This is a genomic window from Modicisalibacter sp. 'Wilcox' (assembly GCF_010993675.1).
Classification (GTDB): domain Bacteria; phylum Pseudomonadota; class Gammaproteobacteria; order Pseudomonadales; family Halomonadaceae; genus Modicisalibacter; species Modicisalibacter tunisiensis.
In genome coordinates this window covers 1-55,652 of record NZ_WNXF01000015.1, presented here as the reverse complement: position 1 = coordinate 55,652, position 55,652 = coordinate 1, and the positions used below count along the sequence as shown (strand labels likewise).

Sequence of the window (55,652 nt, the reverse complement as noted above, 5' to 3'; positions counted from 1 at the left end):
GCGGGGCATCGCAGCGGCCGTCGTCGTTGGTGAGCACTTCCCCCAGGCGGGTGCGCGTGTCGCCCTCCAGGCGGAAGATCTCGATACGCAGGTGGCTGCCCGGGGTGCCCCGGGCGGTGTCCAGCACATGGGTGGTCAGACGTCCCATCGGTCAGCTCTCCTGAAAGTCGGCAGGTCGGCGGGCGGGAACACGATACGCGCCCGCCAGGCATGCAGACAGTTTTAGCGCGCCAAAGGGTACATTTCAAAATTTTTTTGTATACAGTTTATCGGGCAACCTGTTCTACACTGGGTGCCTCGTATTCGCTCACCCGTTCGTCACCGTCACCAGGAGCTTTCTTCATGACCGACGCGCTTCTCGACCCTCGCCCCAGTACGCTGGATCGCGCCGCCTTCGTCCGCCAGTTCGGCGACGTCTACGAGCATTCGCCGTGGATCGCCGAGCAGGCCTGGGACGCCGGCCTGGACTCGCGCCACGATACTCCGGAGGGTCTCGCCGCCGCGCTGGCCGCGGTGCTCGACGCCGCCGGGGCCGAACAGCAGCTGGCGGTGATTCGCGCCCACCCCGACCTGGCCGGGAAGGCCGCCAAGAGCGGCACGCTGACCGCCGACTCGACCCGCGAGCAGGCCGGCGCCGGGCTTGATCAGTGCAGCGAGGCCGAATACCAGCGTTTTCACCGCTACAACGACGCCTACCAGGCGCGCTTCGGCTTCCCCTTCGTGATGGCCGTGAAGGGCAGCGACCGCCACCAGATCCTGGCCGCCTTCGAGCAGCGCCTCGAGCATACCCCCGACGAGGAGCGGCGCACCGCCATCACGCAGATCCATCGCATCGCCCTGCTGCGCCTGCGCGACCGCGTCGCCCGCTAGAAGGGGCCCGCGCCCCGATAAATGGAAGCCGTTTCCGTTGGCGGCGGACAGCCTCGGCGGGAGTGTGTATCCTTGTCCGCCAAGTGACCGAGTCGTAACGGAGAACGGGGCGTGACAGTAGAGAATCGACGCAAGCCAGTCGGTCGACCAGCCGGGTCCGGCAAGAGCAGCGGCGGCCACAGCCAGTCGCTGGTGCGTGGCCTGAACATCCTCGAGGGCCTGGCGGCGGCGCCCGGCGGACTGGGTCTGTCCGACATCGCGCAGATCGTCGGGCTGGCCCCCTCGACCACCCATCGCCTGCTGCAGGCCCTGCACAAGCAGGGCTTCATCACCCACGATGCCGAGCTGGGCCTGTGGAAGGTCGGCGTCAAGACCTTCCAGATCGGCAACACCTTCCTCGAGGCCCGCGACTTCGTCGCCACCGCCCGCCCCTTCCTGCGCAGCCTCACCCGGGACAGCGGCGAGACCGCCAACCTGGCGATCCGCGACGACGGCCTGGCGGTGTTCCTGGCCCAGAGCGAGTCCTCGCAGATGATGCGCATGATCACGCGCCTCGGCTCGCGGGCCCCCCTGCATGCCTCCGGCGTGGGCAAGGCGCTGCTCGCCTGGCTGCCGGACAAGGAGGTCGAGCGCATCCTGCAGAGCCGCGGCCTCAACCGGGTGACGCCCAACACCCTGGACACCCCGGCCCGGCTGCGCGAGAGCCTGGCCGAGATTCGCCGCCAGGGCTACGCCTGCGACCGCGAGGAGCATGCCATCGGCCTCAACTGCGTGGCCGCCTCGCTGCACGACGAGCACGGTGCCCCGCTGGCGGCGATCTCGGTATCCGGGCCGGTGGCGCGCATCCCCGAGTCGCGCCTGGCGGAACTGGGCGGCATGGTCAGCCGGGCGGCCCGCGAGATCACCACCCAGATCGGCGGTCAGATGCCGCGCGTCGAGGACTGGTCGTAGGCTTTGCCTGAAAACTGGCTACGCTCGATCACGCGGCGTTAAAAATCAGCTCAAAATGCTCATTTACAGCTCGTAAACTCCGCTTTTTCGCTGATTTTTGCCTTGCCTGATCGTCGCTCGCCGACTTTTCGGACAAACCCTCGGCGCAAAGCGCCTCAGGTATTGAGGATGACGCCGCCGTTGAGGTGCAGCGTCTGCCCGGTCATGTACGAGGACTCCTCGCTGGCCAGGTAGACGTAGGCCGGGCCCATCTCCGCGGGCTGGCCGGGACGGTCCATGGGCACCTGGGCGCCGAAGCCGGCGACCTTCTCCTCATCGAAGCTGGCGGGGATCAGCGGCGTCCACACCGGCCCCGGGGCCACCGCGTTGACGCGAATGCCGCGCCCCACCAGCGACTGCGCCAGCGAGCGCACCAGCCCCTGAATGGCCCCCTTGGTCGCCGAGTAGTCGATCAGCGTATTGTTGCCCTTGAAGGCATTGACCGACGAGGTGGCGATGATGGCGTCACCCTCGCCCATGAGCGGCACCACCTGCTTGGCCAGGTAGAAATGGCTGAAGATGTTGGTCTGGAAGGTGCGCGTGAGCTGCTCGTCGGGAATCTGGGTGACATCGTCCCAGTCGTGCTGCTCGGCGGCATTGTTGACCAGAATGTTGACGCCGCCGAACACCGCCCGGGCGCGCTCGACGACCTCGCGACAGAAGCCGGGGTCGCCGACGTCGCCACGAACCAGTTCGCAGCGCCGCCCCTCGGCCTCGACCCGTGCACGGGTGTCCTCGGCATCGTGCTCCTCGTCGAGATAGGCGAGCACGCAGTCCGCGCCCTCGCGGGCGAAGTGCAGCGCCACGGCACGGCCGATGCCGCTGTCGCCGCCGGTGATGATCGCCGTCTTGCCGGCGAGCTTGCCGGTGCCCCGGTAGCTGTCGCGGATGAACAGCGGCTCGGGGCGCATGTCGGCCTCGACGCCGGGCTGCCGGTGCTGTTCCTGCGGGGGTTGCTTGCGTTCGCTCATGGCCGTCACTCCTGTGTGCATGTCGCGCCGTCTCCCTGGCGCGGCCGGTCACTGCAAGGTAGAAGCGCCCCCGCGCCGACTCAAGTCCCGGTGGCGTGCCGAGACGCCCCGCGGCCGCTACACTAGCGCCCGACATTTTGCCGACCGCGAGGCCATGCCGATGACGTCCCACCTGCTTTCCGTCGATTCCCTCTCCCGCGACCACGTCGACCACCTGCTGCGCGTCGCCGGCCGCATGGAGCCCATCGCCCAGCGCCGCAAGGTCACCCGCGTGCTGGAAGGCGCGGTGCTCGGCAACCTGTTCTTCGAGGCCAGCACCCGCACCCGGGTGAGCTTCAACGCCGCCTTCTGCCGGCTGGGCGGCAGCGTCTGCGACACCACCGGCTTCACCTTCTCGTCGATGGCCAAGGGCGAGTCGCTCTACGACACCAGCCGGGTGCTGGGCGGCTACTGCGACGCCCTGGTCATGCGCCATCCGGACCAGGGCTCGGTGGCCGAGTTCGCCGAGGCGGTCAACGTGCCGGTGATCAACGGCGGCGACGGCCCGGGCGAGCACCCCAGCCAGGCGCTGCTCGACCTCTACACCATCGACAAGGAATTCACCCGCCTCGGCAAGCACCTGGCCGGCGCCCACATCCTGCTCACCGGCGACCTGCGCCACGGGCGCACCGTGCACTCGCTGATCAAGCTGCTGTCGCTCTATGATCCGCTGCGCATCACCCTGGTCTCGCCGCCGGGACTGGAGATGCCGCGCGCACTGATCGACCTGGCGGCCTCGCGCGGCCACCGGGTCGAGGAGCGCGAGAGCCTCGACAGCGACTTCAGCGACCTCGACGTGGTCTACACCACGCGCATCCAGAAGGAGCGCTTCACCGAGGAGTTCTCCGAGAGCTTCGCCGGGCTCTCCCGGGACTTCCACGTCGACAAGGCGTTTCTCGACCGCCACTGCAGCGCCACCACCGTGGTCATGCACCCGCTGCCGCGCGACAGCCGGCCCGGCACCAACGACCTCGACGTCGACCTCAACGGCGACCCGCGCCTGGCGATCTTCCGCCAGACCGACAACGGCATCCCCGTGCGCATGGCGATCTTCGCCACCCTGCTCAAGGTCGAGGACCTGATCGAGCAGGACCTGCGCGACGTGCGCTGGTTCGTGCCGAAGACCGTCGGCGTCGACGACCGCACGCTCTGACGGCGGTCCAGAACGACGCACGGCCGGCCCTTGCGGGCCGGCCGTGTTGCATTCAGGCAGGAGGCACGTCAGCCGAGCGGGCGCGCCGGCAGCCCCTCCCCGGCGGCAAACCAGCTTTCGAGGATCAGCTGGGCGGCCAGGCCGTCGACGCTTTCCTCGCGATAGTTGCCGCGATGCCCCCGCTCGCGGGCGATGCTCTTGGCCTCGCGGGTCGAGCCGCGCTCGTCGACCATCTCGCAGGGCTTGCCGTAGCGGCCGTAGAGGCGCTTGCCGAACTTGCGCGCGCGCGTGCTCATGGTCGTCTCGCTGCCGTCGTTGTCGATCGGCAGGCCGACCACGAACAGGTCCGGGCGCCACTCCTCGACCAGCCGCGTCACCACGGCCCAGTCGGGGATGCCGTCGCGGGCCGGCAGCGGCTCCAGTGCCGTGGCGCGGCGGATCAGCTCGTTGCCCACCGCCACGCCGATGCGCCGGGTGCCGAAGTCGAAGGCCAGGATCAGGCGTTCGCCGCTCAACTGTGGCCCGCCTCGCCGGTCAGCAGGTTGAGGTCGATGCCGAGGATCCCCGCGGCGGCGTTCAAGCGCTGTTCCGGCGGCAGGTCGAAGATCACGCCGGGCTGGGCCTCGACGGTCAGCCAGGTGTTCTCCTTGAGTTCGCTCTCCAGCTGGCCGGCCTCCCAGCCGCAGCAGCCCAGGCAGACGATGAACTGCTCCGGGCCCTCGCCGCGGGCCAGCGCCTTGAGCATGTCCATCGACGTGGTCAGGGCGATGTCGTCGGCGACCTGGATGCTCGAGTCCCAGGGCTCGGCGCTGCCGCGATGCAGGATGAAGCCGCGGTCGCGATGCACCGGCCCGCCGTAGTAGACCGGCTGGTCCCGCGCCGGGCAGGCATCGGCATCGATGTCGAGCTGCTCGAGCAGGGCGTCCAGCGTCAGCTCCAGCGGATGGTTGACGATCACGCCCATGGTGCCGTCATCGTCGTGATCGCACAGATAGCTCAGGCTGCCGGCGAAGTTGGGATCCTCGAGATGAGGCATCGCCAGCAGGAAATGGTTGCGCAAGCTTTGCATGGGCCTCCCGGGCGTCAGCGCACGCCGAAATTGTTGCCTTTGCCGTACCGCCAGACCCGCGTGATGGTGAGGCTGTCGCGCGCACCCATGCCCTTGTCGAAGGGCCGGTAGGGCGCGGCGCCTCGCACGGTGTCGAGGGCGGCCTGGTCGAGTCGGGGCTTTCCGGAGGATTGTATCACCTCTGCCTGGCGCAGCTGACCGTCGCGGCCGATGACCACGCGGATGCGCAGCTGGCCGTCGAGATCCGGCGGCGCCGGGTAGAAGCGGTTGCCGTAGGTTTCCACGCGCCGCGTCCAGTCCTCCTCGTAGCGCGCCTCGGCGGCCTTGCGGGCGGCGCGCTGGCTGGCATCGCCCTCGCCGCCGCCGGCCGGGGCGGCGTCGAAGCCGCGCTCGCGGACGCTGGACGTGGCCTGGGCCAGCAGGTCCCGGCCGCTCGCCGCCGACGCATCGCGCCGCGGTTTCGGTGGCTCGTCAGGAGACGGCGGCGGCGGTGCTGAATCCGGTGCCGGCGCGGGCTCGGGCGCCGGAGCCGGGGGGGGCTCGGAAGGCGCCGCCGGTTCATCGGGGGCGGTCGGCTCGGGCGGCGGTGCCGGCGAGTCGGTCGCCGCGGGCGAGGCGGGCGGCGGCGGGGACGACGCCGATTCCGGCGCAGGCGGCGGAGACGGCGCGGCGGGCGTGTCGTGACCGGTCGATTCCGGCCCCGAGGCCGTCTGCGCGGCCTCGGCGATGGCCCGGGCCGCCTGGGGCTCGACGGCCGGCTGGCGCGTCAGCACCACGTCGATCGCCGGCGGTGGCTCGGGGGGCGGCGGCGACCACGTCAGCCCGGCGACCCCCGCCAGCACCAGCGCATGCAGCGCCAGCGCCGACGCGCCGGCCAGCCACTGCCGATAGCGGCGGCTGACCGGGGCGTAGTCGTGCGGGTCGCTCACCGGCGCCGTCATGGCCGCGTTCCCGGCTCAGTGACGGCGCTCGGCGAGCCGCCGCTCGATGGCGTCCATCAGCTCGCCGGCGATGTCGGTGCCGCGCTGGTCGTCGATCTCGCGCACGCAGGTCGGGCTGGTGACGTTGATCTCGGTGATGTAGTCGCCGATCACGTCGAGCCCCACGAACATCAGCCGCTTCTCGCGGATCACCGGCTGCACCTGCCCGATCAGCCAGTGATCGCGCTCGGTGAGCTCGCGACTCACCCCGCGACCGCCGGCGGCCAGGTTGCCGCGGGTCTCGCCGGCCAGCGGCACCCGCGCCAGCCCGTAGGGAATCGGCTCGCCATCGACCAGCAGGATGCGGGTGTCGCCGTCCTTGATCTCCGGGATGTAGCGCTGGGCCATGATCTGGCGCCGGCCACGCTCGGTGAGCATCTCGAGGATGGAACCCAGGTTGCGCCCCTCGGGGCGGACGTGGAAGATTCCCGAGCCGCCCATGCCGTCCAGTGGCTTGAAGATCACGTCGCCGTGCTCGGCGTGAAAGGCGCGCAGCACCCTGGCGTCGCAGGAGACCACGCTGGGTGGGATGCACTGCGGGAACTGCTGGGCGAAGAGCTTCTCGTTGCACTCGAGCAGCGCCCGGGTGGGGTTGACCACCAGCACGCCTTCCCGCTCGGCGAAGCCCAGCAGGTAGACGGCATTGAGGAAGTGGCCGTCGACCGGCGGATCCTTGCGCATCAGGATCACGTCGAGCTCGGCCAGCGGCGTGGCCTCGGGCTCGTCCAGGGCGTACCAGCGCTCGGGGTCGCGGTACACCTCCAGCTCGCGCAGCCGGCCCATGGCGCGGCCGTCGCGCAGGTAGAGGTCCTCCTGTTCCAGATAGTACAGCGTGGCCCCCCGGTCCTGGGCGGCCCAGAGCATGGCCAGGGTGGTGTCCTTCTTGTAGGCGATCGCGGCGATGGGGTCCATCACCACGCCGATCTTGAGGGGGCGTTGGCTCATCGGTCTACTCGTCGGCGCCGGGTGTCCGGCGGGAAATGATCGCTTGCAGTATGCCGCAGGCCGGCGGCGGACTCCAAGGCGCCCGCTGCCCCCGACGGCGCGTTACCGGGAAGCGTCGGCCGAGGTTCCATCGTCGTCGACGCGGTGGATACCGTCGGCCTCGAGCCGGATGCGGCGCTGCCTGTAGAGCCCGCCGATCGCCTCCTTGAAGGCGCTCTTGCTGACCCCGAGCCGGGCCTTGACCACCGCCGCCGGGCTCTTGTCGGTGAGCGCCAGGAAGCCGTCGCCCTCGGCCAGCGCGGCCAGCACCCGCTCGCGGGCCTGATCGCGCCGCGCCCCGCCCAGCGGCGCCAGCGACAGGTCGAGCCGCCCGTCCTCGCGGACCCGGCGGACATAGCCGTCGAGCCGCTCGCCGCGCCGCAGGGCCCGGGGCAGGTCGTCCTGATAGAGCAGCCCCCAGACGCGATGCTCGACCACCGCCTTGACGCCCAGCGGTGTACGGTCGGCAACGACCAGCGTCACCGCATCGCCCGGCGCCAGGTCGTCGCCGGTGTCGGCGATGAAGCGATTGAGGCGCATCGAGGCCACCGGGCGGCTGCGTTCGTCGACGTTGATCTTCACCAGCACATGGCGCCCCGCCTCGGGCCGGCCGACCTGCTCGCCGAAGGGCAGCAGCAGGTCCTTGGGACGCCCCCAGTCGAGAAAGGCGCCGCTGTCGTTGACGCTGACCACGCGCAGCCAGGCGACCTCGCCGATCGCCGGGTGCGGCGCTCGGGAGTCGGCATCGGCATGTCGCGGGGTGTCGGCAGCGGCGGAAGGCGGGCGCGAAGGGGCGCGTCGGGACATGACGGAGTACCTGCAAAGCAAGGGAAGGATGGCAATGGCCATTATGCGGCCGGGCAGCGCCCGCGGGCAAAGGGCGTTGACGGCGGCGGCCCGGTGGCGAGCTCATCGCGACCGAAGTCGCTCCCACAGCATCCGGCCGCAACGACCCTGACCAGGCCGGTCAGCCTGGTGGGTAGACTTGTGGGAGGGGATTCATCCCCGACGGCGGTGCCCGGCGGCCGGTTCATCGCGACTGAAGTCGCTCCCACGGCCAGGCGCCGGATGAGCGACCTGCCGAGAGATCACGGCCAGCGCAGTCGTTTGCAGGCGCCCTCTCAGAGATCGCCGAAGTAATGCTGCAACAACGTCAGCGCCACCACCGGCGCGGTCTCGGTGCGCAGCACGCGCGGGCCCAGGGTCAGCGGCGCGAAACCGGCGTCGGTGGCGGCGGCCACCTCGGCCTCGGCGAGCCCGCCCTCGGGACCGATCAGCAGGGTCGCCGTGTCGATGCCGTCGCGTGCCTGCCAGGCGGTCGGGGTGGCCGGGTGCAGCACCAGGCGCAGTGCCTCGTCGCGCACGGCGAGCCAGGCGGCGAGCGTCATCGGCGGATGCACCGGCGGCACGGTGGCACGCCCGCACTGCTCGCAGGCACTCGCCGCCACGCCGCGCCAGTGGGCCAGCTTCTTCGCCTCGCGCTCGCCCTTGAGGCGCACGTCGCCGTGATCGGTGTAGAGCGGGGTGATCGCCGCCACGCCCAGCTCGACGGCCTTCTGGATGGCGTAGTCCATGCGATCGCCCTTGGAGATCGCCTGACCCAGGTGCACGGCCAGCGGCGACTCGCCGGCTCCCGGCGCGACCGTGTCGACCCGCGCCACGACCCGCTTGCGGCCGACCTCGACGAGCTCGGCGGCGGCCTCGAGCCCCCGGCCGTCGAACAGCGTCAGCCGCGCGCCCTCCCGCAGCCGCAGCACCGCCGCCACGTGGCGTGCCGCACTGTCGGGCAGGGTCAGGGCATCACCGGGATGCAGCGTGGCATCAACATGAATTCGCGGGCCGGGCGTCACGGCGCGGGCTCTCCATCGGCTGGCGCTCGGTGAGCGGCGTCACCGGGGCGGTGAAGGGACGGCGTCGCGGGGGCCGGGCGCCCCCGCGAACGAGGCGCTTACTGAGTGGTTTCGCTGCCCTGGGCTTCACGCTGCTTCTTCTGGGCGTACATCGCCTCGAAGTTGACCGGCGCCAGCATCAGCGGCGGGAAGCTGCCGCGGTTGACCAGGCTGTCGATGCACTCGCGGGCGTAGGGGAACAGCACGTTGGGGCAGAACGCGCCCAGGGTGTGGTCGAGCTGGTCACCCTCGAGGCCGGCGATGCGGAACAGGCCGGCCTGCTCGACCTCGACCAGGAAGGAGGTGCTGCCGCTGTCGGCGTGGGACACCTGGGCGGTGACCTTGACCACGACCTCGTAGAGGTTCTCGCCGACCTCCTCGTGGGTGGTGTTCAGGTCCAGGCCGACCTTCGGCTTGAACGGCTGCTGGAACACCGCCGGCGCGTTGGGCGACTCGAAGGAGATGTCCTTGACGTAGATCCGCTGCAGGGAGAACTGCAGCTGCTGCTCCTGGCCCTGAGCGGCCTGATTGTTGTCTTCTGCCATCTTGTAGGTTCCTCAAGCTGCATTGGCGACGACCGCGAGGCCGTCGTTCATTTCTTGACCACCGGCAGGTTGTCGGCCTGCCACTGCGCCATGCCGCCCTTGAGCTTGGTGGCCCGGGTGAACCCGGCCTTGCTCAGCTTGGCGACCACGGCGCCGGCCGACTGGCCATGGCGGCAGACCACGACGACCGGCTTGTCCTTGAACTTGTCGAGCTCGGCCAGACGGTCGTCGAGCCGGTTCTGGGGGATGTTGCGGGCCCCGGCGATATGCCCGGCCTTGAACTCCTTGGACTCGCGGATATCGACGATGATGCCGTCATCGCGATTGACGAGCGAGGTGGCCTCACTGGTGCTGACACCGTGATTGCCGGTCATGAATTCGTAGGCCAGCCAGGCGATGAGCACCACGACGAAGGCGCCCACCAGCAGCGGATGATTCTGCACGAATTCGAACAACTGATCGATCATGGTCCGGATAACTCTGCTGGGAAATCGGGGTTGGAAATCGGTGCACCGCACCACCCGAGAATCGGGCGGGCGCCCAGTATACACAAGCCGCCTTGCGGCGTCCGTGGCCGAGCAGGCAATCACCGCTGGCTCCGACGAGGGTGCCGGGGGCAGGTTGAAGAGGGGTCCTGCGCCATGGATGGCGTAGGTAGCGCCCAAGGAGGGGTTCACAGCGCCCCTCGCAAACCTGCCGACGGATCAGCCCGAGTCATGTCGCAGCTATCTGCAATAGCCCTGCGTGGCCGGGCCGCGACTGTGACGGCCCCTGCCGCGCTGCGGTATGATGCCATCCGGAGACGTGAGTCGCGAGGACCCGGCGCGCCGACGGCCCGCCGGGAGTCGCCATCACCAACGACGAGGCCCCTTCATGTCAGATGCCACGGTTACCCGGCCGCGCCCGGTCGCGCTGATCATCCTCGATGGCTACGGCCACAACGAGTCGCCCGAGAACAACGCCATCCTGGCTGCCGACACGCCGGTCATGGACGGCCTGAAGCAGCGCTACCCGCATGCGCTGGTGCATACCGACGGCCGCTTCGTGGGGCTGCCCGACGGCCAGATGGGCAACTCCGAGGTCGGACACATGAACCTCGGCGCCGGCCGCGTCGTCTACCAGGACTTCACCCGCATCACCAAGGCCATCGCCGACGACGAGCTGGGCAATATCGCCGCCCTGACCACGCCGATCGACGCCGCGGTGGCCGCCGGCAAGGCGGTGCACCTGCTCGGCCTGCTCTCGCCCGGCGGCGTGCACAGCCACGAGGATCACATCCTGGCCATGGCCGAGCTGGCCGCCCGGCGCGGCGCCGAGCGCATCTACATTCATGCCTTCCTCGACGGCCGCGACACCCCGCCCAGGAGCGCCCGGGCCTCCCTCGAGCGCGCCGACGCCCGGCTCGCCGAACTGGTCGGCGCCGACCACGGTTTCGTCGCCTCGCTGATCGGCCGCTACTACGCCATGGACCGCGACAACCGCTGGGACCGGGTCGAGCAGGCCTATCGGCTGATCACCGAGGGCGTCGGCGAGCATGTCGCCGAGTCCGCCGTGGCGGGGCTCGAGGCTGCCTACGCGCGTGACGAGAGCGACGAGTTCGTCACCGCCACCAGCGTGCGCCCGGCAGGCGAGGCGATCGCCATGGCCGACGGCGACGCGGCGATCTTCATGAACTTCCGCGCCGACCGGGCCCGCGAGCTGACCCGCGCCTTCGCCGAGGACGACTTCACCGGCTTCCCCCGTCAGGCACGCCCCCGGCTCGCCGGCGACGGCCTGGTGATGCTCACCGAGTACGCCGCCGACATCCCGGCGAGCTGCGCCTTCCCTCCGGCGGATCTGGTCAACACCCTGGGCGAGGTGGTCGCCGAGCGCGGCATGACCCAGCTGCGCATCGCCGAGACCGAGAAATACGCCCACGTGACCTTCTTCTTCTCCGGCGGCCGCGAGGCCGAGTTCGCGGGCGAGACCCGCGAGCTGATTCCCTCGCCGCAGGACGTCAGGACCTATGACGAGAAGCCGGAGATGAGCGCCGTCGAGGTCACCGACAGGCTGGTCGCGGCGATCGAGTCCGGCACCTACGACCTGATCGTCTGCAACTACGCCAACGGCGACATGGTCGGCCACACCGGCGACTTCGCGGCCGCCGTGAAGGCCATCGAGACGCTCGATGCCTGTGTCGGCCGCGTGGTCGAGGCCCTCGAGCGCGTCGGCGGCGAGTGCCTGATCACCGCCGACCACGGCAACGCCGAGCAGATGGTCCACCCCGAGACCGGCGCGCCGCAGACCGCCCACACCACCTTCGAGGTGCCGCTGATCTACGTCACGCCGCGCCAGGCCCGGCTCGCCGACGACGGCCGGCTGTGCGACATCGCCCCGACTCTGCTGGCGATGATGGGCGAGGCGGTGCCCGGCGAGATGACCGGCAACGTGCTGGTCAGCTACCCCTGATCGCCGCGTGAGCCACGGCGTCCCGCATCGCCGGCGCCTGCGCGGCGTGGCGGCCGTCCTGCTGGGGCTCTGGGCGACGCTGGCCGTCGCCCAGGACGACGAGCAGGCGGCGACCCGGGCCCGGGTCGACCGCCTCGGCCAGGCGCTGCAGGCGCTCGACGCCCGCCTCGCCGACTCCCGCCAGGCCCGTGACGCGGCCACCCGCCAGCTCGAGCAGGTCGAGTCGGCACTCACCGCGGTCCATCAGCGCCTGGACTCGCTGCGCCGGACCCGGGCACAGCTCGATGACGAGATCCACGATCTCGAGGCCCAGCGCCGCCAGCTTCAGGCACGGCGCCGGGCCCAGCGCCAGGCGCTGGCCCGTCAGCTGCGCGCGCTCTATCGACTGGGCGAGGCACCGCAACTCAAGCTGCTGCTCAATCAGGACGACCCGGCCCGGCTGGACCGCCTGCAGACCTACCTCAACCACCTGAGCCGAGCGCGCACCCGACGCCTCGACGCCATCGCCGCGCTGGACGACCGGCTTGCCGAATCCGGCGAGCGTCTCGCCCAGCGCCGACAGCGCCTGAGTGCCACGCAGCAGGCGCTCGAGGTGCAGCGGCGCACCCTCGACCAGCGCCAGGCGGAACGCGAACGACTGGTCGCCAGGCTCGACGCCCGGGTCGAGGATGACCAGAGTCGGCGCCGCCGGCTGGCCGAGGCCCAGGATGTGGCGGAGAAGCGTCTCGCCGAGATTCGCGAACGGCTCAAGCGTCTCGAGCAGTCCCCGCCGTCCACCGCCATCGACCGCACGCGCGGCGATCTGCCCTGGCCGGTGAGCGGCCGGGTGGTCGCGAGCTTCGGCGACGGCGACGGCGTCGACCACAACGGTCTGCTGATCGCCGCCCCGGCGGGCACCGAGGTGCAGGCCGTGCATGCCGGCCGGGTGGTGTTCGCCGACTGGATGCGCGGCTACGGCAACCTGCTGATCATCGACCACGGCGACGACGTGATGACCCTCTACGCGCACCTGCAGACCATCGCCGTGCCGGTCGGCGCCCGCGTCGCCGACGACCAGGTGGTGGCCAGCGTGGGCAACACCGGCGGGCGTTCGCAGTCTGCGCTGTACTTCGAGGTGCGCCGGGGCGGCGAGCCCATCGACCCGAAACGCTGGATCCGCCGACGCTGACGGCTCGGGGCCCTGCCGCCATCTCGCGAGAGGCGCCGGGGACAGGTCAGAGAGGGGGTCCTCGGCCAGGGATGGCCGAGGTAGCGCCCAGGGAGGGGTTCACAGCGCCCCCTCGTCGGCCTGTCGCCGGATCAGCCTCGAGCGGTCCCCCGCCACCGGCCGGCCGCGCGCGGGCTGGCCGCGGCCCCGCCGCTGACGCTATGCTGTGGGCTCGTTCGTCGCGTCCCGGAGTCCGCATGCGCGCTTCCCGTTTCCGCTGGCTGCTGCCGGCCCTGTTCCTCGGCGTCACCAGCCTGACCCTCCCCGCCCACGCCGCACCGCAAGCCGCTGCCGGCGGCGACGACGCCCTGCCGGTGGCCGACATCCAGACCTTCGCCGAGGTCTTCGAGCGCATCAAGCGCGCCTATGTCGAGAAGGTCGACGACGCCACCCTGCTGCGCAACGCCATGCGCGGCATGCTCGGCCAGCTCGACCCGCACTCCGCCTATCTCGACAAGCAGGCCTTCGAGGCGCTGCGCGAGACCACCGAGGGCCAGTTCGGCGGCGTCGGCATCGAGGTGGGCATGCAGGACGGCCAGCTGACGGTGATCGCGCCGATCGACGACACCCCCGCGGCGCGCGCGGGCCTCCAGCCGCAGGACACCATCCTGCGCATCGACGACACGCCCACCGATCGGCTGTCGCTGCAGGAGGCGGTCAACCTCATGCGCGGCGATGCCGGCACCTCGATCACCCTGACCATCCTGCGCCAGGGCGAGAGCACACCGCGCACCCTGACCCTCAAGCGCCAGATCATCCAGACCGACAGCGTCAAGCACGAGTGGCTGGCACCGGGTTACGGCTATCTGCGCATCAGCCAGTTCCAGAGCCGCACCGCCGACCAGGTCGACGCCGCACTCGACGACCTGACCGCCAAGGGCGCGCCCAAGGGGCTGGTGCTGGACCTGCGCAACAACCCCGGCGGGGTGCTCGACAGCGCCGTGGACGTGGCCGACGCCTTCCTCGATCACGGGCTGATCGTCTACACCGAGGGGCGCCTGCCGGACAGCAACCTGCGCTTCTCGGCCAAGCCGGGTACCCGCGCCGACGGCGTGCCCATGGTGGTGCTGATCAACGGCGGCAGCGCCTCCGCCGCCGAGATCCTCGCCGGCGCCCTGCAGGACCGCCACCGCGCGGTGATCATGGGCACCCGCAGCTTCGGCAAGGGCTCGGTGCAGCAGGTCATGCCGCTGGGCAACGGCGACGGCCTGAAGCTGACCACGGCGCTCTACTACACGCCCAGCGGTCGCTCGATCCAGGCCCAGGGCATCACCCCGGACATCGAGGTGCGCCGCGGCCACCTGGAGATCGCCAAGGACAGCGGCCTTGCCATCAGCGAGTCCGACCTGGCCGGGCGCCTCGCCAACCCCAACGGCGGCGCCGGGAAGGCCGCATCCGGCGACCGCGCCCCGCTGCAGGACTACCAGCTCGGCGAGGCGCTCAACCTGCTCAAGGCACTCAACGTGCTCGGTGATGCGGCGGTCATTCCCCGCCCACCGGCGGACGCCACGGCGACCGCCGGCGACCCGCAACGCCCCTAACGGCAGGTCCGGGGCAGGCGCCCCCGCTCGCCCACCGCCTGGCGCATCATCAGCCGCTTGAGCGGCGTCAGGCGGTCGACGCCCGACAGTCCCAGGTTGCGCGCCAGCCGCAACGCCGGGTGGCCGGCGCCGAACAGCCAGCGGAAGGCGTCCATCAGCGCCAGCATCGCGGCATTGTCGCCACGACGGCGTCGCGCATAGCGGGCGAGGATGCGCACGTCGCCCGGCGCGACGCCCCGGCGGCGGGCCTCGATGAGTTCCTCGGCCAGCACGGCCGCATCCATGAAGCCCAGGTTCACCCCCTGACCGGCCAGCGGGTGGAGGCTGTGCGCGGCATCGCCGACCAGCGCCAGTCCCGGCTCCACGTAATGCTCGGCATGGCGCTGCACCAGCGGAAAACGATGCACCTCGCCGACCACCTCCACCGAGCCCAGCGAGGCGCCGAAGGCCTGGCGCAGCGCGTCGCCCAGCTCGGTCGGCGGCAAGGCCGCCAGTCGCTCGGCCTCCGCCGGGGTGGTCGACCAGACGATCGAACAGTAATGGGGCGTGTCGTCCAGCGTCAGCGGCAGGAAGGCCAGCGGCCCGGTGGCCAGGAACACCTGCCGGGCGACGCCGCCATGCGGGCGGGCGGTACGCACGGTAGTGACCAGCGCCGCCTGCCCGGTATCCCGGCTGGTCATGGCAATGCCGGCCAGCTCGCGCAGCTGGGAGCGGGCGCCGTCGGCGGCCACCACCAGCGGCGCCCACAGACGCCGCCCGTCCTCGAGCACCAGCCGCCGCCCGCGAGCGGGCGTCTGCAGGGCACTCAGCCGGACCCCGTAGTGACAGCGAACACTCGGCAGCTCGGCCAGGCGCCGCTCGAGCGCGGCCAGCAGCACCTCGTTCTCGACGATATGCCCCAGTACCGACACTCCCGCCTCATCGGCGTGAAAACGGATCTCGCCGCTACCCTCACCGTCCCAGACCTGCATGCCCCGGTACGGGGTCACCCGGCGCTCGGCAGCCCAGCGCCAGACGCCCAGATGGGTCAGCAAGCGCTCGCTGACCGGGGTGATCGCACTGACTCGTGCCGCGGCCTCGCCCCGCCCGGCCGCCTCGGCGTCCAGCGCCGCCGGCCGGGCATCGAGCATGTCCACCGTCATGCCGGCCTCGCCCAGCAGCGCCGCCAGGGTGGCGCCGACCAGGCCGCCACCGACGATGATCACGTCCGCGTCATTCGTTTCCGTCTGTGTCATGTTCGCTCGATCCTTGTATGGTTGCCCGGCATCGCTAGCGCTCGACGCCCATCGCCCGACGCGCCAGCGTGCGCCGCAGCGGGCCGACCAGGTTGAGCCCGACCAGCCCGGCGGCCCGGGCGTGCGACAGCAATGGGTGGTCGATGCCGAACAGCCGGATCAGCCCGTCGCTGAAGCGGATCACGTTGTGCCGGTCCGCGGCGCGGCGCGCCTCGAAATCCTGCATCACCGCCATGTCGCCGGGCGCGAGGCCGTCGGCCAGCCCCTGCTCGAGGGCGCCGACCAGATCCATCACGCCGCGCAGGGCCAGATTGAAGCCCTGACCGGCCACCGGGTGCAGGGCGTGAGCCGCATTGCCGAGCACCGCCAGCCCGGGGCGTACCGGTTCGCGCGCGGTGACCAGCGACAGCGGGTACACGTGCCGCCGGCCGACCCGAGTGAAACGTCCGGCGCGCTCGCCGAAGGCCTTCTGCAGGCGCGCCAGGAAGTCGCCGTCGGACAGCGCCAGCGTAGCCTTCTCGGCGCCCTGTTCGTGGGTCCACACCAGCTCCATGCGCCGACCCGGCATGGGCAACAGCGCCAGCGGGCCATCCGGTGTGAAACGCTCGTAGGCAATGCCGCGATGCGGCCGGCTGACCTCCAGCGTGGCGATCAGCGCGCTCTGCTCGTAGGGCGTGGCGTCACTGTCGATTCCCAACCGCTCCTTGAGCCCGGAGCGGCCGCCATCGGCCAGCACCGTCAGCCCGGCATCCAGCGTATGGCCGTCCGAGAGCGTCAGGCGATGCCCGCCATCGCGCGGGGCCAGCGACTCGACCGTCGCCGGGCAGTGCCAGTGCAGCGGCAGTTCGCCCAGGCGCTCGTGCAGCACCCGGCCCAGCCAGGCATTGGGCAGCACGTAGCCCAGCGCCTCGACGCCCATCTCGGCCGCGCTCAGGCGCACGGCGCCCAGCCGTCCGCGTTCGCTGACGTGGATGGTGTCGATGGCGGTGGCCTCGCGGGCCAGGGCCGGCCACAGATCGAGCGCCGCGAAGTGGCGGCGCGATCCCTGGGCGATGGCGCTCGCCCGCGCATCGAAACTCGGCTGGTAGTCCGCCGTGCGCGACTCGCCGAGCGGCGCCGCCTCGATCACCGCGACGCGCAGCCCCGCCCGCCGGATCAGCGGCGCCAGCGCGCAGCCCAGGCTGGCGCCGACCAGGCCGCCGCCGACAATGGCGATATCCACCGACTCACTGGCCATCCCACCTCCCGGGTGTAACTGTTGATACGAAATTACGATTATTACGTATTGCGCAAGCCAGGCACCATCATGCCGGTCAATTATTGACCATTAGGGCCTCGATTTCCGCCACCCGCTTGGGCACGTCGGCCGTCAGCACCTCGTGCCCCGAGGCCGTGACCGCCACGTCATCCTCGATGCGGATGCCGATGCCGCGCAGGGCCGCGGGGATATCCTCGTCCGCGGGAAGGTAGAGGCCCGGCTCCACGGTCAGCACCATGCCCGGCGCCAGTGGGCGGGGCTCACCGTCAACGCGGTAGTCGCCGACGTCATGCACATCCAGCCCCAGCCAGTGCGAGGTGGAGTGCAGATAGAAGCGGCGATAGCTGCCGTCCTCGATGCGGGCCTCGAGATCACCCGTCAGCAGCCCCAGCTCGATCAGCCCGCGGGTCAGATCGCGCACCACGCCCTGGTGAATCTCGACCAGCGTCGCCCCCGGGCGCACCGCGGCCACGGCGCGCTCCTGAGCGGCCAGCACCACCGCGTAGACGGCGCGCTGGGCGTCGCTGAAGCGCCCCGAGACCGGGAAGGTGCGAGTGATGTCGCCGGCGTAGCCCTCGAACTCGGCCCCCGCGTCGATCAGTACCAGCGTGTCCGCGGCCAGCTGCGCGGCGTTCTCGACATAGTGCAGCACACAGGCGTTGGCACCGCCGCCGACGATGGTGCCGTAGGCCGGCCCGGCGGCGCCCTGCCACAGGAACTCGTGCTCGAGCTCGGCCTGCAGCTGGTACTCGTGGCGGCCGGGGCGCGCCGCCTGCATGGCGCGGACGTGGGCCCGGGCGGAAATGCGTGCGGCATGGTGCATCAGGGCCAGCTCGGCATCGCTCTTGATCAGCCGCTGCTCGTGGAGCCGAACCGAGATGTCTTCCAGCGCCCGCGGCGCCACGGCGCCACGCCGCGCGCGGGCCTTGAGGGCGCGGCGCACGTCCTCGGCCAGGGCCACGGCCTCCGGGTCGTCGAGGGGCAGGTAGAGGGTTTCGCGTCCGTCGAGCAGGGCCTCGAGGCGCTCTTCGCGCTCGGCATTGGCGAACGCCTGGTCGACGCCGAAGCGCTGCGTGGCGGCCTCGGCGCCGATGCGGATGCCGGTCCAGGCCTCCTGGGCCGGATCCTTGTCGAGACAGAACAGCACGCTCTCGCCCTCGGCACGGCCGGGCAGCAGCACCAGCAGGGCGTCCGGCTCGGGAAAGCCGGTCAGGTAGTGGAAGTCGCTGTTCTGGCGGAAGGGATACTCGCTGTCGTTGCTGCGCGTGACCAGCGCGGCCGCCGGCAGCAGCACGGCGCTCGCGGCGGGCAGCCCGCGCATCAGCGCCTCGCGGCGGGCGCGGTATTCGTCGGGCCCGATGGCGCACGGGCGGGCGAGGGGTTCGGGGGCCATGATCGCTCCTGGACAGGAATGGGCGGCGTGGGGGGCTCAGTTCGACGGCGTGGTGTCGTCGCTCGGCTCGGCCTGCTCGACCTGCGGCTTGCCGGGGTGCTGCTCGGTGTAGAGCAGCATCGCCGCCATGCGCGCATGCTCGGTCAGGGTGAACAGGTCGTTCTCGTTTTCGGGCGTGTCGTCGATCGCCAGCTCGTCGAGGTTGGCCAGGGTTTCCAGGTCCTCGATCGCCTCGCGCAGGTTGGGCGACCAGGCATCGCGCGCCTCGGCTCCGACCTCGCCGACCACCTCGAGAAAGCCCAGCGTCCATTCGCGCAGCCCACGGGCCCGCTCGGCCAGCGAGAACAGCTCGTCCGGCAGCAGGGGCTCGTAGTTGAGCGACGCGGCGGACAGCGCATCGAGCGCCTGGCGCCGCCAGGCCAGCAGCACCTCGGCGTCGTCGCGGTCGCGGGGCTGCTCGACCCCCATCGCCTGGCACACCGTCTCGAGCCAGGCGTCGGCGGACAGGTCGTGAAGCGCCAGCGCGGCGGCCAGGCGACCGTCCAGGAAGGCCGGTGACTGCAGGCTGCCGTGGGCGAGGAAGACATCGGCCACGGTGGAAAAGTCGAGTTGCTCGTTGATGATGGACATGCCGGTCTCCCGTGATTGGCGAGAGGCGGCGCGGCACGCCTTCCCGGCGCGTTGACCCGCTATCGGCGCCTCTCTATAGTGCTCGAACCGTTTCATCTTATCGCACGGGCCAGGGCTTGGCCCCTCCAGGAGACTGGCATGAGCGACGACAACCGGTCGACCGTCGAGATCACCCTGCTGGGACGCAGTTTCGTGATTGCCTGTCCTCCCGACCAGGAAGCCGGGCTGCAGCGCGCGGCGCGCTATCTCGACCGGGCGCTGCAGGGCGTTCAGACCCACAGCCCGACGATGGCCACCGAGAAGGTCGCGCTGATGGCAGCCCTCAACATCAGCCACGAGCTGCTTCAGGCACGGGACGAGAACCAGGCTCGCGAGGCGCAGCTGGAACGTCTCGATCAGCGCCTGGCCCGCGCCCTGGGCAATGCCACGCCCTCGTCGTGACCCGCTCCGGGACACTCGTCGCAAAAACAGCCCTTTGGCCGGCAGCGTGGCTCTGATAGGATGAAGAGGTTCCCTGGTGTGTACGCCAGTCGTTGACGTCCCTCGAGCCTATGCGCAGTACCCAGGGGGCCAAATGCTAGACAGGCCCGTGTGCATGTCCGTGCGACGGAAAGCCTGACGGTCTGTCTGCGGCCACCCACCTTGAACCTATGGGTTCAAGGGCCAGAACGACAGCGGCACTCCGGGGAACTCCACTGAACACCTGCCGCCGATGGAATCCCGTGACCGAGCCTGTGACCCGTGACGCCCAGCGCCGCGCCCTTCGACGCACCCTGCGTCAGCGCCGTCGCGCCCTGAGCCCGCGCCAGCAGCGCCAGGCCTCCGAGGCCCTGTGTCGACGCCTGCGCCGCCTGCCGGAAGTGCAGCGGGCCCGGCACGTCGCCCTCTACCTGCCCAACGACGCCGAGATCGATGCCACGCCGCTGATCGACTGGCTGCGCCGCCGGGGCGTCCGCGTCTACCTGCCGGTGCTGCGCCCCCTGGCCGAGAATCGCCTGTGGTTCGTTCACTACCATGCCGGCACGCCGATGGTGAGCAACCGCTTCGGCATCCGCGAGCCCGACACCCGCCACGGCGCGCACCACGCGCGTCAGCTGCCGCCCTGGGCGCTGGACCTGGTGCTGATGCCGCTGGTCGGCTTCGACGATCACGGCAACCGCCTGGGCATGGGCGGCGGCTTCTACGATCGCAGTTTCGCCTTCACGCGCCGGCGCCGCCCGCGACCGCGGCTGATCGGCGTGGCCCACGACTGCCAGCGCGTCGACGAACTGCCCGTGGCCGGCTGGGATATCCCTCTCGACGCCATCGTCAGCGACCGTCGTGTGGTGCGCCCCGAGCCCTGAGCGGCCCCTTTCAGCCTGACTGAAACGACACCGCCGCCGTGGCAGGACCACGGCGGCGGTGTCGTGTGGCGGGGAAAGGTGGCGATCAGGTACCGATCAGCGTCTGTGCATAGCCCGTGGCCACCACCCCGAAACCGAAAATGAGTACCAGTGCCATGACCAGGTCAGGCTTGCGCTTCATGACCGCTCCCCAGGTTGTCGTGTTAACAGCTTATTGTTGAATGATGCGCACGACTATAGGGCTGAGCCATAAGGATGACAAGCCCTTCTCATTCCAGGAAATCGGGAAACCCCGCAAAAGGCGGGGCTTTTGACGTAAGCAAGCACACACACCGGGGAAATGGCCCCGCCTTTGGGCGCTATTCCATGAATAGCCGGTAGGCCACGTTGTCGGTTTCCTTCCAGAAGCGATAGCCGATGCGCTCGAAATACTCCTCGACGTGTGCCCGATCGCCGTTGGGCACCTGCATGCCCACCAGCACGCGCCCGTAGGCGGCACCGTGGTTGCGATAATGGAACAGCGAGATGTTCCAGTCGGCCGGCAGGTGGGTGAGGAAGTTCATCAGCGCGCCGGGACGCTCGGGAAACTCGAAACGGTAGACCTCCTCCTCGAAGTGCTCCTTGGGGCGTCCGCCGCCGAGATGGCGAATATGCAGCTTGGCCAGCTCGTTGTCGGTGAGGTCCTCGACCGGGTAGCCGGCATCGCGCAGCTTGCGGATCACCTCGGCCCGGTCGTCGCCGCCCGGCTTGACCTGTACGCCGACGAAGATATGGGCGTGCTCGAGATCGGCGTAGCGGTAGTTGAACTCGGTGACCATGCGCTTGCCGATGATGCGGCAGAACTTCTTGAAGCTGCCCGGCCGCTCGGGAATCGTCACCGCCAGGATCGCCTCGCGCTGCTCGCCGAGTTCGGTGCGCTCGGCGATGTGCTGCAGGCGATCGAAGTTGGTATTGGCCCCGGAGTTGATGCAGACCAGCGTCTCGCCGGAGGCGCCGGTCTGCTGGATGTACTTCTTGAGCCCGGCCAGCGACAGCGCCCCGGAAGTCTCGGACACGGCGCGGGTGTCCTCGAAGATGTCCTTGACCGCGGCGCACATCTCGTCGGTATTGACGGTGATCACCTCATCGACCAGCCCGCGCAGGATGGCGAAGGGCGCCTCGCCGATCTGGGCGACCGCGACCCCTTCGGCGAACACCCCGACCTGATCGAGCACCACCCGCTCGCCGGCCTCCAGGGCGGCCTTGAGGCAGGCGCTATCCTCGGACTCGACGCCGATCACCTTGACCTCGGGGCGCAGGTACTTGACGTAGGCGGCGATGCCGGCGATCAGGCCGCCGCCACCCACCGGCACGAAGATCGCATCCAGGCGCCCGGCGTTCTGGCGCAGGATCTCCATGCCCACCGTGCCCTGGCCGGCGATCACGTCGATGTCATCGAAGGGCGGGATGTAGGTGTAACCGTGCTCGGCGATCAGCGTCTGGGCATGTTCCTGCGCCTCGCTGAAGGCATCGCCCTTGAGCACCACCTTGGCGCCGCGGGCGCGCACCGCCTGGACCTTGATCTCCGGGGTGATGCGCGGCATCACGATCACCGCCTTGACGCCCAGCTGCTTGGCCGCCAGCGCCAGCCCCTGGGCATGGTTGCCGGCGGAGGCGGCGATCACGCCCTTGGCCTTCTGCGCATCGCTGAGCTGGGCCATCTTGTTGTAGGCGCCGCGCACCTTGAAGGAGAAGACCGGCTGCAGATCCTCGCGCTTGATCAGAATCTGGTTGTCGAGACGGCGGGACAGGAAGGGAGCGGGAGAGAGGGGGGTTTCGCGGGCCGCCTCGTAAACGCGGGCCTGGAGTATCTTCTTGACGGTGTCTTCGAGCATCCTGGTTTCCTGAGAATCGCGCGTCGCGTGGGCCTTGCACCCGGAATGGTGAACATCTATTGGTAGCAGACTAAAGGGGAACTCGTCCAGTTGGCAGCGCCGGCCGTGCCATCCACAGCCGCCGACGGCTCGCCTATAATGGCGCCGCCATCCACCAACGAGCGCCATCATGACCCAGGACGAACTCAAGCAGGCCGTCGCCGACGCCGCCATCGACGAGATCCGCCCGCTGCTCGCCGCCGACACGGTGATCGGTGTCGGCACCGGCTCCACCGCCAACCGCTTCATCGACGCGCTGGCCCGCCTCAAGCACGAATTCCGCGGCGCGGTGGCCAGTTCCGAGGCCACCGCCGAGCGCCTGCGCGGCCACGGCATCGAGGTCTTCGAGCTCAATCATGCCGGGCCGCTGCCCGTCTACGTCGACGGCGCCGACGAGATCAACGCACGCCTGGAGATGATCAAGGGCGGCGGCGCGGCGCTGACCCGCGAGAAGATCGTTGCCGCCTGCGCCGAGCGCTTCGTGTGCATCGCCGATGCCTCCAAGCGGGTCGAGGTGCTGGGCGGCTTCCCGCTGCCCATCGAGGTGATTCCGATGGCCCGCTCCTGCGTGGCCCGGGAACTGGTCAAGCTGGGCATGACGCCGGTCTATCGCGACGGCGTGGTCACCGACAACGGCAACCAGATCCTCGACTGCTACGACGCCCTGTTCGAGGATCCCGCACGGACCGAAGCCGAACTCAACAACCTGGTCGGCGTGGTCACCAACGGGCTGTTCGCGCGGCGTGCCGCGGATGTGCTGCTGCTGGGTACCGCGCAGGGGGTGGAGCGCTACACGCGCTGAGTCTCGCCTTCATCCCCGGCGGGGCCGCGCCCCGCCAGCGCCTGATCGAAGCGAGCACTCACTTCATCCAGTGTCTTCGCCAGGGCGCCACGGTTGGCATCCACCACCGCCCGGCCGGCCTCGCCCAGACGGCGGCGTGCCGTCTCATCGTCGAACAGCGCAAGCAACGCCCCGGCCAGCGCCTCGGCGTCGGCGACCTCGCGCCGCGCCCCGGCCTCGGCGAGCGTCTCGGCGATCTCGCGCAGGTTGTCCAGGCAGGGACCACTGAGCACCGGGGTGCCCACCGCCGCCGGTTCCAGCAGGTTGTGCCCGCCGACCGCCACCAGCGAGCCACCGACGAAGGCCGCGTCGGCGGCGGCGTAGAAGTGCATCAGCTCACCCATGGTGTCGCCGAGCAGCACGCGGGTCCCGGTGTCGGGGGCCTCGCCGTGGGAGCGACGCGCCACCCGCTCGCCCCGCGCCCGGCACAGCTCGGCCACCGCCTCGAAGCGCTGGGGATGGCGCGGCACCAGCACCAGCAGCGCCTCGGGATAGCGCCGGCACACCCGGGCGTGCGCCGCCAGCACGGCCTCTTCTTCCCCGGGGTGGGTCGAGCCCGCCACCCACACGAAGCGCCGACCCCAGGCGGTTCGCAGGCGCTCACTCTCCTCGCGCAGGCGCGCATCGACCTGCAGGTCGAACTTGAGCGCGCCGGTGACCTCGACGCGCGCATCCGGACAGCCCAGCGCCCGGAAGCGCTCGGCATCGGCCGGCGCCTTGGCACCGATCCAGTCGACGTGACGCAGCATGTCGCGGCTCAGCGTGGCGAAGCGCCGATAGGTGCGAAAGGCACCGTCGCTGAGCCGGCCGTTGGCGATCGCTACCGGTACGCCGTGAGCGGCGCAGGCATGCAGCAGGTTGGGCCATAGCTCGGTCTCGGCGATGATCGCCAGGGTCGGTGCCAGCCTCGCGAGGAAGCGCCGCGTGGCGCCGGGGAAGTCCAGCGGCAGAAAGTGATGACTCACTTCAGTGCCGAACAGCGATTCGACGCGCGCCGCCCCGGTCGCCGTCATGGTGGTGACGACCAGCTCGGCCTCGGGATGGCGGGTCAGCAGCGCCCGAATCAGGGAGGCGGCGGTGACCACCTCGCCCACCGAGGCGGCATGCACCCACAGGCGCGGCCCGGGCGGGCGCGCCGGTATCAAGCCGAGCCGTTCGCCCCGCGGGCGAGTGGGCACCGACTCACGCCAGATACGCCGCCAGATCAGGGGCGAGGCCAGGTACAGGGCGCCGTCGTAGGCGGCGCGAACCCAGTCGGCACGGCGCACGACTCAGCGCTCGCGGTCGAGGATGGTGCCGATCATGGCGGTGGTGGAGACACCGTCCTCGAAGCCCAGCACGCGCACCTCGCCGCCGTTGGCGATGACCGCCTCGCCGCCGGCGATCGCCTCGGGGCGATAGTCGCCGCCCTTGACCAGCACGTCGGGCAACACCGCGCCGATCAGCGCGGCCGGGGTATCATCGCTGAAGGGCACCACCCAGTCGACCGCCTGCAGCCCGGCCAGCACCTGCATGCGCCGCGCGAGCGGGTTGATCGGCCGGCGCGGTCCCTTGAGGCGTGCCACGGAGGCGTCGTCGTTGACCGCCACGATCAGCCGGTCGCCGAGTGCACGGGCCTGCTCGAGGTAGGCGACATGGCCGGCATGCAGGATGTCGAAGCAGCCGTTGGTCATCACCACCCGCTCGCCGCGGGCCTGGGCGGCGCGCACCGCCTCGCGCAGCGCCGCGGGCTGGATGGCCCCGAACTCGGCGAGCTTGTCGCCGTGCAGGGCGGTGTAGAGCTCGGCGATCGACAGCGTCGCGGTGCCCGGCTTGGCCACCACCAGCCCGGCGGCCAGGTTGGCCAGCGTCATCGCCTCGGGGAAGGCGTGGCCGGCGGCCAGCGCCAGGCCCAGCACGCCGATCACGGTGTCGCCGGCGCCGGTGACATCGAAGACCCCGCGCGCCCGGGTCGGCAGATGAAGCGGCGCGTGATCGGCGCGGATCAGGGTCATGCCCTTCTCGCTGCGGGTGATCAGCAAGGCCTCGAGCTCGAGCTCGGCGCGCAGCCGCTCGCCCTTCTCGGCCAGCTCGACCTCGTCACGGCAGGGACCGACGACCGCCTCGAACTCGCCGAGGTTGGGGGTGATCACGCTGGCACCGCGGTAGCGACGGAAGTCGCGCCCCTTGGGGTCGACCAGCACGCGCTTGCCGGCGGCCCGGACCATGCCGATCAGCGCCTCGACGCGGCCGAGCGTGCCCTTGCCATAGTCGGAGAGGATGACCAGATCGGTGTCCGCCAGCGCCGTCTCGACGCGGGCCAGCAGCTCCGTGGTGTCGACCTCGGCCAGGGATTCCTCGAAGTCCAGGCGGATCAGCTGCTGATTGCGACTCATCACCCGCAGCTTGGTGATGGTCGGAATCGCGGCGCTGGACTGAAAGTGAGTCTTCACGTCACAGGCATCGAGACAGCGCGCCAGCAGCCGCGCATTGTCGTCGTCGCCGACCAGGCCGGCCAGCGCCGCGTGGCCTCCCAGCGAGGCGATGTTGAGCGCCACGTTGGCCGCGCCGCCGGGGCGATCCTCGGCCTCGCCGACCCGCACCACCGGTACCGGCGCTTCCGGCGAGATGCGCGAGGTGCCGCCATGCCAGTAACGGTCGAGCATCACGTCACCCACCACCAGCAGGCGGGCCTGTTCCAGGGCGGTCAGGTCGAACTTCATCGGGCAACTCCGGCAGCAGGGTCGGTGGACGCCAGCAGCGCATCGGCGCGTGCCGTCACGTCCTCGGTACGGATCAGGCTCATGGCATCGGGATGGCGCACCCGCTGCCCCCAGGGGACCTCATCGGGGGCCTTGTGCAGGAAGGTGCGCACGGCATCCGGGTAGCGGTTGACCACCGCCTGCCGCCAGCAGTAGGGGGCGGCCCGCTCGGGGTTGGTGGTGGCGTAGAGGCCGACGGTGGGCCGGCCCAGGGCGTTGGCCATGTGCACCGGCCCCGAGTCCGGCGCGATCACCAGCCGGGCCTGGTCGATCAGTGCCAGCAGGCCCTTCAGCGAGCTGCCGCCGATGGCGTCGATCACGGCCTCGGCGTCGACCAGGGCGCGGATGCGCTCGCCCATCTCGCGTTCCTGAACGCTGCCGCCGCCGGTCAGTACGCTCTTCAGACCATGCTGGCTCCACAGATGCTCGATCACGCTGGCATAGCCCTCGGCCGACCAGTTGCGGAAGTTGCGCAGCCGCGGGTTGGCGCAGGGACTGATCAGCGCATAGGCGGCCTCGCCGGTGAGACGCCGGGCCTCGTGACGGGCCGCCTCGGGGATCGGCAGATCCCAGCGCGGGCGCGTGTCCTCGACCCCCAGCAGCCGCGCGAAGTCCATGAACGACTCGAGCACGTGGGCCCGCTTGCGGGGGGCGATCTGGCGGTGCGTGAACCAGTGCTGGGCATCCTTGGCCCGGGCCTTGTCATAGCCCACCCGAACCCCGGCCTTGAGGCCCAGCGACAGCACGCTGGCACGCAATGCCTGCTGCATGTGCAGCAGCACATCGAAGCGGGTGTCGGCGAGCTGGCGCCAGATCGCCCGCATCCCGGCCAGCCCGGTCGCCTTGTCGTAGACGACGAACTCGACCCCGGAAAGGCCGGTCAGTAGACTGTGCTCCCCCTTGCCGATGATCCAGGTGATCCGGACATCGGGCCACTGGCGCTGCAGGGCACGCACGGTGGGCACCAGGTTGCAGACATCGCCCAGCGCGGAAAGTCGCAGTATCGCGATGTGCGCGGGCCGGGCAGGCAGAGGATGCTTCATGCGGTTGGCAACGTTTCGGATGGGAAAAGATTTCATCTTACATGATGCCGGCATTCTATGGGACGCCGAGCGGCCGCCACAAATCAGCCCGGCCTGGTTCAGCAGCGCCTTCTGGAAGGCGCGCGATGCCATCACCGGCCAGGCCCCGGGCCGCGGTGCCAGCCTGTTCGTCGATGCCGCGGCGGTGGGCGTGGCCGACGAAACCTGGGTACTGCGACCGTACCGCCGTGGCGGCCAGGCCGCACGGTTCAGCGAGGACCACTACCTGTGGACCGGGGCCGAGCGCTCCCGCGCCTTCCGCGAACTGCGCCTGACCGCGACGCTGCACGCGCAGGGCCTGCCGGTCCCCCGACCGGTGGCGGCCTGGGTCCACCGCCACCGCATCAGCTACCGTGCCGCGCTGCTGACGGTGAAGCTGCCCGGCGCCCGCGCCCTGGCCGACTGCCTGGCCGACGCCGACCCGGCACTGCTCGAGCGTGTCGGTGCCACCCTGCGCCGCTTCCACGAGGCCGGGCTCGATCATGTCGACCTCAACGCCCGCAACCTGCTGATCACCCCCGACGAGCGCATCTGGCTGATCGACCTCGACCGCTGCCGACTGCGCCGCCCCGGCGGCTGGCGGCAGCGCAACCTGAAGCGGCTGGGGCGGTCGATCGAAAAGTTCTCGTCGGCCGCGACCGACGACATGGCCGCCGTTGCCAGAGGCTATCGTGCTGGCTCGCCAGCGTGAGACCCGCCCGGGCCTCAGGCAGCCAGGGCGGTGCGGGTACGGCGCTTGAAGCGCTGCCACTGGCGATTCACCTTGCGGCGCCCCAGGAAGGAGACGTGCGACGCCAGCTTGATGAAGTCCCGGTCGCCGATGCCATCCACGACATAGAGGTGCAGCCCCTCCCCGTCGGCCTCCGCGAGGATGTTGCTGATGTGCAGATCGCTGCTGAAGATGCGGTTGCGAAGCAGGTAGTCATGCAGTTCCCGGAAGGCCGGTCGCAGCTCGTCCAGCGAGACCTGCCGATGCGCCAGCAGGGCCTCCACGCTGGGCAGCGGCCGCTGCCAGTCATCCTGAAGCAGGTCGAAGACCAGCCCCGGCCCGCGGTCCGTGGTGACCCAGCCGTGACAGCGCGGCAGGTGCGACCAGTCGACCCGGCGCCTGGCCAGGGTACGGAAGTACGCAAAATCCTTGGCATTCTGGTGCTTCAGATTCTGCCTGCGATGCGTCACCTTGATGCACAGATCCGTCCTGTCCGGATGGCGGTAACACGCCCTCTCCGTTCCCCGGCCGACGAGCAGGCCATCGTGCAGGGGCAGCTCGCCACGGTCTCCTTGCGGCGTCCGGCACATCTCAAGCATAGCGATCCCTCAACGTCAGGACGTGACAGATCGCTAAATCTTAAGACAGCCTTAAGAAAAATTAAAGATAGCAGACTAAATAAACCGCCGGCCCGAGCCATTCGCACGCCGGCTCGTCGGCAAGATGCTCGAGCCGACCTCAGGGCAGCAGCTTGCTCATGAAGACATCCCTGCTTTTCAACGTCTTGCGTCTGGAAAGGCTCCTGGAGCGCGTGACCAGCCACAGCTTGAGGCCATAGCGCCGGGTGCCCAGCCCGTCGATGATCACGGGCCTCCACTGTACCCCGGCATCACGGACCAGCACCTGGTCCCGATTCACGTCGCCGAGACAGACACCCTCCTCCAGCAGGAAGTCGAACAGTTCATCGGCCAGGCGTCGGGCCTCGTCCCGGGAGATCGTCCCCTGGTCCAGCGCCTGCGCCAGCGGGGCCGACGCCTGCCCGTCATGATCGACGATTCTCTCGAAGACCAGACCGTGACCCCGCGTGGTGGCCACCTCGCCGTAGAATGTCGGCAGGTAACGCCCGGTCAAGCCCCGCCGTTCGAGATGACGGAAGTAGTAGCGCTCGATGCGGTTCTGCTGCCGGTGCACGACGCCGGGTCGATTTACCTTGATGCACTTGGCGGCGTCGTGCGGGTGGATATAGCACTCGCGTTCGTTGCCCGCGCCCAGCCGCAGCCTATCTTCCAGTTCCAGCATCACCACCTCTCACAGCGCGATTCTTCGCAGGATGCGTGCTTCCGCGTCCAGCGAGCAGGCGGTGTTGACATACACCAGCAGGGGGGCCCTGGACATCAGCATGAGTTCGAAGTAGCGGTCGCGGAACTCGTCGATGGCCTGGGGGGAAAGCTCGCTCTTGCGGCTCATGATCACCTCCGAGGGGGCATCGAGCTGCAGGATGGCGCGCGGCGTGGGCATCCACTGCATTTTCCGCTCGACATGGCCGACATACCGCAAGGATCTGCCGGCAAGGCGCGACCCCGAGATGGCCAGGTCCAGGTAATAGCGATCGACCAGCAGCCTCTTCAGCCATCTCGCCCGGAAGAGCAGCTTCCACCCGGACAACCAGCCGATCCAGAAAAGGTACCCGGCATACCGGTCATCCAGCTGATTCTTGGCAGTCTCCTCGCCCCCGGGACGGCGCCGCAGGATGCCCAGCAGCCCCTTGTAGAGCAGCGATTTCCGGAACACCTTCTTGAAGCGATAATACTGCCATCCGGCAAGACGCTGCTGCAGGAGGCGGATCACCGTGGTCTTTCCCGAGCCATCCGGCCCCACCAGGGCAATGAATCCGCGCCTCCTGAAGCGCTTGCCTCGGGCTCGGCGCACGGCGTTCTTCAACCGGTGGCCGATGCTACGCCTGGTCACCTGCATGTCGGCCAGCCGGGCACCGGCCTCGCCGGCCACCTGCTGGATATCCGCGCCGGCCCGGGAAAGCAGGTCACGAACGTCCGGCTCGACACCCTCGAGGCACCGGTAGTACTCGAGCCTCGCCACGACCTCGGGGTTGTCCGGCTGCTTGTGCTTGGTGCCCAGGTGCGACAGGTAGAACAGCGCCTCGAAGGTCGGCGTCAGCCGCCAGACGCCCTCCGCCTCGACGCAATGGCCCCTGATGGCCGACCAGGGGATATAGGAAAAGCGGGACAGGGCGGCGTGCCGGATATCCAGCTCGTTCCAGATATCGAAGACCACGGCAGCATCCGACTCCGTCGACAGCAGCGTCAGCACATGCTTGGTCGGCTTGCTGCGATCCAGCGAGAAACTCACGCCCGCCTGGCTGCAGACCCCCTGAACGATGCGGTAGAAATGGCGGGTGACTTCATCGGGGACGAGCAGGTCAAAGTCCCCGTGATAAATCGCCGGCTCGCTCATCGGCTTCGGCCGTATCAGGACGACGGGCAGACTGCGGTCCCGGCAGCGCTCGAAAATATGCTTGACAACCGCTAACATGAATATCCTCGTCGATTTCCGACCACCGAAAAGCCACCTTGTCGTCCCGACGACAGTGACTCCTGCCAGCGAGCCCCGCCGTCAATGCCGATTTCCCGATTCAAGAAGTCCCTGAACGCACGCATACGTCGCTGGGCATCGCGACCCGCCTGGCCGGCCTGGCCGAGACGCCGGGTTCAATGGCATCTGGACACCGCAAGACAGATCAACCTGCCCCTTCGTCACGCCCGGGCGGTGGATGAGCAGTCGAAGCGAACGCGGACGATGAGCCATGAACTGACCACGGCCCGGAGCGAATTGGCAACGATGCAGGAAGCGGTTCGCCTGGCGGAACGCGACGCCTCCTCGCACGATATCCCCAGACACATCTGGGTGTTCTGGGAGCAGGGACTGGCCCGGGCACCCGATGTCGTCAGGCTGGGCCTGAGGTCGTGGCAAACCCTGAATCCGGACTATACCATAACCTGTCTTGACGCCGACAGCGTCCAGGATTTCGCGGATTTTCGCAGCATTTTCAAGCTGTTGTCGATCGACATCGGCCCTCCCCACCGGTCCGATTTCATCCGCGCCTACCTGCTGGCCAGGTACGGCGGCATCTGGGTCGACAGCACCACCTTCTGCTGGCAGGCGCTGGACGACTGGCTGCCCGCCCATGCCGAAGAATCGGGATTCTTCGTCTTCTCGCAGCCGGAAACGCGGCAGGATCGCCAGATCAAGAACTGGTTCATTGCCTCCTCGCGGGGCAACCCGATCACCTGCGCCCTCTTCGAGGAACTCGCCGCCTACAATTTCAAGCAGCGCGCCACGACCCTGGCCGTCGTCAGCCCCGGGAAGTATCGGGATATCGCCTTCCCGGGCGCGGATCGTACCGGCCACGGCGTCCTGCAGACGCTGGAGTCGCGGGGGCAGGCACCCTACTTCTACTTCCACTACCTGTTCAACGAAGCCGTCAGCCACGGCAAGGCCCGTTCGCTCTGGCAGTCCTGCGTCAGGGAAGTCGCCCGCCACGCCTCCAGCCAGGGGGCCATCGACGAGGTGTACATCTCCAAGCAATCCTATCGCGGCAAGTACCCCGCCTCGGCGACCTACCGGGAGCGCCGGGCCCGGTTGCTCGAGCGCCTCGACGCTCCCGCGCCCCATCGCACCGCCTGACGGTGCCCGTGCCGTCAGGACCGCACCGCCCGCGTGTAGCAGGCCAGGTAGGCGGCCGCCATCTGACGCGGGCTGAAGGCCTCCGCGCGGCGTCGCCCCCCGGTCGCGAGCTCGCGCCTCAGGGCGTTGTCATCATGGAGTCGCGCCAGGGCCTGCGCCAGGGCCTCGGCGTCACCCGCCTCGACCAGCAGGCCGGTTTCCCCGTCCGTGACCAGATCGGGGATTCCGCCGACGCGGGAGGCGACGACAGGCACCTCGCAGGCCATCACGTCCAGCAGTACCGATCCCAGCCCCTCGTTGCGCGAGGGGAAGGCGAACACGTCGAAACCGGCGATGTAGTCGACGACGTTGTCCTTGAAGCCCAGCCAGAACACGTTGTCCTGATCGCGGGATTCCGCCTGCAGCGCCTCGCCGTCCGCTCCGGCGCCCAGGAACACGAAGGCCATGTCGGGACAGCGTGTCTCGAGCCGGCGAGCCGCTTCCAGCAGCACACGCTGTCCCTTGTGGCGGTCGACCAGCGCCCCGGCGTGGCCGACGAGGAAGAGGCCGGCTTTCCCGCGGCCGGCGAATGACTCGCGGAAGGCCCGCGTCCTGGCCGGATCCGGCACCGGATCGGAATGGGCGCTGGGGATCCGCTCGACCGGCCCCCAGCCACGGGCGACCAGCTGCGCCTGGATGACCCGGGAGATCGCGACCCGACTGGCGGCGTGCCGATAGCTCCAGCGGTTGAGGGGCCTGTCGCCCACCGGCGTGTCCACCCGTCGCGTGATGACATAGGGCACCCGGCGCAGGCACCAGTGCAGCCAGGCCCAGTGGACGGCCTTGGCTTCATGAGCATGCACCACGTCCACCCGGCCGACGGCGCCATACCCCGCCAGCTGATGTTCCGCCGTGACGACGCTCACGCCGCTCGCATCGGCCAGCCTGTCACGCAGCGGCGAGTCCCGCCGACACACCAGGATCTGCTCGAGGTCGTCGCGGGCCGCCAGCGCCTCGATCAGCAGCAGCGTCTGTCGCTCCCCGCCACGAAAGCCCTTGGCCAGATTCACATGCAGGATCTTCAAGACGTTACCCAGCGCGTGTCAGTTGCTATCATCGAAACGCCCCGGCCGGCTCGCCGCCCGGGGCGTTTCCGCATTCCGTCCACGGTCAGCGACCGCCCACGATTCCCGAGACGTCGTCATGCCACCCATCACCGGTATCGTCATCACGCTCAACGAGGCCGACAACATCGTCGACTGCCTGCGCTCGCTCAAGCGGGTGTGCGACGAGCTCATCGTCGTCGACTCGCTCAGCGAGGATAACACGGTCGCCCTGGCCGAGGCGGAAGGCGCCACGGTGATTTCCCAGGCCTACCTGGGGGACGGCCCGCAGAAGGCCCACGGGGTGCCGTTCGCACGCCACGACTGGATCCTGGCGCTGGATGCCGACGAGCGCCTCGATGACGACGCCGTCGCCCTGATCGAGCGCCTGGCGCTCGACGACCCGAACACGGCCTATGCCTTCCGCCGCAAGAACTACGTGGGACGCCACTGGATCCGCGCCGCCGGCTTCTACCCGGACGCCGTGACCCGGCTGTACAACCGCACCACGGCCGGCTATCTGCCCAAGAAGGCGCATTCGTCGGTCCGGGCCCCCCGGGTCGAGCAGACCCGGGCCCACCTGCATCACTTCACCTATACCGACCTGTCCCACTGGATCCGGCGCATCGACGCGCTCTCGACCCGCGACGCCTGGGCGATGAAGGAGAGCGGCGTCGCGCCGTCGGCCGTCCGCCCGACGCTGCATGCCGGCATCGCCGCCCTGCGCAAGTTCCTGCTGAAGGGCGGCATCTTTCAGGGCAGCGACGGCATGCTGGTGACGCTGACCACGGCCTTTCGCACCTACATGAAGTACGCCAAGCTCAACGAGCTCCACGAGAACGAGACGACGCCCCCCGCCGGCGATGCGCCGTGACCCTGCCGCGCCGTTATGACAGCCGGGCGACGCGCTTGCTAACCTGAACGGCATTGCCTGAAAGGATTCTCGCGATGTCGATTCGATTGCCGGCCCGCCGCTGGTGGGCGCTGGGCTATCTGGGGCTGTGCATCGGTTACACGGCGACCACGGTGCTGGCCCTGCGCCATGCATGGACGCTGGCGGCCCTGCTGCTGTGGCTGGGCCTGGCCTGGCTGTTCCGCTGGGGCGACCCGCCCCATGCCCGCCGGGTCGCGAACGCCCGGCCCTGGTCGCTGCTGCCGCTGGCGTTGTGGTGGATCTACCTGTACCTGGCCGACACCTTCGGCAAGGTCGATGTCGGCGCGGTGGTCTTCCACCTCCAGGCCGGCATCGGCGAGAACGGCAGCGGCGAGCGCATCATCGCCGCCGTGGTCTACACCCTGGCCGGGCTGGTGATGCTGGCCGCCGTCACCTGGCTGGTCCGCGCGGATCACCGCTGGCGCCTGCTGGAACGGCCGCTGGTGCTCTTCCTACTGGCCTTCAACCCGCTGCTGTTCGGCCTCACCCTGCAGGGGGCCTCGATCGTCGCCGACGACGGCGCCTGGCTGGAGCGCCGCTACACGCCGCCGCGCCTCGCCGCGAGCCCCGCCGACCCGCCCGACCTGATCTACCTCTACCTGGAAAGCACCGAGGCCACCTATGCGGACCGCGCGCGCTTCGGCGACGCCTATGCCGACCTGCGCGCGCTCGGCGAGTCGGGACTGGTCTTCCACGGCATCCGCCAGCTCGACAACACCGGCTGGACCATGGCGGGGATGATCGCCAGCCAGTGCGGCACCCCGCTGATGCCGGCCGGGCTGATGCACGACAGCCAGTTCGAGCCATTGGAGCATGTGGTGCCGGGCATCGACTGCCTGGGCGACCTGCTCGCCGACCAAGGGTATCGCCTGACCTTCATGGGGGGCGCGAGCAACCAGTTCGCCGGCAAGGGGCTCTACTATCGCGAGCACGGCTTCGATACCGTGCTCGGCCGCGACACCCTGCGCCGGCGCCTGGCCGACCCCGACTACCTCAACAGCTGGGGGCTCTACGACGACTCGCTGCTCGACCTGGCCACCGAACGGATCCGCGAGATGAAGGCGCAGCCGCAGCCCTTCGGCCTGTTCGCCATCACCCTGGCCGCCCATCCGCCCTACGGCCACCCCGCCCGCGCCTGCCGCGAGCGTCAGGGGACGTTCGACGGCGAGGACATCCTCTACTCGGTGAAGTGCACCGGCTGGCTGGCGCGCCGCTTCGTCGAGCGGCTGCGCCGCGAGGGACTGCTCGACGATACCCTGGTGGTGGTGGCCAGCGACCACCTGTCGATGAAGAATTCCGCCTGGCAGTCGCTGATCGCCGGCCCCCGGGAGAACACCCTGATGCTGTTCGGCGACGGCATCCGCCCGGGTACGGTTCGTCGTGAAGCCTCGATGGTCGACGTGCTGCCCACCCTGCTCGAGGCGATGGGCTTCACGTTGCCCACCCATCGCGCCGGCCTGGGCGCCTCGCTGCTGTCGCCGGCCCGCACCCTGGTCGAGCGCCACGGTGTCGAGCCGCTCAACGAGCGCCTGCGTGCGGAGCGGGCCCTGCAGCGACGGCTGTGGCAGACCCCGTCGACAGAGTCCCCGTGAGGGCGACGCGCGGTGCCGGCCACGTCCGGCGATGGCCGCCATGACGATCAGCCCTGGCGGGCGATCGTCCGGCTGTCGCCGGTGATGGCCCGGAGCAGGCGCTCGGGCCGGATATGATTGAGGCAGTTGGTATGACCCAGCGGGCAGGTGCGCTGGAAACAGGGCGAGCAGTCCAGCGCCAGGTAGTGGATCTCGGCGTTGTCGGTGAGCGGCGGCGTGTAGGCGGGCGACGACGAGCCGTAGACCGCCTGGATCCGGGTGCCGACGGCGGCGGCGACATGCATCAGGCCGGAGTCGTTGGTCACCACCTGCTCGCAGGCGGCCAGCAGGTCCACGGCGTCGACGAGCCGAGTCCGGCCGCAGAGGTTGACGACGTGGTCGAGCCCCTGAGCGATGGCGTCGCCATCCTCGGCATCCTTGGGGCCGCCCAGCACCCACACGGCATGGCCCGCCGCGGTCAGCGACGCGGCGAGTTCGCGGAAATACGCAAGCGGCCACTGCTTGGCGGGCCCGTATTCGGCGCCCGGCATCAGGCCGATGGCCGGCCGCTCCCCCAGCGCCAGGGTCGCGCGCAGCCGCTGCTGGTTGTCGGGGTCGACCCGCAGCCGGGGAGCGGGGATCGGGAAGTCACCCGTTCCGGCCTCGGCGGCCTCACGCCCCAGCGACACGAAGCGCTTGACGGTCTGGTCGAGCACGCGCTTGTCGAGCTTGCGACGCTCGGTGAGCAGCACCACGCGCTGTTCGCCGGTGAAGCCGACACGCTCGGGGATCCGCGCCAGAAACGGCACCAGCGCCGACTTCCACGAACGCGGCAGGACGATCGCCCGGTCGAAGCGCCCCTTCAGCGAACGGGCCACGGCGCGACGCGTCTGCCAGCCGAACTCGCCGTGACCGACATCGAGGGCGATCGCCTCGTCGACCTCGGGCATGCGCTCGAGGATCGGCAGCGACCAGCCCGGCGCCACTACGCCGAGGTAGGCCCCGGGGTGACGCTGCTTGAGGGTCATGAACAGGCTCTGCGCCATCACCATGTCGCCGACCCAGGACGGGCCGACGACCAGCAGGCGCGGTGCGTGAGTCGCGTCAGTCATTCAACTGGTCCAGATAGGCCCGCACGCCCTCGCGCACGGTCTTGAACTCGGCCGTGTAGCCGGCCTCGCGCAGGCGCGTGATGTCGGCACGGGTGTAGCTCTGGTAGCGGCCCTTGAGCCCCTCGGGGAAGTCGATGTACTCGATCTCGCCCTTGCCGTAGTAGTCGATCACCGTCTCGGCGATCGCCTTGAAGGGCTCGGCCCGGCCGGTCCCCAGGTTGAAGATGCCGGACACCTCGGGATGATCGAGGCACCACAGGTTGACGTCGACCACATCGCCCACGTAGACGAAGTCGCGGCTCTGCATGCCGGCCTCGTAGCCGTCCCAGGCGCCGAACAGCTTGGGATTCTCGCCCGCCTGGACCTGCGTATGGTGATGAAACGCGACGCTGGCCATCTTGCCCTTGTGCTGCTCGCGGGGGCCATAGACGTTGAAGTAACGAAACCCCACCACCTGGCTGGTGAAGTCGTCCCAGCGGGCCCGCACGTACTGATCGAACAGCAGCTTGGAGTAGCCGTAGACGTTGAGCGGCTTCTCGTGCTCCGGCGCCTCGACGAACACTTCGCTGCCGCCGTAGGTGGCCGCCGACGACGCATAGAGGAAGGGGATGCGCTTGTGCTGGCAGTAGTGCAGCAGCACCTTGGAATACTCGAAGTTGTTGTCGAGCATGAACCTGCCGTCCCACTCGGTGGTGTCCGAGCAGGCGCCCTCGTGGAAGATCGCCTCGATGGGCGGCAGGCCGGCGGGCTCGCCGCGCAGCTCGGCCTTCACCCGGGCCAGGAAGTCGTCCTTGTCGAGGTAGTCCCCCAGGGTGCAGTCGGCCAGATTGACGAACTGGGTGCCGTCCGTCAGATCGTCGACCACCAGCACGTCGTCGTGGCCGCGCGCGTTGAGCGCCTTCACCAGATTGGCGCCGATGAAGCCGGCGCCGCCCGTCACTACGATCATTTCAGCAGTCCTCTGTGGCATGAGCTGTCCCGCGCGAACCGTCCAGCTCGGTCAGGGCTATCGCGGAAAGCGGTATCCTTGTCCCTCAGGGCTGATCCGTCGGCAGACCTGCGAGGAGGCGCTATGAACCCGTCCTTGGGCGCTACCGACGCCATCCATGGCGTCGAACCTCCTCTTCGGTCTGCCCCCGGCGCCCCTCGCCATGAACCACGGGATGGCTCTGGCAATTCGGCACGGTGCCTATAACCGATTAACCGCTAATTGTATACTTGGCGGTTCGTGAATTCATGGGCCAACGGTGACCCTCAAATGACACAGTCGACGCCAGACGTGACAACCTTTCAGGGCCTGATCCTGGCCCTGCAGCAGTACTGGGCCGAGCAGGGCTGCGTGATCATGCAGCCGCTGGACATGGAGGTCGGGGCCGGCACCTTCCACCCGGCCACCTTCCTGCGCTCGATCGGCCCCGAGACCTGGAACGCCGCCTACGTGCAGCCCTCGCGTCGCCCCACCGACGGGCGCTACGGCGAGAACCCCAACCGCCTGCAGCACTACTACCAGTTCCAGGTGGTGATGAAACCCTCCCCGGCCGACCTGCAGGCGCTGTATCTCGGCTCGCTCGAGCGCCTGGGCCTCGACCCGCTGGTCCACGACATCCGCTTCGTCGAGGACAACTGGGAGTCCCCCACCCTCGGCGCCTGGGGGCTGGGCTGGGAAGTCTGGCTCAACGGCATGGAAGTCACCCAGTTCACCTACTTCCAGCAGGCCGGCGGCATCGAGTGCTACCCGGTCACCGGCGAACTGACCTACGGCCTGGAACGCATCGCCATGTACCTGCAGGACGTCGACAGCGTCTACGACCTGGTGTGGACGCTCGCCCCCGACGGCACCCGGGTCACCTACGGCGACGTCTACCTGCAGAACGAGAAGGAACAGTCGACCTACAACTTCGAGCACGCCGACGTGCCGGCGCTGTTCGCCAGCTTCGACCACCTCGAGAGCGAGTGCAGCAAGCTGATCGCGGCCAACCTGCCGCTGCCGGCCTACGAGATGGTCCTCAAGGCCTCGCACACCTTCAACCTGCTGGACGCCCGTCACGCCATCTCGGTCACCGAGCGTCAGCGCTACATCCTGCGCGTGCGCACCATGGCCCGTGACGTCGCCCACGCCTATTACGAATCCCGCAAGGCGGCCGGCTTCCCCATGGCGCCGGAGGCCCTTCGCCGCGAACTGCTAGCCGAACAGGGAGACGCTTGAGCATGGCTTCCAATACCCTACTGGTCGAACTGGGCGTCGAGGAACTGCCGCCGGGTGCCATCGATGCCCTGGCCGACGGCCTGGCCGACGGCCTCGTCGCCGGGCTGCGCGAGGCGGAAGTCGCCTTCGGCGAGGTCCGGGCCTACGCCACCCCGCGCCGCCTGGCCGTGCAGATTCGCGAGCTGGCCGACAAGCAGCCCGACCGCGAGATCGAGCGTCGCGGCCCGGCACTGGCCGCCGCCTTCAAGGACGGCCAACCGACCCGGGCCGCCGAGGGCTTCGCGCGCTCCTGCGGCGTCACGGTGGATGAGCTGATCCACCTGGAAACCGACAAGGGCACCTGGCTGGGCCACCGCCACGAACAGCCGGGCGAGGCAGTCACCGCCCTGCTGCCGGCGATTCTCGAGCGCGCCGTCGCCGGCCTGCCGGTGCCCAAGAACATGCGCTGGGGCGCCTCGCGCATCGAGTTCTCGCGCCCCGTGCACTGGCTGGTCACGCTCTACGGCAGCGACGTGGTCGCGACCGAGGTGCTGGGCCTGGCGGCCGGCCGCGAGACGCGGGGGCATCGTTTCCATGCGCCGGCACCCCTGAGCCTGGCCCACGCCGACGACTACCTCTCGGTTCTCGAGGATGCCTGGGTGCTGGCCGATCGCCGGGTGCGCCGCGAGCGCATCCGCGAGCAGGTGCTGTCCGAGGCCGAGGTCCAGGAAGCCACCGCGGTCATCGACCCGGCGCTGCTCGACGAGGTCAGCGGCCTGGTCGAATGGCCGGTGGCGCTGACCGGCAGCTTCGACGAGCGCTTCCTCGAGGTACCGGCGGAATGCCTGATCTCGTCGATGAAGGCCAACCAGAAGTACTTCCACCTGCTCGATGCCGACGGCCGTCTCAAGCCGCTGTTCATCACCATCGCGAACATCGACAGCCGCGATCCGCAGCAGGTCATCGAGGGCAACGAGAAGGTGATCCGCCCGCGTCTGGCCGACGCCGCCTTCTTCTACGAGACCGATCTGCGCCACAGCCTGGCCTCGCGCCGCGAGGGGCTGGGCAGCGTGGTCTTCCAGCAGCAGCTGGGCACGCTGGCCGACAAGGCCGATCGCAGCGAGGCGACGGCCCGCTTCATCGCCGAGCGCATCGCCGGCGACGCCGAGCATGCCGGGCGCGCCGCCCAGCTGGCCAAGTGCGACCTGGTCAGCGAGATGGTCCTCGAGTTCCCCGAACTGCAGGGCATCATGGGCTGCTACTATGCGCGCCACGACGGCGAGCCCGAGGAGGTCGCCCAGGCGCTGCACGAGCAGTACCTGCCGCGCTTCGCCAGCGACGCCGTACCGGCCACCAAGACGGGGCTGGCCCTGGCGCTGGCCGATCGGCTCGACACCCTGACCGGCATCTTCGGCATCGGGCAGCGCCCCACCGGCGCCAAGGACCCGTTCGCCCTGCGCCGCGCGGCGATCGGCGTGCTCAACATCCTGATCAAGGCCGAGCTCGACCTGGACCTGCGCGAGCTGCTCTGGGAGGCCGCCGCCCAGCACCGCCACCTGCCCCAGGCCGAGGGGCTGGTCGACACGGTGCTCGAGTACATGCTCGACCGCTTCCGGGCCTGGACCCAGGACGAAGGCATCCCCGTCGAGGTCTACCTCGCCGTGCGCTCGCGCCCGGTCACCCGGCCGCTGGATTTCGCCCGGCGCATCCACGCCGTCAGCGCCTTCAGCCATCGCGAGGAAGCCGCCGCCCTGGCCGCCGCCAACAAGCGTGTGTCCAACATCCTCGCCAAGCAGGCCGACGACGTCGCCGAGCAGGTCGATGCCGCCCTGCTGGAATCCGACGCCGAGCGCGCCCTGGCCGAGGCCCTGGCCGCCCGGCGGCGCGAGGTCGCGCCGCTGCTCGCCGAGGCCCGCTACAGCGAGGCCCTCGATGCCCTGGCGGCACTGCGCGAGCCGGTGGATACCTTCTTCGACGAGGTGATGGTCATGGCCGACGATCAAGCGGTACGTCGCAACCGCCTGGCGCTGCTGGCCGACCTGCAGGGTCTGTTCCACGAGGTCGCCGACATCGCCGAACTGCCGCAGTAAGTATTACGGCTCAGCTGCAACATGAAGCGCCGGTGCCGATGCGCCGGCGTTTTTCATGGGTGGCCCGATGTTTCACGTGAAACATCACCCCGCCTCTCAGGGCCCGGCCCTCCCCGTTGTTTCACGTGAAACACCCGCCTACACTGGCCTTTTGCGTCAGGTGCGCCCCATGACCGACAAGCTCGTCATCCTCGATCGCGACGGCGTCATCAATCACGACTCCGACGCCTACATCAAGTCGGCCGACGAATTCCGGCCCTACCCGCAGGCCGTCGACGCCATCGTCCGGCTCTGCCACGCCGGCTTTCAGGTGGCCATGGCCACCAACCAGTCGGGGCTCGCCCGCGGCTACTTCGACCGGGCCACGCTGGAGGCCATGCACTGCCGGCTGCAGCAGCGCCTCGCCGAGCGCGGCGCCAGGCTCGCCCACATCGCCGTCTGCCCGCACGGTCCCGACGCCGACTGCACCTGTCGCAAGCCCCGCCCCGGCCTGCTGGAAGACATTCGCCACTCGCTCGGCCTGCGCTCGCTGAAGGGCGCCTGGATGGTCGGCGACAGCCTGCGCGACATCGAGGCCGGCCGCGCCGCGGGGTGCCGGGTCGCTCTGGTGCGCACCGGCAAGGGCCGACGGACCCTCGAGCAGCATGCCGAGGCGCTCGCCGACGTGCCCGTGCACGACGACCTCGCGGCCTTCGTCGAGGCCCTGCTGACCGGCCGCGCCGGCCAGTCGTGCTGATCCCGGAATACGCATGGACCATCGCCAGCTGACCTTCCTGGTCGCCCTTGCCCGGGAACGGCACTTCGGCCGCGCCGCCGAGGCCTGTCACGTCACGCAGCCGACCCTCTCGGCCCGCCTGCAGCAGCTCGAGGAGGAGCTGGGCACGCCGCTGATCCGGCGCAGCCGCCGCTTCGAGGGGCTGACGCCCGAGGGTGAACGGGTGCTCGCCCACGCCCATCGCATCCTCGACGAATTCGATGCCCTGCGCGCCGACGTCGGCCCCGACACCGCGCCCTGCGGCTGCCTGAGCCTGGGGGTGATCCCGTCGGCGCTGTATGCCCTCGATGCACGGCTGCCGGCGCTGCGCGACGCCTTTCCCCGCCTGCGCCTGCAAGTGCGCGAACTGGCCACGCCGGCCCTCGCCCAGGGGCTGGAGGACGGGTCTCTGGACCTGGTGCTGGGCTACACCGACGCCCCGGCCATGGCCGGCTATGCGCACCGCGAGTTCTACCGCGAGCAACCCGCCCTGATCGCCTCGCCGGCCCATTTCACGCTGCCCGAGGCACCTCGCTGGCAGGCGCTCGACCGGTGGTCACTGTGCCTGCTGACCCCGGAGATGGAGCATCGCAAGCGGCTCGAGGCCCGGCTGGCCGCCCACGGCGTCGCGGTGACGCCGGTCGTCGAGGCCAATTCGATCGCCACCCTGGAAGCCATGCTGCACGCTGGCGTCGGCGTCAGCGTGCTGCCGGCCCATTTCGTCGAGCGCGTCACCGGCCGGACGCCGCTGATCGCTCGCCGTCTGCCGGGCGACGGGGATCGCGTCGGCCTGCTGTGGCACGCCACCCGCGCGCCGAGTCGTCGGCTTCAGGCCGCCCTGTCGCTGTGGCAGTCCGACGCCGAGCCGAGATGATCGGTGGCGTCTATCGACTCATCCGCCGTAACAATTGGTCGCCGTGGCGGGATCGCCGTAAGCTCAGAGGCTGAATCGACTGCCGGAGCTTGCCCATGAGCGACTCGTCCCTGCCGAGCGACGACCCCCTTCCCCAGGTCGACCCGCGAAAGACCCGCGCTCCGCGCATCGCGCCCTACCCCGGCCCCGCCGGCGGCTGGGGCGCGCTGAAGAGCGTCGGCCGCCATCTGCTGCACAACCGGTCGCCGTTCACGGGCAGCCGCTCCCTGCTGGCCACCAATCAGCCCGACGGATTCGACTGCCCCGGCTGCGCCTGGGGCGATCCCGACCACCAGTCCTCCTTCGAGTTCTGCGAGAACGGCGTCAAGGCCGTGGCCTGGGAGACCACCGCCAGGCGGGTCACCCGGCGCTTCTTCACGCAGCACACGGTCAGCGAGATGCGCGGCTGGGACGACTTCCGCCTCGAGGATCAGGGCCGGCTCACCGAACCGATGCGCTACGACGCGGCCGACGATCGCTACCATCCCATCGACTGGGAGGACGCCTTCGCCCTGATCGCCGAGCACCTCGCCGCCATCGCTCCCGACCGCGCGCTGTTCTATACCTCCGGCCGGGCCAGCAACGAGGCGGCCTACCTCTACCAGCTGTTCGCCCGGGTCTACGGCACCAACAACCTGCCGGACTGCTCCAACATGTGCCACGAGGCCAGCGGGCTGGGCATGACGGCCAGTCTCGGCGTCGGCAAGGGCACGGTGTCGCTGGAGGACTTCGAGCACGCCGATGCCATTTTCGTGTTCGGCCAGAACCCCGGCACCAACCACCCGCGCATGCTCGGTGACCTGCGTCGTGCCGCCGAGCGCGGCGCGGCGATCGTCACCTTCAACCCGCTGCGCGAACGGGGGCTGGAGCGCTTCGCCGACCCGCAGAACACCCGCGAGATGCTGCGCGGCGGCAGCCACCGCATCAGCTCGCACTACTTCCAGCCCAAGCTGGGCGGCGACATGGCCGCGGTACGCGGCATCGCCAAGGCGCTGTTCGCGATGATCGACGACGGCGACTACACGCCCGACCGGGCCTTCCTCGACGACCTGACCGAGGGCCTGGACGCCTGGCGCAACCGGGTGGCAGCCACCGACTGGTCGCGCATCGAGGCCCAGTCCGGCCTGAGCCGCGACGCGCTCACCCGCGCCGCGACGGTCTATGCGCAGTCCCGGCGCGTCATCGCCACCTGGGCGATGGGCATCACTCAGCACGTGCATTCGGTCGACACCGTGCGCGAGATCGTCAACCTGCTGCTGCTGGGCGGTCACATGGGCCGTGAAGGCGCCGGACCGTGTCCGGTTCGCGGCCATTCCAATGTCCAGGGCAACCGCACCGTGGGCATCGACGAGAAGGCCCCCGGCTGGCTGATCGACGCCCTCGAGGCTCGCTACGGTCTGCCCCTGCCGCGCCGCCCGGGACACAACACGGTGTCGGCGATCGCCGCCCTGGAACGGGGCGAGGCGAACGTATTCATCGCCCTCGGTGGCAACTTCGCCCGCGCAACGCCGGACACTCCGCGCACCGAGGCGGCACTGGGCCGGACCCGGCTCAACGTGCAGATCAGCACCAAGCTCAATCGCAGCCACCTGATGATCGGCGAGGAGGCACTGATCCTGCCCTGCCTGGGACGCAGCGAGTTCGATCGTCAGGGGCCAGACGGCGACGTGCAGGCGGTCAGCGTCGAGGATTCCATGTCGATGGTGCACGCCAGCCGGGGGCGCATGGAGCCGGCCTCGGCGGCGCTGCGCTCGGAGCCGGCGATCGTCGCCGGCATCGCCGAAGCGACCCTCGCCCTCACACGTACCCTGCGTGAGGCGACCGGCCAAGCCCTCGACTGGCGGGACTGGATCGACGACTACGACCGTATCCGCGCAGAAATCGAAGCGGTGATTCCCGGCTTCGAGGCGTTCAACGCCCGTCTGCGTCGGCATCGGGGGTTCGCCCTCGACAACCCGGCCCGGCAGCGGCGCTTCGTCACGCCATCGGGCAAGGCGGTCTTCTCGAACGCCGAGCTGCCCGACGCGGTGATGCACCAGCGGCTTCATGAGCTCCGCGACGCCGGCTGGCTGACGCTGCAGACCCTGCGCAGTCACGACCAGTACAACACCACGGTCTACGGTTACGACGATCGCTATCGGGGCGTTCACGGCCAGCGCCGGGTGCTGTTCATCAACGCCGAGGACCTCGAGCGCCTGGGACTGCGTGATGGCGACTGGGTGGACCTGGTGGGCGAATCGCATGGAGATCGCGAACGCCGGGCGGACGCCTTCCGCCTGGTCAGCTACGCCATTCCGGCCGGCTGCTGTGCGGCCTACTACCCCGAGACCAACCCGCTGGTGCCGCTGGAAAGCGTCGGCATCGGCTCCGACACGCCGACCTCCAAGGCGGTAGCGATCCGGCTCGAGCCCAGCCGCCGCCTCGCCTGACGACATCGCCAACCGTACTTACGAAAACGCCCCGGCCGAAGCTTTCGACCGGGGCGTCTTGTCGGCGGCCTGTTTCACGTGAAACATGCCGACGAGTGGTGGACTCTCGGGATCAGACGTCGAGGTTGGCGACCAGCGCGTTCTTCTCGATGAAGTCCCGACGCGGCTCCACCTCATCCCCCATCAGGGTGTTGAACATCATGTCCGCGGCCACCGCGTCCTCGATGGAAACGCGCAGCATGCGCCGGGTCTCGGGGTCCATGGTGGTTTCCCACAGCTGCTCGGGGTTCATCTCGCCCAGCCCCTTGTAGCGCTGGATCGAGAAGCCGCGCTGGGCCTCGCTCATCAACCACTCGAGCGCCTCGTAGAAGGTGGTCACGACACGACTGCGTTCGCCGCGCGCCACATGGGCGCCCTCGCCCAGCAGGCCATTGAGCGTCTCGCCCAGCGCCGCCAGCTTGCGATAGTCGATGCTGCGGAAGAAGTCCGCCCCCCACAGGTAGTCGGTAGTGACGCCGTGTGCCGTCAGTGCCACGCCGGGCAGCAGGAAGCCCCGTTCGCTGTCCTCGTGCAGCTGGAAGACATAGCGCGGGCCGCCTTCGTAGTCAACCAGGGCATCCATCTCCGTCTGCAGGAAGGCGATCCAGTTTTCCATGGTGACGCGATCGCGCAGGCTTTCCTCGCCGTCGAGCGTCGCGGCGTGAACAATCTTGCGCAGCACCTCGCTGGGATACACCTTGGACAGCCGGTCGATGCGCTTCATCACGTCGCGGTACTGGGTCACCAGCGCCTCGAGGCGCTCGCCGCTGATGCCCGGGGCGTCGGCGTTGACGTGCAGACTGGCACCGTCCAGCGCGGTGGTGGTCAGATAGTCGAGCAGCGCCTGCTCGTCCTTCAGGTACATCTCCTGCTTGCCGCGCTTGATCTTGTACAGCGGCGGCTGGGCGATGAACACATGGCCGCGCTCGATCAGCTCGGGCATCTGACGGAAGAAGAATGTCAGCAGCAGCGTGCGGATGTGCGAGCCGTCGACGTCGGCATCGGTCATGATGATGATCGAGTGGTAGCGCAGCTTGTCCGGGTTGAACTCCTCACGCCCGATGCCGCAGCCCAGCGCGGTGATCAGGGTGCCGACCTCCGCCGAGGAAAGCATCTTGTCGAAGCGCGCCTTCTCGACGTTGAGGATCTTGCCCTTGAGCGGCAGGATCGCCTGGGTCCGGCGATCGCGGCCCTGCTTGGCGCTGCCGCCCGCCGAGTCGCCCTCCACGAGATACAGCTCGGACAGGCTCGGGTCCTTCTCCTGGCAGTCGGCCAGCTTGCCGGGCAGCCCGGCGATGTCCAGCGCTCCCTTGCGGCGCGTCATCTCGCGGGCCTTGCGCGCCGCCTCGCGGGCACGGGCGGCGTCGATCATCTTGTTGACGATCGACTTGGCCTCGTTGGGACGCTCGACCAGGTAGTCGGAAAACTCGCGGCCCAGCTCCTGCTCCACCGCCGTCTTCACCTCGGAGGAAACCAGCTTGTCCTTGGTCTGCGAGGAGAACTTGGGATCCGGCACCTTGACCGAGATGATCGCCGTCAGCCCCTCGCGGGCGTCATCGCCAGAGGTGCTGACCTTGGCCTTCTTGCTCAGCCCTTCCGCCTCGATGTAGTGGTTGAGGGTCCGGGTCAGGGCCGCGCGGAAGCCGGCCAGGTGGGTGCCGCCGTCGCGCTGGGGGATGTTGTTGGTGTAGCAGAAGATGTTCTCGGCGAAGGTGTCGTTCCACTGCATCGCGACCTCGACGGCGATGCCGTCGGGACGCTGGGCCTCGAAATGGAACACCGGATTGAGCGTGCTCTTGTTGGTGTTCAGGTGGTCGACAAAGGCCCTGAGGCCGCCCTCGTAGTGAAAAAGCTCTTCCTTGCCGCTGCGCTCGTCGGTCAGGCGGATGGCCACGCCGGAATTCAAAAACGACAGTTCGCGCAGGCGGCGGGCGAGGATGTCGTAGTGAAATTCGATGTTGGCGAAGGTCTCGCCGGACGGCCGGAAGTGCACCCGCGAGCCGCTCTGCTGTGTCTCGCCCACCACCGCCAGTGGCGCATCCGGCACGCCGTGATGGTAGAGCTGCTCGTGCACCTTGCCGGCACGCCAGATGGTCAGCTTGAGCTCCTCGGACAGGGCGTTGACCACCGATACCCCGACCCCGTGGAGCCCACCGGAGACCTTGTAGGAGTTGTCGTCGAACTTGCCGCCGGCATGCAGCACGGTCATGATGACTTCCGCGGCGGAAACCCCCTCCTCGCTGTGGATGTCGGTGGGAATCCCGCGGCCGTTGTCGCTGACCGTGACCGACTCATCGGGATGGATGATCACGCGGATCTCGCTGCAGTAGCCCGCCAGCGCTTCGTCGATGGAGTTGTCCACCAACTCGAACACCATATGATGCAGGCCGGTGCCGTCATCGGTGTCGCCGATGTACATGCCGGGCCGCTTGCGCACGGCATCCAGCCCCTTGAGGACCTTGATGCTCGATGAGTCGTAAGCCTGTTCGCTCATTGACTACTCCGTCGTGAAGTCATGTTCCGTGTGCTGTCAGTCGGCCCTGTTTCACGTGAAACATCGCCATGGCCGTGCCCGGTTGCCACGCCTCCACCAGCGCATCGGGATCGACGCTGGTGATGAAGACCTGGCACTGCATGCGTGCCAGCCAGTGGCAGAAGAGGCGGCGATGGGCGGCGTCCAGCTCGGCCGGCAGGTCGTCGATCAGGTAGACGCAGGTCCGTCCCGTGCACTGCTCGAGCAGCCGCCCCTGAGCCAGCTTCAGCGCGCTGACCACGAGCTTCTGCTGCCCTCGGGAGAGCACTTCGACCGCCGGGCGGCGGTCGACCCGGATGCGCAGGTCGGCGCGCTGCGGTCCCTGCTGGGTGAAGCCCATCTGCCGATCCGTCGTCCGGCCCTGCGCGAGCAGCTCGGCGAGATCGCGCTGGCGATCCCAGCCGCGGTGGTAGCGCAGCAACAGGCCCGGCAGGGGCAGCAGCTCGGCCAGCGTGGCCTCGAAGACCGGCAGGAAGTCCGCCATGTAGGCACTGCGCAGCGCATCCAGCCGCTCGCTCCAGTGCACCAGCTCCCGTTCCCAGACGGCCAGCGACTGGGCGTCCATTCTATCATGCCTGAGCAGGGCGTTCCGATGTTTCAGTGCCCGGCGCATGCGCCGCCAGGCCTCGAGAAAGTCATGTTTCACGTGAAACACGCCCCAGTCGAGAAACTCGCGACGCGCCGCCGGCGAACCTTCCAGAAGACGGAAGGCATCGGGGTTGATCAGCTGCAGGGGCAGCGCTTCGACGAGCTGGGCGACCCGCCCCACCCGCTCACCGGCCATGCGCATCTCCAGTTCCGCCTGCTGGCGGTGACGCCGCACCCCCAGGGGCACGGGCGGATCGCCCGCCAGCCGCCCGTGCAGGGTGACGCTGTCATGGTCGTGATGGATGGCGTGCTTGAGCTGCTGAGTGCGAAACGAACGGCCCATGCCGAGGATGTGAATACCCTCGAGCAGGCTGGTCTTGCCGCTGCCGTTGTCGCCGCTGATCAGGTTGACGGTGGCCGAGGGTCGCATCTCCAGCGACGCCAGATTGCGCAGGCCCTGAAACGAGAGGCGATCGAGAGGCATGGGGGATTCCGGGAGCGCCCGGAGGCGCTCCGTCGCGGTGGGAAAATTACAGGCGCATGGGCATGACGACGTAGAGGGCGTCGCCGCCGCCGGGCTCTTCCATGATGGCGCTGCTGTTGGGATCGGACAGGGTCATCTGCATGCGCTCGTTGTCCAGCGCGTTGAGCACGTCGATCAGGTAGCCGACGTTGAAGCCGATCTCCATGGCATTGCCGTCGTACTCGATGGCCACGTTCTCCTCGGCTTCCTCCTGCTCCGGGTTGTTGGCCAGCACGCGCAGGTTGCCCTCCTCGAGGTTGAGGCGCACACCGCGATACTTCTCGTTGGAGAGGATCGAGGTCCGCGAGAGCACCTGGCGCAGCTCGGCGCGATCGGCGATGAAGGTCTTGTCGCCGCCGCGCGGGATGACCCGCTCGTAGTCGGGGAACTTGCCGTCCACCAGCTTGGAGGTGAAGGTGAACTCGCCGGTGTGGGCGCGCACGTGGTTGGCGCCCAGCGTCAGATTGACCGGCTCGTCGCTGCCGTCGAGCAGCCGCGACAGCTCGAGCACGCCCTTGCGCGGCACGATCAGCTTCTGGGCCGGCTCGACGTCGATCTCGGCGCTGCGCGTGCACATGGCCAGGCGATGGCCGTCGGTGGCGACCGTGCGCACCAGATGATGGCCGAACTCCAGCAGCATGCCGTTGAGGTAGTAGCGCACGTCCTGCTGGGCCATGGCGAAGCCGGTGGCGTCGATCAGGTGCTTGAGCGTGCCCCGCGACAGGCTCAGCTCCTGGCTGGCCTGGCCGTCCTCGATGTTGGGGAACTCGGCCACCGGCAGCGTGGAGAGCGTGAAGCGCGAACGCCCGGCACGCAGGATCGCGCGCCCGTCCTCCAGCGAGAAGGTGATCTCGGACTGCTCGGGCAGCGACTTGCAGATGTCCATCAGCTTGCGCGCGGGGACCGTCGCCGAGCCCGGCTCGTCGACCTGGCTGGGCTCGGCGCGGCCGATCAGCTCCACCTCGAGGTCGGTGCCGGTCAGGGCCAGACGGGCGTCCTGCACCTCGATCAGCACGTTGGACAGCACCGGCAGCGTCTGGCGGCGCTCGACGACGCCGGCCACCAGCGACAGCGGGCGCAGCAGGGCTTCGCGGGCGATGGAAAATTTCATGAGGGCTCCACTCTTGTCCTGAATATCAAGGCGATGTTCGTGCCGCCGGTTCGGCGGGATGTGCGTCGTCTCAGCTGGTCAGCAGGCGCAGCAGGTTCTTGTAGTCCTCGCGGATGTCGGCGCTCTCTTCCTGCAGGGCCTGCACCTTGCGGCAGGCGTGCAGCACGGTGGTGTGGTCGCGGCCGCCGAAGGCATCGCCGATTTCCGGCAGGCTGTGATTGGTGAGTTCCTTGGCCAGCGCCATCGCCACCTGACGCGGCCGGGCCACGGAGCGCGAGCGCCGCTTGGAGAGCAGATCCGCCACCTTGATCTTGTAGTACTCGGCCACGGTGCGCTGGATGTTGTCCACCCCGACCTGCTTGTCCTGCAGCGCCAGCAGATCCTTGAGCGACTCGCGGATGAAGTCCTGGGTGATCGGCTTGCCCATGAAGTGCGAGTCGGCGATCACCTTCTTCAGCGCGCCCTCGAGCTCGCGGACGTTGGAGCGGATCTTCTGGGCGATGAAGAAGGCCGCGTCGTGCGGCAGATCGACCTTGGCCTGGTCGGCCTTCTTCATCAGGATCGCCACCCGCGTCTCCAGCTCCGGCGGCTCGATCGCCACGGTCAGCCCCCAGCCGAAGCGCGACTTGAGACGCTCCTCGACCCCGCTGATCTCCTTCGGGTAGCGATCCGAGGTCAGGATCATCTGCTGACCGCCCTCGAGCAGCGCATTGAAGGTGTGGAAGAACTCCTCCTGGGAGCGCTCCTTGCCGGCGAAGAACTGGATGTCGTCGATCAGCAGGGCGTCGACGCTGCGGTAGAAGCGCTTGAAGTCGTTGATGGCGTTGAGCTGCAGCGCCTTGACCATGTCGGCGACGAAACGCTCGGAATGCAGGTAGACCACCCGGGCGTTGTCGCGCTGCATGGCCAGCTGATTGCCCACCGCATGCATCAGGTGCGTCTTGCCGAGCCCCACCCCGCCGTACAGGAACAGCGGATTGTAGGCGCCGCCGGGATTCTCCGAGACCTGCCGCGAAGCCGCGCGGGCCAGCTGGTTGGACTTGCCCTCGACGAAGGTGTCGAAGGTGAAGTTGGGATTGAGGCCGCTCTGGTGCTTGAGGCTGCCCTCCACCTGGACCTGGCGCTCGCCGTTCGCGCCGCCGCGGCGCGCGGACTCCTCGCGCAGCGTCTCGATCTCCTGCTCGTCGGCGTAGTCGCCCCGCGGCGGGGTCTGCACCGCCGGCGCCGCGGGCTGGCGAAAGCGGCTGGCCGACACCGGGTTGCCGAGATCCCGGGGCTGGGGGCTGGGCGCGGCACGCCGGCTGCCCACCGCCAGCGCCACCTTGGGCGGCTTGGCCGGTGCCAGTTCACGCAGCAGCTCGTTGATGCGCTTCAGGTACTTGTCGCTGACCCAATCGCGCACGAAGCGGTTAGGCGCCAGCAAGGTAAGCTCGTTGGACGCCGTATCTTCCGCCTGCAAGGGGCGAATCCAGGTGTTGAACTGCTGCGAGTTCAGCTCGTCCTGCAGGTAGTCCAGACATTGTTGCCAAAGAGCGACCGACACGCGTGAGACCCATCCCGATTTGCGAATGACCGAGCATTGTAGCGTTCTCGAGACGAGTTATCCACACGCCGGGCAGCGGCGAACGCGCTGTGGAAAACTCGGGTACGAACGAGTGGATGCAACGGGTACCTTTCGGGTACAAGCGAGGGGTCGTGGATAATCCGCTATTTCATCCACAGGCTCGTGACACGAGACTCACCGCTTCCCAAGCGGCTGTGCACAGATTCGTCAAATACCCACTTGACTGATTTTTCAAGCAATAAATGCTTTATCCACAAAAACTATCCCCAATAGTAATAACAACATCAATCAAGAAACCCAATGATTATAGTAAGGCCGGCCGTCACGGCGGAAGCGATGATCCGTCGACGGTCTTCGCTCGGATGGCGCCTGGTGGACTTCACCGGAGACAGGCCATGGCGGGCCGAACCGCCGGGCGTTGAAAGAACCCGTTGTGGATAATCGCGCGCAGAAATTGCACGTGGCTGGCGAATTCACTAGAATTTCCCGCCTTGAGCCAAATCCGTCCCGCTGCCCCGTCTGGGGAGGGGGGACAACTGTCACTTCCAATCCACCACGTGGGAATTCAACGTCATGAAACGCACCTTTCAACCCAGCGTTCTCAAGCGCAAGCGTGCGCACGGCTTCCGTGCTCGCATGGCCACCAAGAATGGCCGTCAGGTTCTGGCACGTCGTCGTGCCAAGGGTCGCAAGCGTCTGAGCGCTTGATCGGCCGCGAATGTCCTGTCAGGGCTTTCCCCGGCAACTGCGCCTGCTGACTGCCGGGGACTATCGATACGTCTTCGATCGCGCCACGTACAAGGTTCACGCCAGGGGCATCCTGGTTCTCGCCAGAGCCAATGCACTGGGGCATCCCCGTGTCGGCCTGGTGGTGAGCAAGAAGAATGTCCGTCGCGCCGTTGATCGCAATCGTCTCAAGCGCCTCGTGCGCGAATCCATCCGACTCCGGCAGCATCGCCTGCCCGCCGTGGATATCGTGGTCCTCGCCCGTCGCGGCGTCAGCGACCTGGATAACCCCACGCTGCACCGCCAGCTGCACGGCCTGTGGCGACGCCTGGAAAAGGAGGTTCGCAAGCAGGCGGCGGTCGCCTCGCCCTCCTGACCGGAACAGCGTGCTGGCCGAGTCGCCAGAGTGATCCAACTTCCCATCGGGCAGATCCCTAATGGACGTAAAACGACTGTTACTCGTGATTCCGCTCGCGGTTCTTGCCTACCTGCTGGTCATCCAGTGGAATCAGGACTACGGGCAGACCCCTGCCGAAACCCCCTCGCCCTCGTTCAGCAGCAGCGGTCAGTCGGCCGCCGGCGATGACGGCAGCCAGCCCGCCGACGCGCAGAGCCTGGCCGCCCCCGCCGGCAAGTCGGGAGGCAACGCCAGCCCGACGATGGCGGACAATGCCGCCGCCGACAATCGGCGCAGCCTGATCGACGTGAAGACCGACGTGCTCGATGTGCGCATCGACCCGCGGGGCGGCGACATCGTCTATGCGGCGCTTCCGCAGCACAAGATGAGCCGCGACGCCGAGCATCCCTTCGTCCTGCTTTCCGACGGCCGCACCCGCAGCTATGTCGCCAAGTCCGGACTCCAGCTCGAGGGCCACAAGGGGCGCATCGCCTTCACCCCGGAAAAGACCCGGTACACCCTCGCCCAGGGCGAGAAGTCGCTGACCGTCGACCTCAAGGCCACCGTCAATGGCGTCGACGTCATCAAGCGCCTGGTCTTCGACCGCGACAGCTATGCCGTCAAGGTCAGCTACCACCTGGCCAACCAGAGCGAAACCCCTGTCACGGCCCGCTTCATCGGCCAGCTCGCCCGCGACAACAGCCCCGACCCGTCCACCAGCGGCGGCATGGGCATGAGCTCGTACCTGGGCGCGGCCTACTCCTCGCCGGACAATCACTACGAAAAGGTCGGCTTCGACGCGATCAAGAACGGCGAGTTCAATAACCGTGACGTCGAGGGTGGCTGGGTCGCGATCATCCAGCACTACTTCACCTCCGCCTGGGTGCCCGCCCAGAACCAGCAGAACCTCTACTATGCGACCACCGACTCCCGGGATCGCAACGTGGTGGCCTTTGCTGGGCCGACCCAGAGTGTGGCCCCCGGCGGCGAAACCGACCTGAGCGCCACCCTCTACATGGGCCCCAAGGTTCAGGAGCGCCTGGCCGCCGTGGCCCCCAACCTGGAACTCACCGTCGATTTCGGCTGGCTGTGGTTCCTGGCCAACCCGCTGTTCTGGCTGCTGGAGAAGATCCACAGCGTGCTCGGCAACTGGGGCTGGTCCATCGTCCTGCTGACGGTCATCGTCAAGACCGTGCTGTTCCCGCTGTCCGCCAAGGCCTACAAGTCGATGGCCAAGATGCGCAAGCTCGGCCCCGAGATGCAGCGCATTAAGGAACGCTTCGGCGACGATCGCCAGAAGATGTCGCAGGAGATGATGAAGTTCTACCAGAAGGAGAAGATCAATCCGCTGGGGGGCTGCCTGCCGATCGTCATCCAGATGCCGGTGTTCATCGCACTGTACTGGATGCTCAAGGAGTCCGTGGAACTGCGCCACGCGCCGTTCATGCTGTGGATCAACGACCTGTCGATGAAGGACCCGTACTTCGTGCTGCCGCTGCTGATGGGGCTGAGCATGTGGGTCCAGCAGTCGCTCAACCCGGCGCCGCCCGATCCCACCCAGGCGAAGATCATGAAGATGCTGCCGATCGTCTTCACCTTCTTCTTCATGTGGTTCCCGGCCGGCCTGGTGATCTACTGGATCGTCAACAACAGCCTGTCGATCCTTCAGCAGTGGGTGATCACCCGCAAGATCGTCGGCGACACCGCCCCCGCCAAGGGCAAGTAGCGCGTCTCCGGCAATCCGCTGCACCAGACCCCCGCCCTCGTGCGGGGGTCTGGCGTTTCAGCCCCGGATGACGACAATGGTCTCCACCCTTCAAAGAGCCAGCACCATGCCCGAAACGCCACTCTACACGCCGGATACCATCGCCGCCCTGGCCACGCCGCCGGGACGCGGCGGTGTCGGGATCATCCGGGTCTCGGGGCCGGCCTGCCGGGCGATCGCCGAAGCGGTGATCGGCCACTGCCCGGCCCCGCGTCACGCCCGCTACGGCACCTTCCTGGGCGCCGAGGGGCAGGTCATCGACGAAGGCATCGCCCTGTTCTTCCCCGGGCCGTACTCCTTCACCGGCGAGGACGTGCTCGAGCTGCAGGGCCACGGCGGCCCGGTACTCATGGACATGCTGCTCGAGCGCTGCGTGACGCTGGGCGCCCGCCTGGCGCGTCCCGGCGAGTTTTCCGAGCGCGCCTTCCTCAACGACAAGCTCGACCTGGCCCAGGCCGAGGCCATCGCCGACCTGATCGACGCCAGCTCCCGCGCCGCCGCCGAGAACGCCCTGCGCTCGCTGCAGGGCGCCTTCTCCGAGCGGGTCGCCGCCCTGGTCGACTCGCTCATCGAGCTGCGCATGTACGTCGAGGCGGCCATCGACTTCCCCGAGGAGGAGATCGACTTCCTCGCCGACGGCCACGTCGCCGGCAAGCTCGCCGCCATCCGCGACGCGCTGGAGACCGTGCGCCGCTCGGCGAGCCAGGGCGCGCTGCTGCGCGAGGGCATGAACGTGGTGATCGCCGGGCGTCCCAACGCCGGCAAGTCCAGCCTGCTCAACGCCCTGACCGAGCAGGACACGGCGATCGTCACCGACATCGCCGGCACCACCCGCGACGTGCTGCGCGAGCACATCCACCTCGACGGCATGCCGCTGCACGTGATCGACACCGCCGGGCTGCGCGACACCCCCGACGCCGTGGAGCGCATCGGTGTCCAGCGCGCCTGGGAGGAGATCGAGAAGGCCGACCGCGTGCTGCTGCTGGTCGACGCCGCCACCACGCAGGCCACCGACCCCATGGCCATCTGGCCGGAGTTCGTCTCGCGGCTGGCCGATCCCGGGCGGCTAACGCTGGTGCGCAACAAGATCGACACCCTCGGCGAGGCCGCCGGGATCGACTTGTCCACAACCCCGCCGGTCATTCGCCTGTCGGCAAAGACCGGTGCGGGTGTGGATAACCTGAAGGATCACCTCAAGTCGGTGATGGGCTACTCGGCCACCACCGAGGGACGCTTCTCGGCACGGCGGCGCCATCTCGATGCCCTCGAGCGGGCCGGGGAAGCGCTCGACAACGGCGCCGCCCAGCTCGAGGGCATGGGCGCCGGCGAGCTGCTGGCGGAGGACCTGCGCGCCGCCCAGCAGGCACTCGGCGAGATCACCGGCGAATTCAGCGCCGACGACCTGCTGGGCAAGATCTTCGGCGAGTTCTGCATCGGGAAGTGAACCTCATTCTGAAGTGGTAAAGCCCCGTGAAACCTATCAAAACATATCAAAATAACTTATTGTTTTCTAAGGACAATATTCGCTTTTACCTCAAAAACCTTTTTCCCGCGTTTTCTTCTAATTGTAGGGTCCCGGATGATCAAATGAGTTATAGGAGTTATCCTCTGCTGGCAGCCAGAGAGCTTCTACAGCAATTCATTCGGGAGCCGATTCATGGACATCAAGCTGCATAAGCAGGCCACGACAACACCGAAGATCCGGTCCGAGATCCAGGCGGCGCCCTCCAGCATCACGGATAGCGAGCTGGCTCGCCAGTATGGCGTCTCCCCCGCGACGATCCGGCGCTGGCGGTACCGTGA

At 68.8% G+C, this 55,652-nt stretch carries 50 protein-coding genes, 1 other RNA gene and 1 pseudogene (1 of these 52 running past the window's edge); 24 read left to right on the top strand and 28 right to left on the bottom strand.

The annotated features are described in order from the left end of the window. Positions 1–148, bottom strand: partial view of a hydroxyisourate hydrolase gene (gene uraH / locus G7A98_RS13595; RefSeq protein ID WP_163650223.1) — the start only. 206 nt of this gene lie to the left of the window's left edge; 148 of the gene's 354 nt are visible here — the first part of the coding sequence; its start codon is at positions 146–148; its stop codon lies beyond the left edge, outside the window. A gap of 194 nt (positions 149–342) precedes the next feature. Between uraH and uraD the strand changes: the two genes are divergently transcribed. Continuing rightward, positions 343–870, top strand: a complete 528-nt coding sequence (gene uraD / locus G7A98_RS13590) for a 2-oxo-4-hydroxy-4-carboxy-5-ureidoimidazoline decarboxylase (protein WP_163650222.1) — start codon at positions 343–345, stop codon at positions 868–870. Between the two features lie 111 nt (positions 871–981). Then, a complete protein-coding gene (locus G7A98_RS13585) occupies positions 982–1,821 on the top strand; it encodes an IclR family transcriptional regulator C-terminal domain-containing protein (RefSeq protein WP_163650221.1) in 840 nt (279 codons plus the stop codon). A 155-nt stretch (positions 1,822–1,976) separates the two neighbouring features. On the opposite strand, the gene G7A98_RS13580 is transcribed toward G7A98_RS13585, so the two are convergent. After that, the gene (locus tag G7A98_RS13580; protein WP_163650220.1) at positions 1,977–2,831 is read right to left on the bottom strand and encodes an SDR family oxidoreductase; all 855 of its coding nucleotides are present in this window, start codon (positions 2,829–2,831) and stop codon (positions 1,977–1,979) included. Positions 2,832–2,991: 160 nt separating this feature from the next. Between G7A98_RS13580 and pyrB the strand changes: the two genes are divergently transcribed. After that, positions 2,992–4,023, top strand: coding sequence for an aspartate carbamoyltransferase (gene pyrB, locus G7A98_RS13575; protein WP_163650219.1), 1,032 nt, complete (start codon positions 2,992–2,994; stop codon positions 4,021–4,023). A gap of 68 nt (positions 4,024–4,091) precedes the next feature. Here the strand turns inward: pyrB and ruvX are convergent, their stop codons facing one another. From ruvX to G7A98_RS13535, 8 genes are all read right to left on the bottom strand, one after another. Beyond that, positions 4,092–4,538: a Holliday junction resolvase RuvX gene (ruvX, locus tag G7A98_RS13570; RefSeq protein ID WP_163650218.1), complete on the bottom strand. Its 447-nt coding sequence runs from the start codon at positions 4,536–4,538 to the stop codon at positions 4,092–4,094. Continuing rightward, complete coding sequence (locus G7A98_RS13565) at positions 4,535–5,092, bottom strand: YqgE/AlgH family protein (RefSeq protein WP_163650217.1); 558 nt, start codon at positions 5,090–5,092, stop codon at positions 4,535–4,537. The genes ruvX and G7A98_RS13565 overlap by 4 nt, the downstream gene beginning before the upstream one ends. 14 nt (positions 5,093–5,106) lie before the next feature. Next, positions 5,107–6,033, bottom strand: a complete 927-nt coding sequence (locus G7A98_RS13560; RefSeq protein ID WP_163650216.1) for a cell envelope integrity protein TolA — start codon at positions 6,031–6,033, stop codon at positions 5,107–5,109. Between the two features lie 15 nt (positions 6,034–6,048). Next, on the bottom strand, positions 6,049–7,017 hold the full coding sequence (gshB, locus tag G7A98_RS13555) for a glutathione synthase (protein WP_163650215.1): 969 nt from the start codon (positions 7,015–7,017) through the stop codon (positions 6,049–6,051). Positions 7,018–7,119: 102 nt separating this feature from the next. Then, positions 7,120–7,863: a S1-like domain-containing RNA-binding protein gene (locus tag G7A98_RS13550; protein ID WP_163650214.1), complete on the bottom strand. Its 744-nt coding sequence runs from the start codon at positions 7,861–7,863 to the stop codon at positions 7,120–7,122. Between the two features lie 314 nt (positions 7,864–8,177). Then, the gene (locus G7A98_RS13545) at positions 8,178–8,906 is read right to left on the bottom strand and encodes a 16S rRNA (uracil(1498)-N(3))-methyltransferase (protein ID WP_163650213.1); all 729 of its coding nucleotides are present in this window, start codon (positions 8,904–8,906) and stop codon (positions 8,178–8,180) included. A gap of 98 nt (positions 8,907–9,004) precedes the next feature. Then, entirely contained in the window at positions 9,005–9,490 is a 486-nt protein-coding gene (secB, locus tag G7A98_RS13540) for a protein-export chaperone SecB (RefSeq protein WP_163650212.1), read from the bottom strand. A gap of 47 nt (positions 9,491–9,537) precedes the next feature. Beyond that, on the bottom strand, positions 9,538–9,957 hold the full coding sequence (locus G7A98_RS13535; protein WP_163650211.1) for a rhodanese-like domain-containing protein: 420 nt from the start codon (positions 9,955–9,957) through the stop codon (positions 9,538–9,540). A 406-nt stretch (positions 9,958–10,363) separates the two neighbouring features. Between G7A98_RS13535 and gpmI the strand changes: the two genes are divergently transcribed. The 3 genes from gpmI to G7A98_RS13520 all read left to right on the top strand — a co-directional run bounded on the left by gpmI (position 10,364) and on the right by G7A98_RS13520 (position 14,686). Beyond that, positions 10,364–11,938: a 2,3-bisphosphoglycerate-independent phosphoglycerate mutase gene (gene gpmI / locus G7A98_RS13530; protein WP_163650210.1), complete on the top strand. Its 1,575-nt coding sequence runs from the start codon at positions 10,364–10,366 to the stop codon at positions 11,936–11,938. Positions 11,939–11,945: 7 nt separating this feature from the next. Then, positions 11,946–13,106, top strand: coding sequence for a peptidoglycan DD-metalloendopeptidase family protein (locus tag G7A98_RS13525; RefSeq protein ID WP_240464754.1), 1,161 nt, complete (start codon positions 11,946–11,948; stop codon positions 13,104–13,106). A 236-nt stretch (positions 13,107–13,342) separates the two neighbouring features. After that, positions 13,343–14,686: a S41 family peptidase gene (locus tag G7A98_RS13520; protein WP_163650209.1), complete on the top strand. Its 1,344-nt coding sequence runs from the start codon at positions 13,343–13,345 to the stop codon at positions 14,684–14,686. Here the strand turns inward: G7A98_RS13520 and G7A98_RS13515 are convergent. The 4 genes from G7A98_RS13515 to G7A98_RS13500 form a co-directional block, all read right to left on the bottom strand. After that, the gene (locus G7A98_RS13515; protein WP_163650208.1) at positions 14,683–15,921 is read right to left on the bottom strand and encodes a UbiH/UbiF/VisC/COQ6 family ubiquinone biosynthesis hydroxylase; all 1,239 of its coding nucleotides are present in this window, start codon (positions 15,919–15,921) and stop codon (positions 14,683–14,685) included. The two genes, G7A98_RS13520 and G7A98_RS13515, sit on opposite strands and share 4 nt — an antisense overlap. A 34-nt stretch (positions 15,922–15,955) precedes the next feature. Then, positions 15,956–17,158, bottom strand: a complete 1,203-nt coding sequence (ubiH, locus tag G7A98_RS13510) for a 2-octaprenyl-6-methoxyphenyl hydroxylase (protein WP_163650207.1) — start codon at positions 17,156–17,158, stop codon at positions 15,956–15,958. A 76-nt stretch (positions 17,159–17,234) separates the two neighbouring features. Next, the gene (pepP, locus tag G7A98_RS13505) at positions 17,235–18,572 is read right to left on the bottom strand and encodes a Xaa-Pro aminopeptidase (RefSeq protein ID WP_163650206.1); all 1,338 of its coding nucleotides are present in this window, start codon (positions 18,570–18,572) and stop codon (positions 17,235–17,237) included. 36 nt (positions 18,573–18,608) lie between these two features. After that, positions 18,609–19,202, bottom strand: coding sequence for a UPF0149 family protein (locus G7A98_RS13500; protein WP_163650205.1), 594 nt, complete (start codon positions 19,200–19,202; stop codon positions 18,609–18,611). Positions 19,203–19,340: 138 nt separating this feature from the next. Between G7A98_RS13500 and G7A98_RS13495 the strand changes: the two genes are divergently transcribed. The 3 genes from G7A98_RS13495 to G7A98_RS13485 all read left to right on the top strand — a co-directional run bounded on the left by G7A98_RS13495 (position 19,341) and on the right by G7A98_RS13485 (position 20,545). Then, the gene (locus G7A98_RS13495) at positions 19,341–19,643 is read left to right on the top strand and encodes a cell division protein ZapA (protein ID WP_163650204.1); all 303 of its coding nucleotides are present in this window, start codon (positions 19,341–19,343) and stop codon (positions 19,641–19,643) included. A gap of 67 nt (positions 19,644–19,710) precedes the next feature. Then, a non-coding RNA gene (gene ssrS, locus G7A98_RS13490) (6S RNA) lies at positions 19,711–19,895 on the top strand. Between the two features lie 29 nt (positions 19,896–19,924). Next, a complete protein-coding gene (locus G7A98_RS13485; RefSeq protein WP_205596274.1) occupies positions 19,925–20,545 on the top strand; it encodes a 5-formyltetrahydrofolate cyclo-ligase in 621 nt (206 codons plus the stop codon). A 359-nt stretch (positions 20,546–20,904) separates the two neighbouring features. Here the strand turns inward: G7A98_RS13485 and ilvA are convergent, their stop codons facing one another. Further along, entirely contained in the window at positions 20,905–22,587 is a 1,683-nt protein-coding gene (gene ilvA, locus G7A98_RS13480; protein WP_163650258.1) for a threonine ammonia-lyase, biosynthetic, read from the bottom strand. A 1-nt stretch (position 22,588) separates the two neighbouring features. Between ilvA and rpiA the strand changes: the two genes are divergently transcribed. Then, positions 22,589–23,260, top strand: a complete 672-nt coding sequence (rpiA, locus tag G7A98_RS13475; protein ID WP_163650203.1) for a ribose-5-phosphate isomerase RpiA — start codon at positions 22,589–22,591, stop codon at positions 23,258–23,260. Here the strand turns inward: rpiA and waaA are convergent. Genes waaA through G7A98_RS13460 form a run of 3 tightly spaced genes read right to left on the bottom strand, consistent with a single transcriptional unit; the run spans position 23,248 to position 27,083 of the window. Then, positions 23,248–24,567, bottom strand: a complete 1,320-nt coding sequence (waaA, locus tag G7A98_RS13470) for a lipid IV(A) 3-deoxy-D-manno-octulosonic acid transferase (protein ID WP_163650202.1) — start codon at positions 24,565–24,567, stop codon at positions 23,248–23,250. The genes rpiA and waaA overlap by 13 nt on opposite strands. Positions 24,568–24,570: 3 nt before the next feature. Next, positions 24,571–26,001, bottom strand: a complete 1,431-nt coding sequence (gene hldE / locus G7A98_RS13465; protein WP_163650201.1) for a bifunctional D-glycero-beta-D-manno-heptose-7-phosphate kinase/D-glycero-beta-D-manno-heptose 1-phosphate adenylyltransferase HldE — start codon at positions 25,999–26,001, stop codon at positions 24,571–24,573. Then, complete coding sequence (locus tag G7A98_RS13460) at positions 25,998–27,083, bottom strand: glycosyltransferase family 9 protein (RefSeq protein ID WP_163650200.1); 1,086 nt, start codon at positions 27,081–27,083, stop codon at positions 25,998–26,000. Before G7A98_RS13460 ends, hldE begins: the two co-directional genes overlap by 4 nt. A gap of 19 nt (positions 27,084–27,102) precedes the next feature. On the opposite strand from G7A98_RS13460, the gene G7A98_RS13455 reads away from it, so the two are divergent. Beyond that, positions 27,103–27,813, top strand: coding sequence for a 3-deoxy-D-manno-octulosonic acid kinase (locus G7A98_RS13455; protein ID WP_240464752.1), 711 nt, complete (start codon positions 27,103–27,105; stop codon positions 27,811–27,813). 14 nt (positions 27,814–27,827) lie between these two features. Here the strand turns inward: G7A98_RS13455 and G7A98_RS13450 are convergent, their stop codons facing one another. The 3 genes from G7A98_RS13450 to G7A98_RS13440 form a co-directional block, all read right to left on the bottom strand. Continuing rightward, positions 27,828–28,421, bottom strand: a complete 594-nt coding sequence (locus tag G7A98_RS13450) for a YrbL family protein (protein ID WP_240464757.1) — start codon at positions 28,419–28,421, stop codon at positions 27,828–27,830. Positions 28,422–28,569: 148 nt separating this feature from the next. After that, positions 28,570–29,130, bottom strand: a complete 561-nt coding sequence (locus tag G7A98_RS13445; RefSeq protein ID WP_163650197.1) for a YrbL family protein — start codon at positions 29,128–29,130, stop codon at positions 28,570–28,572. A gap of 9 nt (positions 29,131–29,139) precedes the next feature. Next, positions 29,140–30,303, bottom strand: coding sequence for a hypothetical protein (locus G7A98_RS13440; protein ID WP_163650196.1), 1,164 nt, complete (start codon positions 30,301–30,303; stop codon positions 29,140–29,142). A gap of 342 nt (positions 30,304–30,645) precedes the next feature. Here G7A98_RS13440 and G7A98_RS13435 point away from each other — a divergent pair, with 342 nt between their 5' ends. Further along, positions 30,646–31,533 (top strand): capsular polysaccharide synthesis protein, encoded by an 888-nt coding sequence (locus G7A98_RS13435; protein WP_163650195.1) that lies wholly within the window; start codon positions 30,646–30,648, stop codon positions 31,531–31,533. A gap of 14 nt (positions 31,534–31,547) precedes the next feature. Here G7A98_RS13435 and G7A98_RS13430 read toward each other — a convergent pair whose 3' ends face one another. After that, positions 31,548–32,597 (bottom strand): glycosyltransferase, encoded by a 1,050-nt coding sequence (locus G7A98_RS13430; RefSeq protein ID WP_163650194.1) that lies wholly within the window; start codon positions 32,595–32,597, stop codon positions 31,548–31,550. A gap of 118 nt (positions 32,598–32,715) precedes the next feature. Between G7A98_RS13430 and G7A98_RS13425 the strand changes: the two genes are divergently transcribed. Both G7A98_RS13425 and G7A98_RS13420 read left to right on the top strand, forming a co-directional pair. Beyond that, positions 32,716–33,489 (top strand): glycosyltransferase family 2 protein, encoded by a 774-nt coding sequence (locus G7A98_RS13425; RefSeq protein ID WP_163650193.1) that lies wholly within the window; start codon positions 32,716–32,718, stop codon positions 33,487–33,489. 74 nt (positions 33,490–33,563) lie between these two features. Next, positions 33,564–35,141, top strand: coding sequence for a sulfatase-like hydrolase/transferase (locus tag G7A98_RS13420; protein WP_163650192.1), 1,578 nt, complete (start codon positions 33,564–33,566; stop codon positions 35,139–35,141). 47 nt (positions 35,142–35,188) lie between these two features. Here G7A98_RS13420 and waaF read toward each other — a convergent pair whose 3' ends face one another. Continuing rightward, positions 35,189–36,232: a lipopolysaccharide heptosyltransferase II gene (gene waaF, locus G7A98_RS13415; protein WP_163650191.1), complete on the bottom strand. Its 1,044-nt coding sequence runs from the start codon at positions 36,230–36,232 to the stop codon at positions 35,189–35,191. After that, positions 36,225–37,181 carry an ADP-glyceromanno-heptose 6-epimerase gene (gene rfaD, locus G7A98_RS13410; protein ID WP_163650190.1) on the bottom strand — a complete coding sequence of 319 codons (957 nt, stop codon included), beginning with the start codon at positions 37,179–37,181 and terminating at the stop codon, positions 36,225–36,227. Before rfaD ends, waaF begins: the two co-directional genes overlap by 8 nt. A gap of 309 nt (positions 37,182–37,490) precedes the next feature. On the opposite strand from rfaD, the gene glyQ reads away from it, so the two are divergent. The 5 genes from glyQ (at position 37,491) to G7A98_RS13385 (ending at position 44,603) form a co-directional block, all read left to right on the top strand. Next, positions 37,491–38,438 carry a glycine--tRNA ligase subunit alpha gene (glyQ, locus tag G7A98_RS13405; RefSeq protein WP_163650189.1) on the top strand — a complete coding sequence of 316 codons (948 nt, stop codon included), beginning with the start codon at positions 37,491–37,493 and terminating at the stop codon, positions 38,436–38,438. A 2-nt stretch (positions 38,439–38,440) separates the two neighbouring features. Next, the gene (gene glyS / locus G7A98_RS13400; protein ID WP_163650188.1) at positions 38,441–40,507 is read left to right on the top strand and encodes a glycine--tRNA ligase subunit beta; all 2,067 of its coding nucleotides are present in this window, start codon (positions 38,441–38,443) and stop codon (positions 40,505–40,507) included. 169 nt (positions 40,508–40,676) lie between these two features. After that, positions 40,677–41,243, top strand: coding sequence for a D-glycero-beta-D-manno-heptose 1,7-bisphosphate 7-phosphatase (gmhB, locus tag G7A98_RS13395; protein ID WP_163650187.1), 567 nt, complete (start codon positions 40,677–40,679; stop codon positions 41,241–41,243). 13 nt (positions 41,244–41,256) lie between these two features. Next, positions 41,257–42,135 carry a LysR family transcriptional regulator gene (locus G7A98_RS13390; RefSeq protein ID WP_163650186.1) on the top strand — a complete coding sequence of 293 codons (879 nt, stop codon included), beginning with the start codon at positions 41,257–41,259 and terminating at the stop codon, positions 42,133–42,135. A 95-nt stretch (positions 42,136–42,230) separates the two neighbouring features. Then, positions 42,231–44,603 (top strand): FdhF/YdeP family oxidoreductase, encoded by a 2,373-nt coding sequence (locus G7A98_RS13385; RefSeq protein ID WP_163650185.1) that lies wholly within the window; start codon positions 42,231–42,233, stop codon positions 44,601–44,603. A 112-nt stretch (positions 44,604–44,715) separates the two neighbouring features. On the opposite strand, the gene gyrB is transcribed toward G7A98_RS13385, so the two are convergent. The 4 genes from gyrB to dnaA all read right to left on the bottom strand — a co-directional run bounded on the left by gyrB (position 44,716) and on the right by dnaA (position 50,940). Beyond that, positions 44,716–47,136 carry a DNA topoisomerase (ATP-hydrolyzing) subunit B gene (gyrB, locus tag G7A98_RS13380; RefSeq protein WP_163650184.1) on the bottom strand — a complete coding sequence of 807 codons (2,421 nt, stop codon included), beginning with the start codon at positions 47,134–47,136 and terminating at the stop codon, positions 44,716–44,718. A gap of 19 nt (positions 47,137–47,155) precedes the next feature. Further along, on the bottom strand, positions 47,156–48,247 hold the full coding sequence (gene recF / locus G7A98_RS13375) for a DNA replication/repair protein RecF (RefSeq protein WP_163650183.1): 1,092 nt from the start codon (positions 48,245–48,247) through the stop codon (positions 47,156–47,158). 46 nt (positions 48,248–48,293) lie between these two features. Continuing rightward, positions 48,294–49,397, bottom strand: a complete 1,104-nt coding sequence (gene dnaN / locus G7A98_RS13370; RefSeq protein WP_163650182.1) for a DNA polymerase III subunit beta — start codon at positions 49,395–49,397, stop codon at positions 48,294–48,296. Between the two features lie 70 nt (positions 49,398–49,467). Then, positions 49,468–50,940: a chromosomal replication initiator protein DnaA gene (gene dnaA, locus G7A98_RS13365; protein WP_163650181.1), complete on the bottom strand. Its 1,473-nt coding sequence runs from the start codon at positions 50,938–50,940 to the stop codon at positions 49,468–49,470. Between the two features lie 594 nt (positions 50,941–51,534). Here dnaA and rpmH point away from each other — a divergent pair. From rpmH to G7A98_RS16745, 5 genes and pseudogenes are all read left to right on the top strand, one after another. Next, on the top strand, positions 51,535–51,669 hold the full coding sequence (gene rpmH / locus G7A98_RS13360) for a 50S ribosomal protein L34 (RefSeq protein WP_163650180.1): 135 nt from the start codon (positions 51,535–51,537) through the stop codon (positions 51,667–51,669). Between the two features lie 10 nt (positions 51,670–51,679). Then, positions 51,680–52,063 (top strand): ribonuclease P protein component, encoded by a 384-nt coding sequence (gene rnpA / locus G7A98_RS13355; protein WP_163650179.1) that lies wholly within the window; start codon positions 51,680–51,682, stop codon positions 52,061–52,063. 61 nt (positions 52,064–52,124) lie between these two features. Continuing rightward, entirely contained in the window at positions 52,125–53,810 is a 1,686-nt protein-coding gene (yidC, locus tag G7A98_RS13350; protein ID WP_163650178.1) for a membrane protein insertase YidC, read from the top strand. Between the two features lie 106 nt (positions 53,811–53,916). Then, positions 53,917–55,293: a tRNA uridine-5-carboxymethylaminomethyl(34) synthesis GTPase MnmE gene (gene mnmE, locus G7A98_RS13345; protein WP_163650177.1), complete on the top strand. Its 1,377-nt coding sequence runs from the start codon at positions 53,917–53,919 to the stop codon at positions 55,291–55,293. A 213-nt stretch (positions 55,294–55,506) separates the two neighbouring features. Then, positions 55,507–55,652, top strand: a pseudogene (locus G7A98_RS16745) (IS481 family transposase); the annotation flags it as partial.

What these genes read in the sequence shown, in the direction of transcription:
- uraD (WP_163650222.1), top strand. Translation starts at nt 343, where the DNA reads ATGACCGACGCGCTTCTCGACCCTCGCCCCAGTACGCTGGATCGCGCC.
- G7A98_RS13580 (WP_163650220.1), bottom strand. Translation starts at nt 2,831, where the DNA reads ATGAGCGAACGCAAGCAACCCCCGCAGGAACAGCACCGGCAGCCCGGC.
- pyrB (WP_163650219.1), top strand. Translation starts at nt 2,992, where the DNA reads ATGACGTCCCACCTGCTTTCCGTCGATTCCCTCTCCCGCGACCACGTC.
- G7A98_RS13565 (WP_163650217.1), bottom strand. Translation starts at nt 5,092, where the DNA reads ATGCAAAGCTTGCGCAACCATTTCCTGCTGGCGATGCCTCATCTCGAG.
- G7A98_RS13560 (WP_163650216.1), bottom strand. Translation starts at nt 6,033, where the DNA reads ATGACGGCGCCGGTGAGCGACCCGCACGACTACGCCCCGGTCAGCCGC.
- gshB (WP_163650215.1), bottom strand. Translation starts at nt 7,017, where the DNA reads ATGAGCCAACGCCCCCTCAAGATCGGCGTGGTGATGGACCCCATCGCC.
- G7A98_RS13550 (WP_163650214.1), bottom strand. Translation starts at nt 7,863, where the DNA reads ATGTCCCGACGCGCCCCTTCGCGCCCGCCTTCCGCCGCTGCCGACACC.
- secB (WP_163650212.1), bottom strand. Translation starts at nt 9,490, where the DNA reads ATGGCAGAAGACAACAATCAGGCCGCTCAGGGCCAGGAGCAGCAGCTG.
- G7A98_RS13535 (WP_163650211.1), bottom strand. Translation starts at nt 9,957, where the DNA reads ATGATCGATCAGTTGTTCGAATTCGTGCAGAATCATCCGCTGCTGGTG.
- gpmI (WP_163650210.1), top strand. Translation starts at nt 10,364, where the DNA reads ATGTCAGATGCCACGGTTACCCGGCCGCGCCCGGTCGCGCTGATCATC.
- G7A98_RS13520 (WP_163650209.1), top strand. Translation starts at nt 13,343, where the DNA reads ATGCGCGCTTCCCGTTTCCGCTGGCTGCTGCCGGCCCTGTTCCTCGGC.
- G7A98_RS13515 (WP_163650208.1), bottom strand. Translation starts at nt 15,921, where the DNA reads ATGACACAGACGGAAACGAATGACGCGGACGTGATCATCGTCGGTGGC.
- ubiH (WP_163650207.1), bottom strand. Translation starts at nt 17,158, where the DNA reads ATGGCCAGTGAGTCGGTGGATATCGCCATTGTCGGCGGCGGCCTGGTC.
- pepP (WP_163650206.1), bottom strand. Translation starts at nt 18,572, where the DNA reads ATGGCCCCCGAACCCCTCGCCCGCCCGTGCGCCATCGGGCCCGACGAA.
- G7A98_RS13500 (WP_163650205.1), bottom strand. Translation starts at nt 19,202, where the DNA reads ATGTCCATCATCAACGAGCAACTCGACTTTTCCACCGTGGCCGATGTC.
- G7A98_RS13495 (WP_163650204.1), top strand. Translation starts at nt 19,341, where the DNA reads ATGAGCGACGACAACCGGTCGACCGTCGAGATCACCCTGCTGGGACGC.
- ilvA (WP_163650258.1), bottom strand. Translation starts at nt 22,587, where the DNA reads ATGGCGCTCGTTGGTGGATGGCGGCGCCATTATAGGCGAGCCGTCGGC.
- rpiA (WP_163650203.1), top strand. Translation starts at nt 22,589, where the DNA reads ATGACCCAGGACGAACTCAAGCAGGCCGTCGCCGACGCCGCCATCGAC.
- hldE (WP_163650201.1), bottom strand. Translation starts at nt 26,001, where the DNA reads ATGAAGTTCGACCTGACCGCCCTGGAACAGGCCCGCCTGCTGGTGGTG.
- G7A98_RS13460 (WP_163650200.1), bottom strand. Translation starts at nt 27,083, where the DNA reads ATGAAGCATCCTCTGCCTGCCCGGCCCGCGCACATCGCGATACTGCGA.
- G7A98_RS13455 (WP_240464752.1), top strand. Translation starts at nt 27,103, where the DNA reads ATGGGAAAAGATTTCATCTTACATGATGCCGGCATTCTATGGGACGCC.
- G7A98_RS13450 (WP_240464757.1), bottom strand. Translation starts at nt 28,421, where the DNA reads ATGTGCCGGACGCCGCAAGGAGACCGTGGCGAGCTGCCCCTGCACGAT.
- G7A98_RS13445 (WP_163650197.1), bottom strand. Translation starts at nt 29,130, where the DNA reads ATGCTGGAACTGGAAGATAGGCTGCGGCTGGGCGCGGGCAACGAACGC.
- G7A98_RS13440 (WP_163650196.1), bottom strand. Translation starts at nt 30,303, where the DNA reads ATGAGCGAGCCGGCGATTTATCACGGGGACTTTGACCTGCTCGTCCCC.
- G7A98_RS13435 (WP_163650195.1), top strand. Translation starts at nt 30,646, where the DNA reads ATGAGCCATGAACTGACCACGGCCCGGAGCGAATTGGCAACGATGCAG.
- G7A98_RS13425 (WP_163650193.1), top strand. Translation starts at nt 32,716, where the DNA reads ATGCCACCCATCACCGGTATCGTCATCACGCTCAACGAGGCCGACAAC.
- G7A98_RS13420 (WP_163650192.1), top strand. Translation starts at nt 33,564, where the DNA reads ATGTCGATTCGATTGCCGGCCCGCCGCTGGTGGGCGCTGGGCTATCTG.
- waaF (WP_163650191.1), bottom strand. Translation starts at nt 36,232, where the DNA reads ATGACTGACGCGACTCACGCACCGCGCCTGCTGGTCGTCGGCCCGTCC.
- rfaD (WP_163650190.1), bottom strand. Translation starts at nt 37,181, where the DNA reads ATGATCGTAGTGACGGGCGGCGCCGGCTTCATCGGCGCCAATCTGGTG.
- glyQ (WP_163650189.1), top strand. Translation starts at nt 37,491, where the DNA reads ATGACACAGTCGACGCCAGACGTGACAACCTTTCAGGGCCTGATCCTG.
- glyS (WP_163650188.1), top strand. Translation starts at nt 38,441, where the DNA reads ATGGCTTCCAATACCCTACTGGTCGAACTGGGCGTCGAGGAACTGCCG.
- gmhB (WP_163650187.1), top strand. Translation starts at nt 40,677, where the DNA reads ATGACCGACAAGCTCGTCATCCTCGATCGCGACGGCGTCATCAATCAC.
- G7A98_RS13390 (WP_163650186.1), top strand. Translation starts at nt 41,257, where the DNA reads ATGGACCATCGCCAGCTGACCTTCCTGGTCGCCCTTGCCCGGGAACGG.
- G7A98_RS13385 (WP_163650185.1), top strand. Translation starts at nt 42,231, where the DNA reads ATGAGCGACTCGTCCCTGCCGAGCGACGACCCCCTTCCCCAGGTCGAC.
- gyrB (WP_163650184.1), bottom strand. Translation starts at nt 47,136, where the DNA reads ATGAGCGAACAGGCTTACGACTCATCGAGCATCAAGGTCCTCAAGGGG.
- recF (WP_163650183.1), bottom strand. Translation starts at nt 48,247, where the DNA reads ATGCCTCTCGATCGCCTCTCGTTTCAGGGCCTGCGCAATCTGGCGTCG.
- dnaN (WP_163650182.1), bottom strand. Translation starts at nt 49,397, where the DNA reads ATGAAATTTTCCATCGCCCGCGAAGCCCTGCTGCGCCCGCTGTCGCTG.
- rpmH (WP_163650180.1), top strand. Translation starts at nt 51,535, where the DNA reads ATGAAACGCACCTTTCAACCCAGCGTTCTCAAGCGCAAGCGTGCGCAC.
- rnpA (WP_163650179.1), top strand. Translation starts at nt 51,680, where the DNA reads ATGTCCTGTCAGGGCTTTCCCCGGCAACTGCGCCTGCTGACTGCCGGG.
- yidC (WP_163650178.1), top strand. Translation starts at nt 52,125, where the DNA reads ATGGACGTAAAACGACTGTTACTCGTGATTCCGCTCGCGGTTCTTGCC.
- mnmE (WP_163650177.1), top strand. Translation starts at nt 53,917, where the DNA reads ATGCCCGAAACGCCACTCTACACGCCGGATACCATCGCCGCCCTGGCC.